The sequence below is a fragment of the Rhodococcus sp. 320_ES genome, assembly GCF_059691855.1.
The window spans coordinates 169,075-226,162 of record NZ_JCAWAG010000001.1 but is presented as its reverse complement, the minus strand read 5'-3'; the positions used below and the strand labels follow the sequence as shown (position 1 = coordinate 226,162).

Annotated in this window: 55 protein-coding genes and 2 tRNA genes (2 of these 57 running past the window's edge); 27 read left to right on the top strand and 30 right to left on the bottom strand. The window is 66.1% G+C overall.

Annotation, left to right across the window (positions count from 1 at the left end):
- Positions 1-73: the 5' portion of a TetR/AcrR family transcriptional regulator gene (locus tag AC59JP_RS01125; RefSeq protein ID WP_497323787.1), read on the bottom strand. It extends 545 nt beyond the left edge of the window; 73 of the gene's 618 nt are visible here — the first part of the coding sequence; the start codon lies at positions 71-73; its stop codon lies off the left edge, out of view.
- A gap of 51 nt (positions 74-124) precedes the next feature.
- Here AC59JP_RS01125 and AC59JP_RS01120 point away from each other — a divergent pair, with 51 nt between their 5' ends.
- The 4 genes from AC59JP_RS01120 to AC59JP_RS01105 all read left to right on the top strand — a co-directional run bounded on the left by AC59JP_RS01120 (position 125) and on the right by AC59JP_RS01105 (position 7,265).
- Positions 125-1,390 (top strand): DUF3533 domain-containing protein, encoded by a 1,266-nt coding sequence (locus AC59JP_RS01120; RefSeq protein ID WP_497323786.1) that lies wholly within the window; start codon positions 125-127, stop codon positions 1,388-1,390.
- Positions 1,391-1,516: 126 nt separating this feature from the next.
- Positions 1,517-2,323, top strand: a complete 807-nt coding sequence (locus tag AC59JP_RS01115; RefSeq protein WP_497323785.1) for a transglutaminase-like domain-containing protein — start codon at positions 1,517-1,519, stop codon at positions 2,321-2,323.
- Positions 2,324-2,435: 112 nt separating this feature from the next.
- Positions 2,436-6,764 (top strand): amino acid adenylation domain-containing protein, encoded by a 4,329-nt coding sequence (locus AC59JP_RS01110; protein WP_497323784.1) that lies wholly within the window; start codon positions 2,436-2,438, stop codon positions 6,762-6,764.
- A 9-nt stretch (positions 6,765-6,773) separates the two neighbouring features.
- Entirely contained in the window at positions 6,774-7,265 is a 492-nt protein-coding gene (locus AC59JP_RS01105; RefSeq protein ID WP_497323783.1) for a DUF2231 domain-containing protein, read from the top strand.
- On the opposite strand, the gene AC59JP_RS01100 is transcribed toward AC59JP_RS01105, so the two are convergent.
- The 4 genes from AC59JP_RS01100 to AC59JP_RS01085 are packed head-to-tail and all read right to left on the bottom strand — an operon-like array spanning position 7,266 to position 10,056.
- Positions 7,266-8,177 carry a M56 family metallopeptidase gene (locus AC59JP_RS01100; protein WP_497323782.1) on the bottom strand — a complete coding sequence of 304 codons (912 nt, stop codon included), beginning with the start codon at positions 8,175-8,177 and terminating at the stop codon, positions 7,266-7,268.
- Positions 8,174-8,554, bottom strand: a complete 381-nt coding sequence (locus AC59JP_RS01095) for a BlaI/MecI/CopY family transcriptional regulator (RefSeq protein ID WP_497323781.1) — start codon at positions 8,552-8,554, stop codon at positions 8,174-8,176. The genes AC59JP_RS01100 and AC59JP_RS01095 overlap by 4 nt, the downstream gene beginning before the upstream one ends.
- 48 nt (positions 8,555-8,602) lie before the next feature.
- A complete protein-coding gene (locus AC59JP_RS01090; RefSeq protein WP_497323780.1) occupies positions 8,603-9,346 on the bottom strand; it encodes an alpha/beta hydrolase in 744 nt (247 codons plus the stop codon).
- Complete coding sequence (locus AC59JP_RS01085) at positions 9,343-10,056, bottom strand: GAF and ANTAR domain-containing protein (protein ID WP_497323779.1); 714 nt, start codon at positions 10,054-10,056, stop codon at positions 9,343-9,345. The genes AC59JP_RS01090 and AC59JP_RS01085 overlap by 4 nt, the downstream gene beginning before the upstream one ends.
- Before the next feature lie 121 nt (positions 10,057-10,177).
- Between AC59JP_RS01085 and AC59JP_RS01080 the strand changes: the two genes are divergently transcribed.
- From AC59JP_RS01080 to AC59JP_RS01070, 3 genes are read left to right on the top strand one after another with little or no spacing between them, the layout of a single operon-like run.
- Complete coding sequence (locus tag AC59JP_RS01080) at positions 10,178-10,438, top strand: hypothetical protein (RefSeq protein ID WP_497323778.1); 261 nt, start codon at positions 10,178-10,180, stop codon at positions 10,436-10,438.
- A 28-nt stretch (positions 10,439-10,466) separates the two neighbouring features.
- A complete protein-coding gene (locus tag AC59JP_RS01075) occupies positions 10,467-11,012 on the top strand; it encodes a hypothetical protein (protein ID WP_497323777.1) in 546 nt (181 codons plus the stop codon).
- Positions 11,013-11,031: 19 nt separating this feature from the next.
- On the top strand, positions 11,032-11,853 hold the full coding sequence (locus tag AC59JP_RS01070) for a DUF1542 domain-containing protein (protein ID WP_497323776.1): 822 nt from the start codon (positions 11,032-11,034) through the stop codon (positions 11,851-11,853).
- Positions 11,854-12,130: 277 nt separating this feature from the next.
- Here AC59JP_RS01070 and AC59JP_RS01065 read toward each other — a convergent pair whose 3' ends face one another.
- Both AC59JP_RS01065 and AC59JP_RS01060 read right to left on the bottom strand, forming a co-directional pair.
- The gene (locus AC59JP_RS01065) at positions 12,131-12,937 is read right to left on the bottom strand and encodes an Fpg/Nei family DNA glycosylase (RefSeq protein WP_497323775.1); all 807 of its coding nucleotides are present in this window, start codon (positions 12,935-12,937) and stop codon (positions 12,131-12,133) included.
- Positions 12,930-13,409: a ribose-5-phosphate isomerase gene (locus AC59JP_RS01060; protein ID WP_497323774.1), complete on the bottom strand. Its 480-nt coding sequence runs from the start codon at positions 13,407-13,409 to the stop codon at positions 12,930-12,932. The genes AC59JP_RS01065 and AC59JP_RS01060 overlap by 8 nt, the downstream gene beginning before the upstream one ends.
- A gap of 16 nt (positions 13,410-13,425) precedes the next feature.
- Here AC59JP_RS01060 and AC59JP_RS01055 point away from each other — a divergent pair, with 16 nt between their 5' ends.
- Positions 13,426-14,079, top strand: coding sequence for a DUF429 domain-containing protein (locus AC59JP_RS01055; protein WP_497323773.1), 654 nt, complete (start codon positions 13,426-13,428; stop codon positions 14,077-14,079).
- A 66-nt stretch (positions 14,080-14,145) separates the two neighbouring features.
- Here the strand turns inward: AC59JP_RS01055 and AC59JP_RS01050 are convergent, their stop codons facing one another.
- Positions 14,146-14,772, bottom strand: coding sequence for a mycothiol-dependent nitroreductase Rv2466c family protein (locus AC59JP_RS01050; RefSeq protein ID WP_497323772.1), 627 nt, complete (start codon positions 14,770-14,772; stop codon positions 14,146-14,148).
- Positions 14,773-14,884: 112 nt separating this feature from the next.
- Here AC59JP_RS01050 and pepN point away from each other — a divergent pair, with 112 nt between their 5' ends.
- The gene (gene pepN / locus AC59JP_RS01045) at positions 14,885-17,461 is read left to right on the top strand and encodes an aminopeptidase N (RefSeq protein ID WP_497323771.1); all 2,577 of its coding nucleotides are present in this window, start codon (positions 14,885-14,887) and stop codon (positions 17,459-17,461) included.
- Between the two features lie 73 nt (positions 17,462-17,534).
- Here pepN and AC59JP_RS01040 read toward each other — a convergent pair whose 3' ends face one another.
- From AC59JP_RS01040 to AC59JP_RS01030, 3 genes are all read right to left on the bottom strand, one after another.
- On the bottom strand, positions 17,535-18,005 hold the full coding sequence (locus AC59JP_RS01040) for a DUF5130 family protein (RefSeq protein ID WP_497323770.1): 471 nt from the start codon (positions 18,003-18,005) through the stop codon (positions 17,535-17,537).
- Positions 17,992-18,252 carry an aa3-type cytochrome oxidase subunit CtaJ gene (gene ctaJ / locus AC59JP_RS01035; protein ID WP_497323769.1) on the bottom strand — a complete coding sequence of 87 codons (261 nt, stop codon included), beginning with the start codon at positions 18,250-18,252 and terminating at the stop codon, positions 17,992-17,994. Before ctaJ ends, AC59JP_RS01040 begins: the two co-directional genes overlap by 14 nt.
- A gap of 61 nt (positions 18,253-18,313) precedes the next feature.
- Positions 18,314-18,889, bottom strand: coding sequence for an HNH endonuclease (locus tag AC59JP_RS01030; RefSeq protein ID WP_497324828.1), 576 nt, complete (start codon positions 18,887-18,889; stop codon positions 18,314-18,316).
- 381 nt (positions 18,890-19,270) lie between these two features.
- Between AC59JP_RS01030 and AC59JP_RS01025 the strand changes: the two genes are divergently transcribed.
- A complete protein-coding gene (locus tag AC59JP_RS01025) occupies positions 19,271-19,666 on the top strand; it encodes a globin (RefSeq protein ID WP_497323768.1) in 396 nt (131 codons plus the stop codon).
- A 35-nt stretch (positions 19,667-19,701) separates the two neighbouring features.
- Here AC59JP_RS01025 and AC59JP_RS01020 read toward each other — a convergent pair whose 3' ends face one another.
- On the bottom strand, positions 19,702-20,133 hold the full coding sequence (locus tag AC59JP_RS01020) for a cupin domain-containing protein (RefSeq protein WP_497323767.1): 432 nt from the start codon (positions 20,131-20,133) through the stop codon (positions 19,702-19,704).
- Between the two features lie 155 nt (positions 20,134-20,288).
- Here AC59JP_RS01020 and AC59JP_RS01015 point away from each other — a divergent pair, with 155 nt between their 5' ends.
- Positions 20,289-21,884, top strand: coding sequence for a glycoside hydrolase family 13 protein (locus tag AC59JP_RS01015; RefSeq protein ID WP_497323766.1), 1,596 nt, complete (start codon positions 20,289-20,291; stop codon positions 21,882-21,884).
- A gap of 20 nt (positions 21,885-21,904) precedes the next feature.
- Here AC59JP_RS01015 and AC59JP_RS01010 read toward each other — a convergent pair whose 3' ends face one another.
- From AC59JP_RS01010 to AC59JP_RS00980, 7 genes are all read right to left on the bottom strand, one after another.
- Positions 21,905-22,537, bottom strand: a complete 633-nt coding sequence (locus tag AC59JP_RS01010) for a DUF8185 domain-containing protein (RefSeq protein ID WP_497324827.1) — start codon at positions 22,535-22,537, stop codon at positions 21,905-21,907.
- A gap of 5 nt (positions 22,538-22,542) precedes the next feature.
- Positions 22,543-22,968 (bottom strand): acyl-CoA thioesterase, encoded by a 426-nt coding sequence (locus AC59JP_RS01005; protein WP_497323765.1) that lies wholly within the window; start codon positions 22,966-22,968, stop codon positions 22,543-22,545.
- Positions 22,965-27,821: an NAD-glutamate dehydrogenase gene (locus AC59JP_RS01000; protein WP_497323764.1), complete on the bottom strand. Its 4,857-nt coding sequence runs from the start codon at positions 27,819-27,821 to the stop codon at positions 22,965-22,967. Before AC59JP_RS01000 ends, AC59JP_RS01005 begins: the two co-directional genes overlap by 4 nt.
- 136 nt (positions 27,822-27,957) lie before the next feature.
- The gene (locus AC59JP_RS00995) at positions 27,958-28,365 is read right to left on the bottom strand and encodes an acyl-CoA thioesterase (RefSeq protein WP_497323763.1); all 408 of its coding nucleotides are present in this window, start codon (positions 28,363-28,365) and stop codon (positions 27,958-27,960) included.
- A gap of 6 nt (positions 28,366-28,371) precedes the next feature.
- The gene (gene ettA / locus AC59JP_RS00990) at positions 28,372-30,051 is read right to left on the bottom strand and encodes an energy-dependent translational throttle protein EttA (protein WP_497323762.1); all 1,680 of its coding nucleotides are present in this window, start codon (positions 30,049-30,051) and stop codon (positions 28,372-28,374) included.
- 132 nt (positions 30,052-30,183) lie between these two features.
- Entirely contained in the window at positions 30,184-30,639 is a 456-nt protein-coding gene (locus AC59JP_RS00985; protein WP_497323761.1) for a single-stranded DNA-binding protein, read from the bottom strand.
- Positions 30,640-30,796: 157 nt separating this feature from the next.
- On the bottom strand, positions 30,797-32,572 hold the full coding sequence (locus AC59JP_RS00980; protein WP_497323760.1) for an ABC transporter ATP-binding protein: 1,776 nt from the start codon (positions 32,570-32,572) through the stop codon (positions 30,797-30,799).
- A 71-nt stretch (positions 32,573-32,643) separates the two neighbouring features.
- Here AC59JP_RS00980 and AC59JP_RS00975 point away from each other — a divergent pair, with 71 nt between their 5' ends.
- Positions 32,644-33,084, top strand: coding sequence for a MarR family winged helix-turn-helix transcriptional regulator (locus AC59JP_RS00975; RefSeq protein WP_497323759.1), 441 nt, complete (start codon positions 32,644-32,646; stop codon positions 33,082-33,084).
- A gap of 38 nt (positions 33,085-33,122) precedes the next feature.
- Here the strand turns inward: AC59JP_RS00975 and AC59JP_RS00970 are convergent, their stop codons facing one another.
- A complete protein-coding gene (locus AC59JP_RS00970) occupies positions 33,123-34,646 on the bottom strand; it encodes an MFS transporter (RefSeq protein WP_497323758.1) in 1,524 nt (507 codons plus the stop codon).
- Between the two features lie 104 nt (positions 34,647-34,750).
- Between AC59JP_RS00970 and AC59JP_RS00965 the strand changes: the two genes are divergently transcribed.
- Positions 34,751-35,419, top strand: coding sequence for a TetR/AcrR family transcriptional regulator (locus AC59JP_RS00965; protein ID WP_497323757.1), 669 nt, complete (start codon positions 34,751-34,753; stop codon positions 35,417-35,419).
- Complete coding sequence (locus tag AC59JP_RS00960; RefSeq protein WP_497323756.1) at positions 35,416-35,862, top strand: GtrA family protein; 447 nt, start codon at positions 35,416-35,418, stop codon at positions 35,860-35,862. The genes AC59JP_RS00965 and AC59JP_RS00960 overlap by 4 nt, the downstream gene beginning before the upstream one ends.
- Before the next feature lie 4 nt (positions 35,863-35,866).
- On the opposite strand, the gene AC59JP_RS00955 is transcribed toward AC59JP_RS00960, so the two are convergent.
- Complete coding sequence (locus AC59JP_RS00955) at positions 35,867-37,897, bottom strand: bifunctional copper resistance protein CopD/cytochrome c oxidase assembly protein (RefSeq protein ID WP_497323755.1); 2,031 nt, start codon at positions 37,895-37,897, stop codon at positions 35,867-35,869.
- Positions 37,898-38,013: 116 nt separating this feature from the next.
- Between AC59JP_RS00955 and AC59JP_RS00950 the strand changes: the two genes are divergently transcribed.
- From AC59JP_RS00950 to AC59JP_RS00940, 3 genes are all read left to right on the top strand, one after another.
- Positions 38,014-38,089 (top strand) — tRNA-Arg (locus AC59JP_RS00950).
- A 130-nt stretch (positions 38,090-38,219) separates the two neighbouring features.
- Positions 38,220-38,522 carry a hypothetical protein gene (locus AC59JP_RS00945; protein ID WP_497323754.1) on the top strand — a complete coding sequence of 101 codons (303 nt, stop codon included), beginning with the start codon at positions 38,220-38,222 and terminating at the stop codon, positions 38,520-38,522.
- Positions 38,523-38,525: 3 nt separating this feature from the next.
- The gene (locus AC59JP_RS00940; RefSeq protein WP_497323753.1) at positions 38,526-38,828 is read left to right on the top strand and encodes a hypothetical protein; all 303 of its coding nucleotides are present in this window, start codon (positions 38,526-38,528) and stop codon (positions 38,826-38,828) included.
- Between the two features lie 154 nt (positions 38,829-38,982).
- Here the strand turns inward: AC59JP_RS00940 and AC59JP_RS00935 are convergent, their stop codons facing one another.
- Genes AC59JP_RS00935 through AC59JP_RS00925 form a run of 3 tightly spaced genes read right to left on the bottom strand, consistent with a single transcriptional unit; the run spans position 38,983 to position 41,491 of the window.
- Positions 38,983-39,216, bottom strand: coding sequence for a hypothetical protein (locus AC59JP_RS00935; RefSeq protein ID WP_497323752.1), 234 nt, complete (start codon positions 39,214-39,216; stop codon positions 38,983-38,985).
- Between the two features lie 14 nt (positions 39,217-39,230).
- Complete coding sequence (locus tag AC59JP_RS00930) at positions 39,231-40,424, bottom strand: fatty acid desaturase family protein (protein WP_497323751.1); 1,194 nt, start codon at positions 40,422-40,424, stop codon at positions 39,231-39,233.
- 26 nt (positions 40,425-40,450) lie between these two features.
- Complete coding sequence (locus tag AC59JP_RS00925; RefSeq protein WP_497324826.1) at positions 40,451-41,491, bottom strand: ferredoxin reductase; 1,041 nt, start codon at positions 41,489-41,491, stop codon at positions 40,451-40,453.
- Positions 41,492-41,723: 232 nt separating this feature from the next.
- Here AC59JP_RS00925 and AC59JP_RS00920 point away from each other — a divergent pair, with 232 nt between their 5' ends.
- Positions 41,724-42,350: a TetR family transcriptional regulator gene (locus AC59JP_RS00920; RefSeq protein WP_497323750.1), complete on the top strand. Its 627-nt coding sequence runs from the start codon at positions 41,724-41,726 to the stop codon at positions 42,348-42,350.
- Positions 42,351-42,391: 41 nt separating this feature from the next.
- Complete coding sequence (locus AC59JP_RS00915; RefSeq protein WP_497323749.1) at positions 42,392-43,219, top strand: alpha/beta fold hydrolase; 828 nt, start codon at positions 42,392-42,394, stop codon at positions 43,217-43,219.
- Here the strand turns inward: AC59JP_RS00915 and AC59JP_RS00910 are convergent.
- On the bottom strand, positions 43,216-44,535 hold the full coding sequence (locus AC59JP_RS00910; RefSeq protein ID WP_497323748.1) for an MFS transporter: 1,320 nt from the start codon (positions 44,533-44,535) through the stop codon (positions 43,216-43,218). The genes AC59JP_RS00915 and AC59JP_RS00910 overlap by 4 nt on opposite strands.
- 103 nt (positions 44,536-44,638) lie before the next feature.
- Between AC59JP_RS00910 and AC59JP_RS00905 the strand changes: the two genes are divergently transcribed.
- The 3 genes from AC59JP_RS00905 to cmrA are packed head-to-tail and all read left to right on the top strand — an operon-like array spanning position 44,639 to position 48,029.
- The gene (locus tag AC59JP_RS00905) at positions 44,639-45,181 is read left to right on the top strand and encodes a PadR family transcriptional regulator (RefSeq protein WP_497323747.1); all 543 of its coding nucleotides are present in this window, start codon (positions 44,639-44,641) and stop codon (positions 45,179-45,181) included.
- Positions 45,181-47,208 (top strand): FAD-dependent oxidoreductase, encoded by a 2,028-nt coding sequence (locus AC59JP_RS00900; RefSeq protein ID WP_497323746.1) that lies wholly within the window; start codon positions 45,181-45,183, stop codon positions 47,206-47,208. Before AC59JP_RS00905 ends, AC59JP_RS00900 begins: the two co-directional genes overlap by 1 nt.
- A gap of 14 nt (positions 47,209-47,222) precedes the next feature.
- A complete protein-coding gene (gene cmrA / locus AC59JP_RS00895) occupies positions 47,223-48,029 on the top strand; it encodes a mycolate reductase (RefSeq protein WP_497323745.1) in 807 nt (268 codons plus the stop codon).
- Positions 48,030-48,036: 7 nt separating this feature from the next.
- Here the strand turns inward: cmrA and AC59JP_RS00890 are convergent, their stop codons facing one another.
- Positions 48,037-49,710, bottom strand: a complete 1,674-nt coding sequence (locus AC59JP_RS00890; protein WP_497323744.1) for a helicase HerA-like domain-containing protein — start codon at positions 49,708-49,710, stop codon at positions 48,037-48,039.
- A gap of 77 nt (positions 49,711-49,787) precedes the next feature.
- Here AC59JP_RS00890 and orn point away from each other — a divergent pair, with 77 nt between their 5' ends.
- The 3 genes from orn to AC59JP_RS00875 all read left to right on the top strand — a co-directional run bounded on the left by orn (position 49,788) and on the right by AC59JP_RS00875 (position 51,679).
- Complete coding sequence (gene orn, locus AC59JP_RS00885; protein ID WP_497323743.1) at positions 49,788-50,399, top strand: oligoribonuclease; 612 nt, start codon at positions 49,788-49,790, stop codon at positions 50,397-50,399.
- Between the two features lie 49 nt (positions 50,400-50,448).
- A tRNA-His gene (locus tag AC59JP_RS00880) sits at positions 50,449-50,521 on the top strand.
- Between the two features lie 333 nt (positions 50,522-50,854).
- Positions 50,855-51,679, top strand: a complete 825-nt coding sequence (locus AC59JP_RS00875; RefSeq protein WP_497323742.1) for a M23 family metallopeptidase — start codon at positions 50,855-50,857, stop codon at positions 51,677-51,679.
- A 25-nt stretch (positions 51,680-51,704) separates the two neighbouring features.
- On the opposite strand, the gene AC59JP_RS00870 is transcribed toward AC59JP_RS00875, so the two are convergent.
- The 4 genes from AC59JP_RS00870 to AC59JP_RS00855 all read right to left on the bottom strand — a co-directional run bounded on the left by AC59JP_RS00870 (position 51,705) and on the right by AC59JP_RS00855 (position 55,516).
- Positions 51,705-52,916: a L,D-transpeptidase gene (locus AC59JP_RS00870; RefSeq protein ID WP_497323741.1), complete on the bottom strand. Its 1,212-nt coding sequence runs from the start codon at positions 52,914-52,916 to the stop codon at positions 51,705-51,707.
- A gap of 141 nt (positions 52,917-53,057) precedes the next feature.
- Positions 53,058-53,579, bottom strand: coding sequence for a hypothetical protein (locus AC59JP_RS00865; protein WP_497323740.1), 522 nt, complete (start codon positions 53,577-53,579; stop codon positions 53,058-53,060).
- A 1-nt stretch (position 53,580) separates the two neighbouring features.
- Complete coding sequence (locus AC59JP_RS00860) at positions 53,581-54,828, bottom strand: molybdopterin-dependent oxidoreductase (protein ID WP_497323739.1); 1,248 nt, start codon at positions 54,826-54,828, stop codon at positions 53,581-53,583.
- A 67-nt stretch (positions 54,829-54,895) separates the two neighbouring features.
- Complete coding sequence (locus tag AC59JP_RS00855; RefSeq protein WP_497323738.1) at positions 54,896-55,516, bottom strand: TetR/AcrR family transcriptional regulator; 621 nt, start codon at positions 55,514-55,516, stop codon at positions 54,896-54,898.
- 326 nt (positions 55,517-55,842) lie between these two features.
- On the opposite strand from AC59JP_RS00855, the gene AC59JP_RS00850 reads away from it, so the two are divergent.
- Both AC59JP_RS00850 and AC59JP_RS00845 read left to right on the top strand, forming a co-directional pair.
- Positions 55,843-56,535: a hypothetical protein gene (locus AC59JP_RS00850; protein WP_497323737.1), complete on the top strand. Its 693-nt coding sequence runs from the start codon at positions 55,843-55,845 to the stop codon at positions 56,533-56,535.
- A gap of 193 nt (positions 56,536-56,728) precedes the next feature.
- Positions 56,729-57,088: the 5' portion of a TOBE domain-containing protein gene (locus AC59JP_RS00845; RefSeq protein ID WP_497323736.1), read on the top strand. 57 nt of this gene lie beyond the right edge of the window; only the first 360 of its 417 coding nucleotides appear in the window; it begins with the start codon at positions 56,729-56,731; the stop codon falls past the right edge of the window.

The window sequence follows — 57,088 nt, the reverse complement described above, 5'->3', positions numbered from 1 at the left end:
CCTCCATGGCGCCGTCGAGCAGGCGTTCACGGGTGGCGGCCCGTCGTCGTGACATCTGGCGTTGATCCGGCATGTTTGATACATTACTGCATCGGATACATAAATGCATCGAACAGGGAGCGTCGTGAACGCAACGAAGACCGTCAAGTTCTGGCTGGTACCGACCGTGGTGGTCGCTCTCCTGATGTCGCTGCTCTCGGCCCTCTACATCGGCGGCATCGTCGATCCGAAGAAGAGCCTGCACGACTTTCCGATCGCGCTCGTCAACAGCGACGAGGGCGACACCCTTCCCTCCGGAGCCCCCGCGGACTTCGGAGGCCAGATCGCGGACGGACTCCTGAAAGGAGTCGACCCGAGCAAGGTGAGCCTGCGGCCCATGGGTATCGCTCAGGCGCAGGACGGAATGGCGAGTGGAGACCTCTACGGCGCCATCGTCGTTCCGAGCGACTTCACCAAGCGCATGGTGATTCTGGCCGAAGCGGGCGTCGTCGCAGGTGACGTCGACAAGCCGGTCATCACCGTGCTCACCAACCCGCGCGCGGGCACGCTCGCGTCATCCCTGGTGACCACCATCGGCGACCAAGCGCTCGACGCCGCGAACACCACTGTGGGACAACAGGTCACGAAGACGGTGTCCGACTCTGTCACCGCGCCGATCTCCGGCGCCGCTGCGCTCACCCTGGCCCAGCCGATCGATGTCGTCGTCACCCCGTACAACCCGCTGCCCGACGGGACCGGCCTGGGCCTGGCCGCGTTCTACTACGCATTGCTGCTTCTGCTGGCCGGATTCACGGGTGCGATGGTGGTGAGCGCCCTGGTGGACGGTGCGCTGGGGTTCACCCCCACCGAATACGGTCCCTTCTTCAAACACCGCCGCACCGTGTCGATTTCGCGCCTGCAGACCATGTTCGTCAAATGGGTGATCATGGTGGCGATCGGAATGCTCGTCTCGGCTCTGTACCTGTGGATCTCGACGAGCCTGGGAATGCCGTCGCCGCACTCGCTGCTGCTGTGGATGTACGGCGCGCTGGCGATCGCGGCGGTGGGAATCACGGCGACATCCATCGTGTCGGTCTTCGGGACCGCCGGTCTTCTGATCAACCTGATCCTGTTCATCGTGCTCGGACTGCCGTCCGCCGGGGCGACAATTCCGTTGGAAGCGACACCGAAGATCTTCGGGTGGCTCGCGCAGTTCGAGCCCATGCACCAGGTGTTCGTCGCCGTGCGGTCCATCCTGTACTTCGATGCCCGTGCGGACGCCGGCCTGACCCATGGGCTGGCCGCGACCTTCGTCGGCCTGATGATCGGACTCGTGTTCGGACTGGTGACCGTCTGGTACTACGACCGCAAGGGCCTCGCCCGACGCGACAGTTCGACCCCCGTCTCCTGAGCCTCGCTCACGAGTGGTAACGCGGGGTACGGGAATCGAATACGCTGGTAGGGCACGCCTGGTCGAAGCAACCGGCCCACTCTCGTGCGCACACCGAACATCGACCACCCCGAATCTGGAGATCCCATGCTTACCCGCGACGTGTCCGCACGCCTCGATGTCGACATCACCGGCGACACGACCCTCGAATTCCAGATCGCCATCGCCCCGCACCCGAACACGCAGGTGACCGAGTCACTGTCGTTCGTGTTGGACGGCAACCCGATTCAGGCGCACGAGGTGAGCGGCCCGCACGGCAACCGCATTCACGTCTTCCCGGCCGGCGTCGGAAACCTGCAGGTGGCGTACGACGCCACGATCGTGGGCAACACCGACCCTGCGCCCGTCACCGACTACGACATGAGCGTCTACCTTCGCCCCAGCCGCTACGCCGAGGCCGACAAGTTCTTCGGTTTCGCCGCAACGGAATTCGGTGACTACGCCGATTCCGAGGATCTGTTGTCGAAGGTCGCCGCGTGGGTCGGCAACCGGCTCGACTACGTACCGGGAAGCAGCGATCCCATCGACGGCGCCACCGACACCCTCCTCGCCGGCGCCGGCGTGTGCCGCGACTACAGCCATCTCGTCGTCGCGATGCTGCGTGCGCTGAACGTTCCGGCCCGTCTCGTCGCGGTGTACGCACCGGGGTGCGATCCCATGGACTTCCACGCCGTCGCCGAAGGATTCGTCGGCGGGCAGTGGCGCGTCGTCGATGCCACGTGCCTCGCCCCGCGTCAGACGCTGGTGCGCATCGCCACCGGTCGCGACGCGGCCGACACCGCGTTCCTCGACAACCACAAGGGCGGCATCGTCCTCAACAGCTCCGTCGTGACCGCCGTCGTGCAGGGCGAGCTCCCGAACGACGACATCACGCAGCTGGTCTCGCTGACCTGATCGACGAGCGAGGAGGAGGCGTGCACGTGCGCCTTCCCTCGCCCTCGGGGCGGTGAGTTATCGTGCTTACTACGTGTTGTGTAGTAGTTGCGAGGATCAAGGAGGACCGCCGGTGGCCCCGGTGCTGGTGCCCTTGACCTCGGCACAATCGGACATCTGGTTCGCGCAACAGCTCGAACCCGACATTCCGTTCACCATCGCGTACTACGTCGACCTGGTGGGGGCCGTCGAACTCGACCTGCTGGCGGAGGCCGCATCCACGGTCCTGGCCGAGTTCGGCTGCTCGTCGATGCGTGTCGTCACCGTCGACGGGGTTCCGTACGTGCGCTACGTCGTCGACGGGGTCGATCGTCCGATGGTCGTCGACTGCTCCGGCGCCGACGACCCCGAGTCCGCTGCCGCCGCCTGGATGAGCGCCGACTCCACCAGTCCGATTCCGTGGGGCGAACCGCTGGTCCGCTGCACCCTCCTCGTACTGAGCGACACGCGGTGCTACTTCTACACCCGCGCACACCACATCGCGCTCGACGGATACGGCAGCATGGTGGTGCTTCGTCGCCTCGCCGAGCGTTACGGGGCAGCACTCCGCCACCACGACTCACCGCTGCCACCGGTGCCCGACGTCGACACACTTGCGTTGGCAGACAACACGTATCGCATATCCGGACGGCATCGGCGCGACCGGGATTACTGGGCGGCCATCGTCGCCGACCTTCCGACCGCGGTGAGTCTGGCCAGTGCAACATCGGGGTCCACCGCGTCGACGCTGCGGCTCGGCCGTGTGCTCGACACCGATGTGCACTACTCGCTTTCACGTCACGGCCGGGCCACGTCCACCGCCGTGATCGCCGCCTTCGCTGCGTACCTGGCCCGCATGACCGACATGGACGACGTGGTGCTGGCGCTGCCGGTCTCGGCACGAACCGACGCCCTGTTGCGGCGCGCGGCGGGAACGGTGGCGAACGTCGTCCCCCTCCGACTCACCGCCATCGGCGGCGCGACGGTGGAGAGCGCGATGAAGGCGGTGGAGGCCGCGGTCTTCGGTGTTCTTCGGCACCAGCGGTACCGCCCCGACTCCGGTGGCTTCGCGGCAGCCCGTTTCGGACCCACGGTCAACGTCATGATGTTCGACCGCGAGGTGTCCCTCGGCGACGTGACCGGCGACGTTCACATCCTGACCACCGGCCCCACCGCAGATCTCGCACTGAACATCTACCCCGGCGCAGCGGACAGCGCGCCACGAGTCGATTTCGAAGCCAATCCGGCGTCGTACGACCGCGACGACTTGTCCGCGCATCACCGGCGTTTCCTGCAGTTCCTTCGGGAATGGTCCGAGGAGGGCGGAGAGGATCGAGCAGTGGCGGATCTGCCGCTCCACGCGGACGGTGACCGGATCGGACCGCTCTCCGGGCGCAGCCTCGACGAAACCTGTTCCCTGGCCGATCTACTCGTCTCGTCTCTCCCCGGATCGCTCGACGCGATCGCCGTACACGACCGCGGACGGCAGTGGACCTACCGGCGGTTGCACGAGCGATCCAGCCAGCTCGCGGCCGTCCTCGTCGAACACGGAGTCGAGCCCGAACACGCCGTCGCCGTGTCGATTCCGCGTTCGTACTTCTCGATCGTCGCGCTGTGGGCGGTGGCGAAAGCCGGCGCGACCTACGTGCCGTTGGACCCGGACGCACCGGCGGAACGAGAAGCGTTCGTGGTCGCCGACTGTGGTGCCGTGCGCGGCCTCACGACTCGCACCAGGTCGTCCGCTCGCACCTCGATCGTCCCCTGGCTGACCGTCGACGACGCGGAACCGTGCCACTCCGCGCTCGACAGTCCGGTTCCCGTCCGGAGTGACCAGGCCGCGTACACGATCTACACATCGGGTTCCACGGGACGGCCCAAGGGCGTCGTCGTGACCCACGCCGGGCTCGCCGGGCTCGCCGAGGAAATTCGGGCGAGCTACGGCATGGACTCGTCGTCACGCGTATCGCACTTCGCGGCACCGGGATTCGACACGGCGTTGGTCGAGGTCGTGTCGGCGGCGCTGGCCGGCGCCGCCGTCGTCGTCGTTCCCGACGACGTGTACGGCGGCGGTGATCTCACGAATCTTCTTGCTCGAGAACGCGTCACACATCTGTTCGCGACGCCGTCCGCCCTGGCCACCGTGGACCCGGCTCCGCTCGAGGACCTGCTGGGACTGATCGTCGGCGGTGAAGTGTGCCCACCCGCGCTCGTGGACCGCTGGGCCGGGCGCACCACCATGCGCAACGCGTACGGACCGACCGAGACGACGTGCAGCGTCACCCTGACCGAACCGTTGGCGCCGGGGCGACCCGTCACGATCGGCCGGCCCATGGTCGGCGTCACCGCTCTTCTCCTCGACCGCCGATTGCGTCCCGTCCCGGTCGGGGCCGTGGGCGAGGTGTACATCGTCTCCCCCGCTGTGGCGCGCGGGTACCTCGGCGCCGCGGGGCAGACTGCGGGCAGGTTCGTGGCGGCACCGACCGGGGGCGCGCGCATGTTCCGGACCGGTGACCGAGCGCGGGCGAGCACCGCAGGCGACTTCGAATTCCTGGGCCGTACGGACGATCAGATCAAGCTGCGTGGTTTCCGAATCGAGTTGCGCGAGATCGACTCCGCACTGCAGGATGCGCCCGGCGTCGCCTCCTCCGCCACCGTCCTGGACTCCCGATCTCCTCAGCCGAGGTTGGCGTCGTACGTGGTGCCGACACGCGGCGGCGTCGACGCGACGCTCGTTCGCAAGCACCTGGCGGCACGCCTGCCGGCCTACATGATTCCGGCGTCCGTCACGGTCCTCGACGCACTCCCATTGACCCGCAACCGCAAGCTCGACGTCGCTGCGCTCCCCGCGCCCGAGATCCGAACATCCAGTGCGGACGCAGTTCTGGCGTCGACTCCGACGCAGCGAATCGTCTCCGCCGCCTTCGAATCGGTACTCGGGACGGCCGATGTGGACGTACACACGTCCTTCTTCGATCTCGGCGGTGATTCCCTCGCGGCGACGCGAGTCGTCGGGCGGGTCAATGCGGACGCGTCGACGGCGATCGGCGTCCGCGACATCGTGGAGGCACCCACGGTGGCGGCGCTCGCATCACGCGTCGACGAGAGGCGTGGCACCGCGCGATCTCGTCCGGTGCCGGGGGCGGCGCGGGGGCGAACCGTCGTACCCCTGTCCCCCTCGCAACGCATCATCGATCGGTCGGCACCGACCGATCGGTACAACCTCCCGTTCACGATCACCGTGCGCGGCGACATCGATCTCGCGGCCGTCAGCGGCGCACTGCACGACGTCGTCGAACGCCACGCGAGTCTGCGCACCGTTCATCCCGACGGCGCCGGGCAGGTGACGCTGCCCGATTCGCTGTCGATGCAGCCGCTGGAATCGTTCTCGAACAACGCGATTCGACAGGTCCTGGAGCACCGATTCGACGTGCGGGCCGAAATGCCCATCACGACAGCGATGTTCGCCGTCTCCGACACCGAAGTCGTTCTGGCCTGCGCAATTCACCACATCGCAGCGGACGGATGGTCGCTGGGAGTACTGGCGCGCGACCTCGCTGCGCTGTACCTCGCCCGCGTCGGCGGCGGAGAGTCCGCGCTGCCGGCACTCCCCCTCACCTACGCTGACTACAGCGTGTGGCGAGCAGGCGTCGACACCGCCGGCGATCTCGCCTTCTGGCGCAAGGAACTCGCCGATATCCCGGCGCCGCTGACGCTTCGGTCGGACCGACAGCGTCCGGCGCAGTGGTCCGGACGCGGCGCCCGGGTGGTGTCGATTCTGGATCGCGCGACTCTCGATGCTGTCGACGACGTCGCGCGAGCGCACAGCACCGCTGCATACACCGTTCTGCGTTCGGTGCTGGCCGTGCTGTTGGGACGGTGGTCCGGCCAAGGGGCGGTCATGATCGGGACACCTGTTGCGGGACGCGACGATCCCTTGCTCGACGACGTCGTCGGCAACTTCGTGAACACGGTCGCGCTGCGCACCGAGCTGACCGGCGCCACCACGTTCTCCGCGCTCCTCGACGATGCGCGGCGCACCGAAGCCCGCGCGTTCGACCACACCGACCTTCAGTTCGAGGAGATGGTCGATCTCCTGGGATTCACCCGTGCACCGTCGGTACATCCGTGCTTCCAAGTGGCTCTGTCCATGGACCGCTTCGCTCCGTCGACGATTCGAGTCGGCGATGTGGAGGTCAGCGTCGAGCCCCGGCCCACCGACGTCGCACACTGCGACATCCACGTTCACCTCACCGAGCAGAGGCGCCACGACGGTCCGGACACCATGGCCGTCGACATCGTCTACGCGACCGACATGTTCGATCGGCACACCATGGAGGAGTTCTCCCGGCAGTTCCACGATCTTCTGAGCAGGGTCGCGCTCGAGCCGAATTCGCTCGTCGACCAACTACTACAAGATATGTAGTATTCGAATATGTCCACCGTCGACGGTCTTCCCGCGCACATTCTCCTTGTCCACTTCATCGTGGTACTCGCTCCCCTCACGGCCATCCTGGCCATCCTCTGCAGCCTGTGGCCGGCCGCGCGTCGGCGACTGGTGTGGTTGGTTGCGACCCTCGCAGTGGTCACGCTGGTGATGACACCGATCACCACCGACGCCGGCGAATGGCTCGAGAAGCGCGTCGAGCGCAGTGAGGCAGTCCACCGGCACACCGAACTCGGCGACACTATGCTCTACTACTCGATCGCGCTCGTAGTCGCCGCTGCCGCACTGGTATTCGTCCACCTGCGTGAGCGACGCCAAGGTGGAGCGCCGACTGTACTGAAAGTCGGTGTTGCGGTGGTGTCCATCGTCGCCGGCGTCGCTTCGATGATCGGGGTCTACCTGATCGGCGACTCCGGCGCCACGGCAACCTGGGGCGACAAGAACTACGCCGTCGTCAGCCCCGGCGGCGAAGGCGAGTAGTCAGCGAAACATGTCGGTGGTTACCTCGCCCGACTCGGGTGACACCACGTCCTGAATCACGTCGGCCAAGGACACGCCCAGCGCCCCGGTGAACACCACGAGAGCCACCGCGACGGCGACGACGATGCGTCGCTGCGGGGCCGGTGGTGGTCCGGACAACGCGCGTACACGGCGTACGACGTCACCCCCGGTACCCGCCAGTGCAGCCGATGCCCCCTGACTGCCTGCGTCTTGACTGCTCCCGGCCCGACTTCGCGAACACACCAGAGCGGCGCGAGCAAGCGCCGTCATGGCCAAGCGCCGGTTCCCATGGGCGGCACATTCGTCCGCATGCCGCTCCGCTGCGTGGCGCACCGCCGACGACGCAGCAAGCAACAGCGGAACCAGTTGCGCCGCAACTTCGGTCACCTGGACGGACACCTGGTGCCGGTAGCGCAGGTGTGCGCGTTCGTGGAGCACCAGGGCTTCCATCTCGTCGGAGGACAGCTGGGACACGAGCCCCGTCGTCATCACCACTGCGCCGCCGCCGGACGCCACGGCGAACGCGTCGGGTGTGTCATCGTCGATGACCAGCAGTCGCGTACTCGGGTCCGCACGACGCCCGAACTCGGCCGCGGCTCGGGTGCTCGACCGCACACGAGCGAGGTGACGTAGGACTTCGACGATCCTCCAGGCGACGAGAGCGAGCAGCGACGCGCCCAGCACCCGGACCCACGGAGAGTCGGCCGTCAGCAACACCGTCCCGACGGCCAGGGTGGACGCGGCGGCACAGACCGCCAGAACCAATGCGAGAGTCGGCAACACGAGCACGGCGGTGGCCGGCACCAGCCATCGATCCACCCGGTGCGCCACGCGCGTCAGCAGCAGGCACAGCAACCACGGAGTCGCAGCGACCACCGCCAACGCGATCACGTGAGATCGCGCTCGCGAGACGCGGAGTCCGACAGCAGATTCAACAACGTTGCCTCGTCCTCGGGATCGAGCGCCGCGACGAAGTTGGCCAACACGTCCGCCCGTTCGGACCGGGCATCGAGTTCGGTCCGCATCCGAATCGCGGCACGCAGCGCCGGCAGCGAATCGACCGGTGCAGCAAGCGAATACACGAACGCGCGACCCTGCTTCTCGCGCACCACCAACCCCTTGTCGGTCAACCTCACCAGAGCGGTCATGACCGTCGTGTGGGCGAGAGACGGGTCGATTCGGTCACGAACGTCGGAAACCAACAGCGGTTCACTGTCCCCCAGAAGAGCAACTATGGCGTCCTCCAGGTGTCCGGAACGGCGGCGCATCGCCCTCACACCCTCTCTCGGATCATCACTGTCGATGATAGGCGCCGGTCACCGGCCGAGCACGTCACCGGCGAACGCGACAGTTCCGTCGAAGATCGTCTGCGCCTCGTTGTCGATCGTCGCGACGTGGTAGCTGTCGGTCAGCACCGTTTCGGACACCGTCGTCGCCGTGGCACTGTCGATCAGGATCTTCGCCGACAGGGGTTCAACCACATGGTCCTCGCTGCTACGGAAGAGCGCGATGGGACACGTGATGGCACCGAGGTCGGCGCGGGTGACGGCCCACAGCTCCTGAAGCGAGACGAATGCCGGGACCGGAGTACGGCTGTACGCGGATTCGACCACTCCCGGTTTCTTGATGTCGCCTGCGATCGCGGGACGCGACTTCACCGCCCACGCAATGTATTTCGCCAACTGTGCATCGACTCGCTCGGTGGCGAAGGCAGGGTTGACCAAGACGAGCCCGGCCACCTTCTTCTGCTCGGCAAGCCGGGTCACCAAGGTTCCGCCCATCGACAGGCCCGCCGCGAACACGTGATCGCACCGTGCGGCGAGGTCGTCGTAGGCTCGCTCGATCTCGCCGTACCAGTCGTGCCACGTCGTGGTGTTCGCGTCCTGCCACGTGGTTCCGTGGCCGGGCAGACGCGGAGCCCGCACCGCGAAGCCCGCACCGGCGAGGTGCTCCGCCCACTGGCGAATCGACGACGGATTGCCCGTGAAGCCATGACTGACAACGAATCCGACCGAGCCGCCGTCGGCCGAGAACGGCTCCGCCCCGGGAAGGATGTTCATTCGATCCGACCTCCGCTTCGATGTTGCTCGATGATCCGCCGGGCCAATTCGACCACTTTCACGTTCATGTCCTGGGACGTTCGCCGCAGCAGGTCGAAGGCGGTGTCGTCGTCCAGGTCGTGCAGTGCCATCAGCAGTCCGATGGCCTTGCCGATCTCCCGGTTGCTCAGCATTCCCTGCCGGAGCGCCTCGGCCTCTTCGCCCTTCGAGGCAGCGGTCACCGCGACCGAGGCGAACGCGGTCATCAGGACCGCCTGCTCGACCGACTCCGTGGTGAAGACGTCCGCCGTATCGGTGAACAGGTTCAGCGCCCCGACCTTGTGGGAGTCGATCAACAACCGAAAACCCATCGCCCCACGAACAGGGGTGGTGTCCACGACCGCCCGCGCCAGCGCAGGCCACTCCGTGTTTCCGCAGAAGTTGGGCTCGACCTGGGCGGACTCGTCGGTGATCGCGTCGAGGCACGGCCCCTCACCCGTGGCGCGTTCGAGCTCGTCCACCTGGCGGGCCACCTCGTCGCTCGCGGCCACCGTCCGATACGTTGCGCCCTGCTTCAGCATGATGCTGGCGTGATCGCACCCGTCCACGAGGTTGGTCGCGGCCATCGTGATCGCCTCGTACACCTCTCCTACTGTGGAGCCGCGGTAGACGATCTCGCCCAGACCGGCGAACACAGCAGCGGCGTCGGTAATCGGTGCACTGTCAGCCATACGTCGCACAGTCCTCTCGTGATGCCGGCGCGGAATCCACTCGACGAATCGTCGGCCTTCCGAAGCCAACGGATCAGCCTACCGATCCTGTCACCGAGGAAGTACCGCCGATGGCCGTTACATGCGTATTCTTCAGTGCATCGCGTCCACGCGTGCGGCGGAAGTCCTTGTGCACCCGGGTGAGGGTGCACCGAGCGGTTTGGTCACACCATTGTCGAGTTACACCCCGGAACCCAACTTCTCCGGCAAATGCCCCATGTGCAGCAACGCCTGTTCCGCCGAAACCGTCGTCACCGACCGAAACGGGTCCGAGCACTCGGCGCTCTACGCCGGATGCGACAACTGCGGATGGGAAGGTCCCGCCGAACTCACGCGCGCGTGACCACGTCACATCCGTGAGACAGTGAGGGATGTCGTCCTTCGAATTTCCCCAGCTCGACGCCCGAACCCGTGAGCTGATGCTCGACGAGTACTTCGCCGACTGCAAGGCCGACCGCCTCTACACCGGAGACCGCCTGAACGACGCCGGGCGGCTCCTCTACACCGAAGCACTCGAGGGCGCACTCGCCGAAGGCACACCACTGTCACTTCAGCAGGTCCTCGAACCGGTGCCGGGCACCCTGTGGCACATCGAGGTGCGAACCGGTCCGCTGAAGACGTCGACGACGGCCCGAACGTCCGCACGCAGCCTGGCCGAGGGCGAATACAACCGCTTCTACATGCGCGCCGTCTGCCGACGCGCAACCGGCCCCGACGGCACCGGGAAGGTGATCGTCAGCCAGGGCAAGCGCGGAGCCAACCGACGACTCGACCGCGCTGTCACCGTCCAGGTCGGCGACGTGCTCTCTGCCGACACCGTCCTGAAGGACCTGCGCGAACACCCCGGAAAGGCGACATCGACGGGCGTCCCGAACGGCCCCAACTCCGGACTTTCGATCTCCTACGTCCCGAACTAGCCCAGGTAGCCTGGACGCCATGAACAGCCTGCTGTTGATACTCGTCGTCCTCGCCGCGGTGGTCGCCGTCGTCATGATTTCGCAACGCCGCAAGGCGGGAACGACGGCAACCCAGCTCGACGACGCGAAAGCCGACGCCCGCCAGGCGATCGAACGGCTCGGCGGACAGGTGTACAGCCTCGTCGGCACGGACGCCGCGTCCAAGCAAGCCATCGCCGATGCGTCGGAAAGGCTCAACGCCGCAGGCTCACAGATCGACCAGGCCGCCACCCCCACCCAGGCACGTCTCGCCAAGCAGACGGCGCTCGAAGGGCTCTACTACATCCGTGCCGCACGAACGGCAATGGGAATGGATCCCGGACCCGAGGTCCCGACGCTCGACGGACAGAAGAGCGCCGGATCCGTCACCGAGAACCGCAAGGTCGAGTTCGAGGGCCGCGAAGTCGAGGCATCACCCAACCCGTCCGACCGCACACCGAACTACTACCCAGGTGGACGAGTGGCCGGTCGTCCCGTTCCCGCCGGCTGGTACTCCGAGCCGTGGTGGAAGCCCGCGCTGGTCGCCGGCGCCTGGGGTGTGGGATCGATGTTCCTGTTCTCGGCCATGTTCTCCGGAATGTCGGGCGTGGGCTACGGCGCGCAGGGCTTCGAGAGCGGATACGGCGACGGGTACCAGGACGGGCTGGAGCAGGGCGGGTACGATCAGGGTGGGTACGACCAGGGTGATCAAGGCGATTTCGATCAGGGTCAGGACTTCGGCGGTGGTCAGGACTTCGGTGGGGGGCAGGACTTCGGTGGGGGTCAGGACTTCGGTGGCGACTTCGGTGGCGGGGGCTGGTAGCCCGATCTTCGTGTGTGCGCCGGTGTTGGGGCACTCCTGATCGCGCCGGGCACCCCCGATTGCAGGTGCCCGACACCCGGGCACTCCGTATCGCCTGAGGCACCCCACATTGCGGATGCACGTAGCGAATCGCGGTGCCCGAAGCCCGAACACCCCGCTTCGGCCCGGCACCTCCGATTGCAGGTGCCCGACGCCCGGGCACTCCGGATCGCTCGAGGCACCCCACATTGCGGATGCACGTAGCGAATCGAGGTGCCCCAACCACCGCACCCCGGTCCTAACCAGCCTGGCAGCTCGGACACCAGAACAGGTTGCGCCCCTTCATGTCTGCGATGACGATCGGCGTCCCGCACACCCGGCACGGCAATCCAGCCCGGCGGTAGACGTAGTGACGCGCTCGGCTCCGACCGCCGCGTCCGTACGGCGCATCGCCGTGGTCGTATTCCTTGTCGATGGTGATGATCTTGCCGCGGCGCACCCCGACCTTCATCAGCTCGACGAGGTCGGTCCACATCTCGTCCCACTCCCCCGCACCGAGTTGCTTGCCCGGTTTGTAGGGATCGACGCGATGCCGGAACAGGAGCTCGGCGCGATAGACGTTTCCGATGCCGGCGATCACGTTCTGCTCCATCAGTAGTGCACCGATGGGCATGGCGGACTTGTGAATTCGGTTCCACGCCTTGTCCGGGTCGGACTCCTTGCGCAGCGGATCCGGACCCAGTCGCGCGATGAGGGCGTCGATCTGGGTGTCGTCGTAGATCTCGCACGCCGTCGGCCCACGGAGGTCGGTTCCGTATTCCTCACCGATCATCCGCATCCGCACCTGGCCGACGGGATCGGCCATCGGCACCTTCTGCTCGGAGAACTTGCCGTAGAGACCGAGGTGCACGTGCACGGTCACGCCGTTGTCGTACCGGTGCAGCAGATGCTTGCCCCATGCGTCGGCGCGCTTCAGCACGTGTCCGGAGACCCATTCTGCGCCGTCGACGAATCGCCCTTGCGGAGAGGACAATTCGACGGGTTTATCGGCGTACCGCTTCTGGTGGAGCCTGGCGAGCCGGTGAAGTGTGTGACCCTCAGGCACGCTTGCCCGGCACTTCGGGCGCGACGCCCGTCCGCTCGTACTCGGCCAGGATGTCGATGCGGCGCTGATGGCGCTCTTCGCCGGACCACGGGGTGGACAGGAACGCGTCGACGATGGCGAGGGCCTCGGGCAACGTGTGCATGCGCCCACCGATGCCGATGAGCTGCGCCTTGTTGTGCTGACGAGCGAGCTGTGCGGTCTCGACGCTCCATGCGAGCGCACACCGGGCGCCCGGCACCTTGTTCGCGGCAATCTGCTCGCCGTTGCCGCTGCCGCCGAGAACGAGTCCCAGGCTGTCCGGATCGGCGACCGTGCGGCGTGCGGCGTCGATGCAGAAGGCCGGGTAGTCGTCGACGGGGTCGTATTCGTACGCACCGCAATCGATCGGCTCGTGGCCACCGGCCGTGAGGTGATCGATGATCTGCTTCTTGAACTCCAAGCCGGCGTGGTCGGCACCCAGGTATACGCGCATGCCTAAAGTTTGACAGGTGCCGCAACGCGTATGGAATGCAGGCGTCGACGGGGCGCGTGGAGAGTGGGTCGTCGCGCTCACCGACGGTCGGTCGCTGGTTCTGCACTCCGCGCCGACGGTATCCGCGGTCCTCGATCTGACTGCACACTGCGCCGCCGTGGGCGTGGACATGCCGCTGCACATGCCCGAGAAGGACTATCGGCCGTGCGAGCTGGAAGCGAAGGCACTTCTCGGGCCGGCCCGGTCGTCGATCTTCCACACTCCGGTTCGCGCCGTGCTGGACACCGACTCGTACATCGACGCGTGCGCGGTCTCTCGGGCCATCACCGGTAAGGCGATCAGCAAACAGAGTTGGTACCTGCTGCCGTCCATCAGAGCGTGGATCGCGGCGGACGTCGACCGTTCGCGCATCGTCGAGGTGCATCCGGAGACGACGTTCCGCGTGGTCGGCGACGGGGTGACGGCGTCCAAGAAGACGGCACAAGGGGCCGGGCAACGACTGAAGGCGCTGTCGGCGTTCCTGCCGGCGGCCGCACTGGTCGACGCGATGGCCACCGTTCCCGCCGGCCCCGCCATGGACGACGTGCTCGATGCGATCGCCGCAGCGTGGTCGGCGGCGCGCTACGCGGCAGGCGTCGCGCGCATCCTCGGGGGCGAGTTGGTGGTCTAGGGCCTTCGGCCCCTGTGCGCGATTTCCGCCCCTCCAGGGGCCGAAATCGCGCACAGGCGCGTAGCGCTAGTCGAACTGCGGATCCTCGTCCCGCGTGCGCTTGAGTTCGAAGAAGTGCGGGTACGACGCGAAAGTCACCGACGCGTCCCACAGCTTGCCGGCCTCTTCGCCGCGCGGAATGCGGGAGATGACGGGGCCGAAGAAGGCGACACCGTTCACGTGGATGGTCGGGGTGCCCACATCGGGGCCCACTGCGTCCATGCCTTCGTGGTGGCTCTTGCGCAGTGCCTCGTCGTAGTCGCTGCTGGTCGCGGCCTCGGCGAGTTCGGCGGGCAGTCCGGCATCGGCCAGCGCCTGCGGGATCACCTCGTCGAAGTTCTTGTTGCCCTCGTTGTGAATTCGCGTGCCCATCGCGGTGTAGAGCGGGAGCAGGACCTCGTCACCGTGTGCCTGGGCTGCGGCGATCGCCACGCGCACCGGACCCCAGGCCTTCTTCATCATCTCGGCGTATTCCTCGGGCAGATCGCGTCCCTCGTTGAGCACGGCGAGGCTCATCACGTGGAAGTTGGCCTCGATGTCGCGCACTTTCTGCACTTCGAGGATCCACCGCGAGGTGATCCAGCACCACGGGCAGAGGGGGTCGAACCAGAAATCGGCGGTGTCTTTTCCGGTCGTCTGTACCGAGTCGGTCACGAAGGGTCCTTCCGTAGAGGTACGTGCACTCCCATTGTGCTCCCGCGGTTGTCGGGTGGGCATGATGGGATGGACGTCACGACCAGCCCGATACGAACAGAAAGGGCCACACGTGGTTGCCCCCAATTTGACCCGCGACCAGGCGGAGGAGCGCTCCTCCGTCGTTTCCGTCGACTCCTACCGCATCACTCTCGACCTCACCGACGGTGCCGGAAACCCGGGCGAGAAGACGTTCTCCTCGCACACCTCCATCTCCTTCCACGCCACCGAGGGTGCGTCCACCTTCGTCGACATCGTTGCAGCACAGATCAATTCGGCGACGCTGAACGGTGAGCCGATCGACGTCTCGGACTACGACGAGAGCACCGGCATCGCGCTCACCGGCCTTGCCGAGACCAACGAGCTCGTGGTCGACGCCGAGTGCGTCTACTCCCACACCGGTGAGGGCCTGCACCGGTTCGTCGATGTCTCCGACGACTCGGTCTACCTCTACAGCCAGTTCGAAACCGCCGACGCCAAGCGGATGTTCGCGTGCTTCGACCAGCCGAACCTCAAGGCGACCTTCGATCTGAAGGTGACGGCGCCGGACAGCTGGAAGGTCATCTCGAACGCCCCGCACGCCGCGGAACCGGCCGCGGGCGAGCACGTCTTCGACACCACTCCGATCATGAGCACGTATCTCGTCGCGCTCATCGCCGGCCCCTACGCCGAGTGGACGGACGAGTACACGGACGAGCACGGCACCATCCCGCTCGGGATCTACTGCCGCGCATCGCTCGCCGAGCACATGGACGAGGAGCGTCTGTTCACGGAGACCAAGCAGGGTTTCGAGTTCTACCACCGCAACTTCGGAACTCCGTACGCATTCGGCAAGTACGACCAGCTGTTCGTGCCGGAGTTCAACGCGGGCGCCATGGAGAACGCGGGCGCGGTCACGTTCCTCGAGGACTACGTGTTCCGGTCCAAGGTCACCCGCTACAGCTACGAGCGCCGCGCCGAGACCGTGCTCCACGAGATGGCGCACATGTGGTTCGGCGACCTGGTGACCATGACCTGGTGGGACGACCTGTGGCTCAACGAGTCCTTCGCCACGTTCGCCTCGGTGCTGTGCCAGTCCGAAGCCACCGAGTACACCAACGCCTGGACCACGTTCGCGAACGTCGAGAAGTCCTGGGCCTACCGCCAGGACCAGCTCCCGTCGACGCACCCCATCGCGGCGGACATTCCCGACCTCGCCGCGGTCGAGGTCAACTTCGACGGCATCACCTACGCCAAGGGCGCGAGCGTTCTCAAGCAGCTCGTGGCCTACGTGGGCATCGAGGACTTCCTCGCCGGTCTGCGCGCGTACTTCAAGGACCACGCATTCGGCAACGCCACGTTCTCGGACCTGTTGTCCGCGCTGGAGAAGTCCTCGGGCCGCGATCTGTCCGATTGGGGATCGCAGTGGCTGCGGACCACCGGTCTGAACACGCTCACCCCTCGATTCGAGGTCGACGCCGACGGCAACTTCACCTCGTTCGCGGTGACTCAGTCCGGCGCGGAGCCCGGAGCCGGTGAACGCCGCGTGCACCGGATCGCCGTCGGCATCTACGACGACGATGCCGACGGAAAGCTCGTGCGCACCAAGCGCGTCGAGCTCGATCTGCAGGCCGAGGAGTCGACCGACGTGCTCGATCTCGTCGGCGAGTCGCGGGGCAAGCTCGTCCTCGTCAACGACGACGACCTCACCTACTGCTCGGTGCGACTCGACCCGGACTCGCTCGAGACACTCGTCTCCCGCATCGGGGACATCGCGGACTCGCTTCCCCGCACGCTCGCGTGGTCGGCGGCGTGGGAGATGACGCGCCAGGCGGAGATGAAGGCGCGCGATTTCGTCGCCCTCGTCCAACGCGGCATCGGCTCGGAGACCGAAGTCGGTGTGGTGCAACGCCTTCTGCTGCAGGCGCAGACCGCGGTGGGTGCGTACGCCGACCCGACGTGGGCCGAGCAGACGGGGTGGCCCGAGTTCGCGGACAGCCTCCTCGAACTCGCTCGAGGCGCCGAGGCCGGATCGGACCATCAGTTGGCCTTCGTCAACGCACTCGCATCGTCGGCGCTCGAGGAGCGGCACACCGACGTCCTGCGCGCACTGCTCGACGGGGACGTCGACGGCCGGGGGCTCGGCGGCCTGACCGTCGACACCGATCTGAAGTGGCGCCTGGTCACCGCCCTCGCCGCGGCCGGTGCCGTCGACTCGGACGGCGAAGAGTCACCGTTCATCGATTCCGTTGCCGCGGAGGACAACACGGCGGCCGGCGCTCGTTCGGCAGCGGCCGCCCGGGCGGCTCGCCCGCAGGCTGCGGTCAAGGAGTCGGTGTGGACCAAGGTGGTGGAGGACGACACCGTTCCCAACATCACCGCGCGCGCCATCATCGGCGGATTCGACGAGCCGGGTCAGGGCGACCTTCTCGAGGCCTTCGTCGACCGGTACTTCGCCGACATCCCCGAGGTCTGGGCGCGGCGTTCGAGCGAGGTGGCGCAGACCGTCGTCATCGGTCTGTATCCGTCGTGGTCGATCAGCGAGCAGTCGGTCGCGAAGGCCGACGCGTTCCTCGAAGGCGATCACCCGCCGGCCCTGCGCCGACTCGTGGTCGAAGGACGCGCGGGCGTGGTGCGTGCATTGGCCGCGCGGGCGGCGGACGCCGGCTGAGCGTCGTCATCGACATCAACGGACTGCGCCCCTCACTCCGGAAGGAGTGAGGGGCGCAGTCGGTCGAGGTGGACTACGGCGCGATGATGGCCGCGCTCATCACCCGCACGGCGGCGACGAGGCCGTCGATGAGGTTGCCGTCGCGGAAAGACGCGGTGGCGGCGGTGACGCCGAGCTGCGCGACCCGGTCGCTCACGTGCGCGTTCCGACCCGAGCGGATCTCGATGGCACGGTCGTTGGGCGAGACGGCCACGAGCACCGACGTGTTCGCGTCCGGCGTGGTGGGGAAGAGTGCGTCTGCGCCGGCGGCGGGCTCGGCACCCAGACTTCCGACGTAGACGTTGAAGCGAATACGCGTCGCGCGGGTCGCCATTTCGAGGGTTTCGTCCAGCTGGAGCAACTCTGCGCCGGAGAACGGCAGCTCCTGCGGGTTCAGGGATCCGATCTGATGGACAGCCGAGATGCGCCCACTGGCCGTCAGCGCGTGGCCGACCGGCAGGTTCTCCTCGGAGACGGTCTGCTTGACCAGGTCACCACTTGCCACTTGCCGTGCCTCCGATCAGATCTGCCGGCGCTGCATCGAGCTCGGCATGCCCACTGTGATGGCCCGACGAGATGATCTCGTCGGTGGCGCTCCACAGAATGGGGTCGCGGTCCCAGGTGTCGCCCAACCGATACGGCTTGGGGCTCGGGTTGTTGCTCTTGGCCCGTGCCATGTTCCACGCACCGATCACGGCGATGGCGACCACGGGGATGACTCCGTAGAGGAGTGCCGTCTCGAGGATGCTCACGCCGGTTACCGTAGCCGATTCGCGCTGTTTCGGCGCTGGCGGGGTCAGCGGTTTCGCGCGCTCACGCAGCCCCTTCGCCGAGGTAGGGCAGCCACGTCGGATCGAGCTCCTTGGTGCTGGCGATCAGACGCCAGTGCGGGCCCTTGGGCGGGAGCAGGGTGGCGCGCAGAGTCCACCCGATCTCCGAGAGCAACTTGTCCGCCTTGCGGTGGTTGCACGATGCGCAGCACGCGACGCAGTTCTCCCACGAGTGCTCACCGCCGCGGCTTCGCGGCACGACGTGGTCGATCGTCTCGGCCTTCGATCCGCAGTAGGCGCAGCGGAACCGGTCGCGATGCATCAGGGCCGCCCGCGTCATCGGAACGCGCGCGCGGTACGGGACGCGGACGAAGGTACGGAGGCGAATGACGGACGGAACCTGAACCGAGAGTCCGGCCGACCGAATGAAGGGGCCCTCTTCGTCGTCGTGGACGACGACGGCCTTCTCGCACACGAGGAGCACGACGGCGCGGCGCATGGGAAGGGCGGTGAGGGGTTCGTAGGTGGCGTTGAGAAGAAGGACGCGGCGCTTGGCCCACGTGGGGACCGCGTCGCCTGCAGGAGGGGCGTCGGTGATCGGTGCGACACCGCCGGCCACGACGTCGGCCACGATGGCATCGGCCTCGGCGACCTGGGCATCGGACACACGGCCGATGGTCGTGGCGGGTGTGTCCGGAACAGCATGAAGAGCGGAAGCCCCCGACGAGCGATCGTCAGCGGGCCCCAGTTGTCGATGCCTGTGACTCTTGTTCTTCATGCCACCTCCAGTGACCGGTAGCGGGTCGGCCGGTGTCACTGGTTGCGGCACTGCCGACGCACTAAGAAGATGCATCACAGTCCACCACGAAACCGATCGGGGCGCACGCTCATTCCGTGCGTCCAGCTCGACCATCTGGTGAACGTTCCGTGACGGGCGTTCCCCGTAGGCTGGGTTCGGAGACGACTCCTCGAATCGACGAACGGAAGGACCCGATCCCCCATGACCGAGCCGCAGCAGACGTTCTACGACGCCGTCGGTGGTGCCGAGACGTTCCGTGCGCTCACTGCTCGGTTCTACGAAGAGATTGCGCGCGACGAGGTGGTTCGGCCGCTCTACCCGGAAGAAGACCTCGGACCCGCCGAGCGGCGCATGCGGATGTTTCTGGAGCAGTACTGGGGCGGGCCGCGCACCTATTCGGACGAGCGCGGGCATCCTCGGCTTCGGCTGCGCCACGCACCGTTTCGGATCGGTCCCATCGAGAGGGATGCGTGGCTGCGCTGCATGATGACGGCCATCGCCTCGATCGACTCGGCCACCATGGACGACGAACACCGCCGCCTTCTCGTCGAGTACGTCGAGATGGCGGCGGCGTCGATGGTCAATTCACCGCTCTGAACTTCACCGACCGGAACTTCACCGGAGGGTAAGCGTCAGGCGAAGGCTCCTGCGGACTTGGATCGCTTGAGCTTGCGCAGGACGCGCATGGTGAACCACACGGTCTTGGGCAGGTGCGGACGCAGGATGGCGTGCTTGCGGACGTAGGTGGGGACGTACCACTCGGCCCAGGTGCCGGCCGCGAACAGTGCCGCGTCTCCAGCGCGCAGGGTGCGGGCGTCGCCGCTCTCGCCGCGGACCACGACCTCACCCTCGATGATGTGGATGGTCTCGTCGCTGTCGAAGTACCAGTTGAAGCGTCCGGCCGTGCAGTCCCACACCCATGTCGTGGTGCTGCTGTCGAGGCTCTGTGACCACTTGCCGCTGCGTGCGACCGGGTTGCCATCCAGAATCCACGAGGGCTCGATGGGCGCCGGCTCCAGCACCACATCGTTCAAGCTCACCGACTCGAAAACCGAACTGGTCATCTGCGTTCCTTTACCTAATCTTGGAAATTGGTATGAAAGTACATGACGAACTCGTCTCCGCGCATCATTTGAGTAAACGAACTTCCTGGAATCTTCTGCCCTCAGCGGGCGGGGTAGGTCGGACGCCGGCGTCCCGTTTGGCACTATGAGGCCCCGTGAGTACTGCGAACGAACTTCCGCACGCCGACGCGAGCGACGACGACTGGTGGACGGGCGCGGTCTTCTATCAGATCTATCCCCGCTCGTTCGCCGACTCCGACGGTGACGGGGTCGGCGACCTGGGCGGTGTGCGCGAGAAGCTCGGGTACTTGGAGCTGCTCGGAGTCGACGCGATCTGGCTGAGCCCCGTCATGCGCTCCCCCATGGCCGATCACGGCTACGACGTCTCCGACCCGCGGGACATCGACCCGTTGTTCGGATCCCTCGCGGTCATGGACGCGCTGATCGTCGAGGCGCACGCGCGCGGCATCAAGGTCACCATGGACCTCGTTCCCAATCACACGAGTGATCAGCACGAGTGGTTCCGGGCTGCCCTGGCCGCGCCGGCCGGCAGCGACGAGCGGGCGCGCTACATCTTCCGCGACGGCCGCGGCGACGGCTCGGAGCCGCCCAACAACTGGCCCAGCATCTTCGGCGGGCCCGCGTGGACTCGCATCGTCGAGCCGTCCGGCGAGCAAGGACAGTGGTACCTCCACCTGTTCGCTCCCGAGCAGCCGGATCTGAACTGGGACAATCCGGAGGTTGCCGAGGACCTCGCGCGGACACTGCGCTTCTGGCTCGACCGCGGGGTCGACGGATTCCGCATCGACGTCGCACACGGTATGGCCAAGCCGGCCGGGCTGCCCGACATGGACCTCTCGGTCAACGAACTGCTCAAGAACGACGACAACGACCCCCGCTTCAACAACGAGGCCGTGCACGAGATCCACCGCGGAATCCGCAGGGTCATCGACGAATACCCCGGCGCGATGACGGTGGGAGAGATCTGGGTCGAGGACAACCAACGATTCGGTGAGTACCTCCGGCCGGACGAGCTGACCCTCGGGTTCAACTTCCGTCTCGCCGAAGCCGCGTTCGATGCAGATCAGATCCGCGACGCGGTGGACAATTCCCTCGCGGCGGTCGACGCGGTCGGCGGCACTCCCACCTGGACCCTGTCCAACCACGACATCACCCGCGAGGTCACCCGCTACGGCGACGGCGCGACCGGCCTTCTCCGGGCCAGGGCGATGGCGCTGTTCATGCTCGCTCTACCGGGAGTCCCGTTCGTGTACAACGGATCCGAGCTAGGACTCCCGAATGCCGATCTCCCGGACGAGGTGCTCCAGGATCCGGTCTGGGAACGGTCCGGCCACACCGAGCGTGGACGCGACGGGTGCCGCGTGCCGCTTCCGTGGGAGGGCGACACCCCGCCGTTCGCGTTCTCCACGAGCGCGAACACGTGGCTGCCCATCCCGGCCGAATGGGCGTCGTCGACCGTCGCAGTGCAGCTCGAAGACGTCGATTCCATTCTCAACCTGTACCGCACGGCCATCGAACTTCGTTCCGCACGAACGGAATTCATGCACAGCGGCCTCGACTGGTACGGAAGTCCGCCGGGATGCCTGGCCTTCCGGCGCCGCGGCGGTCTGATCTGCGCACTGAACACGACGGACGAGCCCATCCCGCTTCCCCCGGGCGAGCTGCTCCTGGCCAGCGCACCGACCGAAGACGGGCGCCTCGCACCCAATTCGGCCGCGTGGCTGGTGTGATCAGCGAACGCCTGCAGTGATTACCGGACGCTCAGCGGGAGTGTGGCAGCCCGGTTGACGGCGACGGACCCGTACCGGGCGTCCAACCGAAGCCACGAGCGGCCGGTGCGGACCCGCACGGCCTCGCCTGCGGCGTCCGGTGCGAACCCCATCGCGTTGAGCGCGAACACCATGCGCATCGGAATGGCCGCGCGCCCACCGTCGCCCACCACCTCGAGCACGTCCTGATCGAGCAACGACACCGGCGGGCCCTGGCTGTGCTCGGAGGCGAGTTCGACCCCACGCTTCGCGAGGTCCACGAGCACCTTGGCCGGAACGTCGTCGACGTGTGCGAATCCGCCCTCGGGCGGCAGGACCCCCTTCCACACCGAATCCATCGAAAAGCCCAGGGCGAAGGGCGAAGTGCCCGCGCTCTGCACCGCCTCGAGCACCGTGTCGGCCGCCGCGGTCGTGTCCGCCGGAGCCAGAGTGCCGGCGACCACCCGCACAGCCAGAACGTCGAACCCGGTGGCCGTCCACGCTTCGACGCGGTCGGTGCCCCGGCGCCGCAGCCGTACGACGGCGGCCTGGTCCAGCCGAATCGCCCGGCGCAGAAAGGCCGCCAGGTCGTCCCGATCGCTCGCCGACGGCACGCACAGGGATCGCTCGGCCAGGGCGGTCACTCCGTCTGCCACCGGAGCAGGTACTCGCGTTCCTCGGTGGTCAACCGGCGCAACCGCTGGGTGTCGATGTCGAACGTCGCGATCTGGGTGGACGCCACGATGGCCGGCGCCGACGACATCGGCGCTCCGTGCGGGCGCACCTCGTAGTTCGCGGTGAAGTCGACCGCGCGCACCTTCGACGTCCACATGAACACGTCCAGTGGCGAATCCTGGTGGCGCAGTTGCCCCCGGTATCGGACGTGGAGGTCGGCGATCACCGCGGAATTGCGCAGCGACGCGGTGGGAACACCGTCCGCCATCAGCCACGGAATGCGCGCCTCTTCGAGGAGCGTCACCATTCGAGCGTGGTTGATGTGTTGGTAGACGTCCATGTCCGACCACCGCACCTCCACCGCGCAGTGATAACCCACCCGTTCGGTCATCGCGCCGCCTCCGAACGACTTCCGGCGCCGCGCACCATGCTGCGCACCTGACCGGCGGCGACGGACAGCGTCGCCAGATCCAGCGTCCCGGACTCACCGATCTCCCGCAACGCGGTACGCGCGCGCGACAGCCGGGACGCGTTGCTCGCTTCCCACTCCGCGATCATCTCTGCGGGCGTCTCCCCCGGTTCACCGCCCGCCAGCACGTCGAGGGTGAGCGACCGCAGAGACGCGTACAGGTCGTCGCGCAAAGCCAAGCGCGCCAACGCATGCCAGCGGTCACCGCGTTCGAGGCCGGACACCGCCGAGAGCAGCCAGTCGACGCCGAGGTGCTCGTCGAGTGCGAAGTACAACTTGGCGACGTCGGCGGCGTCGTAGCCGCCGATATCGCTCGACTCGATGACGTCGAGCAGGCAGAACACGTCGAGCAGTCGGTAGATGCGTAGCGCCAGGTCTTTCGGTGCCCCGGCGTCGATCGCGACCTGCGCCCGGATCTCGTTACCGCGAGCCTGCCTGCCCTGCAACCACTCCGGGATCGAGGGCGACAGCGCCTGCACCTTGCGGGCGAACCGCGTGATTTCCGCTCCCACCGCGATCGGCTGCGGGCGATTCGACAGCAGCCACCGCGATCCGCGGTCGAGCAGCCGGCGAGATTCGAGCGTCAGCAGGTCCGACGCCGCGGTGGGCATGGGCGTCTGCGCGATGGCGGTCCACAGGTCCCGCATCCCGAAGATCTGCGTGGTCGCGGTGAACGCGCGCACGGCGTCGGTCGCACCGACGCCGGAGTCCTCCGCCAACCGGAAGGCGTAGGTGATTCCGCCGAAGTCGACCGTCTCGTTGGCGATCCGAGTCGCGACGATCTCGCGGCGCAGCGGATGCGCCTTGATCGACGTGGCGAACCGTTCCCGCAGCGGTTCGGGGAAGTAGTCCGAGACCAGACCCGCGAACACCTCGCTGTCCGGCAGATCGGTCGCCACCAACTCCTCCTGCAGCGACAGCTTGACGTGTGCCATCAACGTCGCGAGCTCGGGTGAGGTGAGGCCGGCGCCCCGCTGTTCACGCCGAGCGATCTCGGCCGTGGACGGGAGTACCTCGAGTTCCCGGTCGAGACCCGTTCTGGTCACCATGTCCTCGATCAGACGTGCGTGCACACTGATCAGCGCGGGCGCGTCCGACCGGGACGTTCCCAGCAGATCGTTTTGAGCGACGTTGTCCCACAACACCAATCGGCCGACCTCGTCGGTCATCGACGCGAGCAGCGTGTTGCGTTCGCTCTCGGCCAGCTCACCGGAATGAACCAGTGTGTCGAGGAGGATCTTGATGTTGACCTCGTGGTCGGAGCAGTCGACGCCGGCCGAGTTGTCCACGGCGTCGGTGTTGATCTTGCCGCCGGCGGACGCGTATTCGATGCGGCCCAGCGCGGTCACCCCGAGGTTGCCGCCCTCGCCGACGACCTTGGCGCGAATGTCGGCACCGTTGACGCGCACCGCGTCGTTGGACTTGTCCCCCACGTCGGCGTCGGACTCGGTCCGCGCCTTGATGTACGTGCCGATACCTCCGTTCCACAGCAGGTCGACGGGCGCCTTCAGGATCGCGCGCATCAGCTCCGGTGGTGACAGAGCGGTGACGTCGTCGGCCAGACCGAGCGCCTCACGGGCGGCGGCGCTGATCGGGACGGATTTGCGCGTGCGTTCCCACACCCCGCCTCCGTCGCTGATCAGGGACGTGTCGTAGTCGGCCCACGACGAGCGGGGCAGCTCGAACATCCTGGACCGCTCCGCGAACGACCGTGCCGCATCCGGCGTCGGATCGAGGAAGATGTGCCGATGGTCGAACGCGGCCACGATGCGCAGGTGCTCGCTGAGAAGCATTCCGTTGCCGAACACGTCGCCGCTCATGTCGCCGATCCCGACCGCGGTGAAATCCTCTGTCTGCGTGTCCACGCCGAGCTCACGGAAGTGCCGCTTGACGCTCTCCCACGCGCCCTTGGCGGTGATGCCCATCGCTTTGTGGTCGTACCCGACCGATCCGCCCGAGGCGAACGCGTCGCCCAGCCAGAAGTCGTATTCGGCCGACACTTCGTTGGCGAGGTCGGAGAACGTCGCGGTTCCCTTGTCGGCAGCGACGACGAGGTAGGAGTCGTCTCCGTCGCGGCGCACGACGCGCTGCGACGGGATGGTGGCGCCGGTGGAGCGGTCGAGGTTGTCGGTCACGTCCAGCAGGCCGGCGATGAACAATCGGTAGCAGGCACGTCCCTCCGTGGCGGTTGCCTGCCGATCGACGGCGGCGTCACCGGTCGCGGTGGGCGGACGCTTCACCACGAACCCACCCTTGGCGCCGACGGGAACGATGACTGCGTTCTTGACCGCCTGCGCCTTGGCGAGTCCGAGCACCTCGGTCCGGAAGTCCTCGCGTCGATCCGACCAGCGCAAGCCTCCGCGTGCGACGGCACCGAACCGCAAGTGAACGCCTTCGACGCGGGGCGAGTAGACGAAGATCTCGAATCGCGGCCTGGGCTTGGGCAATTCGTCGATGGCCCGCGGATCGAACTTCAGGGAAAGGAACTCTCGCGGTGCACCGCGATCGTCGACGACGTACTGATTGGTGCGCAGCGTCGCGCGAATGAGTCCGAACATCGCCCGCAGAATGCGATCGGCGTCGAGGCTGACGACCTCGTCGATGAGCGAGGTCAGTTGCGTCGCAAGCTCGTCGGCGCGATCGCTCGATGCGGTGTCCGGCTCGAACTGGGCCTCGAACAGGTCGATCAACAGGCTCGCGGTGCGCGGATTGCCGAGCAGCACGCCTTCGATGTTGAACTGGCTGTAGGGAAAACCGGCCTGGCGCAGGTACTTTGCGTAGGCCCGCAGCACCACCGTCTGGCGCCACTCCAACCCGGCTCGGAGCACGAGCTCGTTGAAGCGGTCTGCTTCGGCCCGGCCGTACCACACGGCCGTGAACGCGTCGTTGAACCGGCGGCTGACGCGTTCGGCCATCTCGTCGCCCGCTTCGAGCTCGGCGTCGATGTCGCGGTCGAGCGCCCCGCGCAGCACCTCTCGGCCGGCGGTGAGACCGAAATCGTAGATCCAGCAACGTGATCCGTCGGGCCGGACCACCGCGTAAGGGCGCTCGTCGACGACTTCGACTCCGAGACTCTGCAGCACCGGGAGCACCTGGCTGAGGGAGACCTCGTCACCGGCGACGTAGAGCGAGAAGCGCCAGTGGCCTGCTTCGGAATCGGTACGCCGGTAGAGCTGCAGGTCGATCGTCTTGTCCGGGAGTTGCTGGACCCGCACGATGTCCGACACCGCGCGCGTGGCGTCGAAGTCCTGCTTGTACGCGTCCGGCAGCGCCTGGGCGTAGTGCTCGGCGATGTCGGGCGGGACGACGGTGTCGAGGTCCGCCGCCGTGCGCAGCGAGTCCTCCCACGTACGCGTCGCCTCGGTGATCATCGCTTCGAGGCGCTTGCGGTGCTCCTCGGACAGATCCGGGTCGGCGGGCGAGCCGGGCTCGAACCGAACCGTGAAATGCAGTAGTGCGTGCGCACTTTCGGAGACTCTGGCCGTGTAGTCGATCGACACCCCGCCGAGTTCGGCGAGCAGGATGCGGCGAATCTCGAGCCGTACCCGAGTGGTGTAGCGCTCGCGCGGAAGGTAGACGAGGGCGGAGACGAATCGTCCGTACCCGTCTCGGCGCAGGATCAGCAGAACGTCGCCGCGCAGGCCGATGCCCTCCACCGCCGTGAGGGCGGAGTAGAGGGTGTCGGTGTCGACGGAGAAGAGTTCGGTGCGCGGGAACGATTGCACGGTCTCGAGCATCGCCTGCCCGGAGTACGAGGTGAGGGGGTGGCCCGCGCGTTCGATGGCGCGGCGAACCCGCCGCCCGACGACGGGGATGTCCAGCACGCTCGCGTGCAGCGCTGTGATGGTGAACGCTCCCGCGAAGCGGTGCTCTCCCAGCTCGTTGCCGTCGTCGTCGAGGTCGAGGACCCCGACGAAGTACGGGTACGTCGACCGGTGCACCGATGCCGAACTCGATCCCTGCGTCAGTACCAGGAGGTCGCTGCGGCCGTCGATACGTCCCGGCAGGTCCACGTCGTCGGCCGTGGTGTCGGTGCGCAGAATTCCGAGACCGGAGTCTGGAACAGGGACCAGGGCACCCGATTCGAGCCGGTAGCGGCGGTAACCGAGCAGCCGGAAGTTGCCTTTGGACAACCAGCGCAGCAGTTCGGCGGCGTCCTTGCTGTCCTGGGACGCGTCGGTGGTGTCCAACCGGTCCGCCAGCTCGCGCTCGGTTCGCTGCATGGCGTCGGTGTCGGCGTCGACGCGGCGCACGTCGGCGAGCACACGGGGCAGGGACTGCTCGATCGACGACAGCACGGCGTCGGACGTCGACGGGTGAAGTTGAACGTGAATCCACGATTCGATCGTGGCCCCGTCGTCGGCGGACGCAGCGTCGATGTCGCCGATCTCGGTGATCGTTCCGTCGTCACCGCGAGTGACGGAGACGATCGGATGCACGACTTCGAGGATGTTCGCCCCCAGATCGCCGAGCAGACCGGTGACTGCTTCGACGAGCATGGGCATGTCGTCGGTGACCACCTGCACGGCAGCTCCGAGGTCGCTGTCGCGCGTCCGGTACACCTGGACCGCGGGGGTCCCCGGAGTCCTGGAGGAGGCCAGTTCGCGGTGCCGACGGAAGACCTCGTCGCGCGGCGCGCGGCACATCGAGTCGAAGTCGTCCGTATCGACGTGCCGAAAATAGAACTCTTGGTCGGGTCGTTCCGCAGGCTGCACTCCTGCACCGTCGGGCCGTTCCGCAGGCTGCACTCCTGCATCCCCTAGCGACGAACTCATCGACCCCACCCTCTTGTTGATCGTGCGAGCCGCAGCTGCGGGCCGCCCGACACGAGCCTAGTGCGACGCTTCGGCCGTCGGGGAGACTCCAGGTAGGCAGGCGGCGAGTCGCCTGAGTGCCGAAAAGGAGCGTCGGTCACCCCACATCGGCGGTCTCCGAAAACTCCTCGAACAGCGCACGTTCCGCGTCGGACCACGGTCTCGACGTCTCGGTCTCGGCATCGAAACCGACCATGACGGCCACCACCTCGGCGCAGACACGGCCCTCCCGGTTCTTCAGGACGTGCCGAATGTTGCAACTCGTCGTTCCCACACGGGTCACCCAGACGTCCACCTCCAACGGACCGGCGTCGTCGGTGACCGGATGCAGATAGTCGACCTCGAGCCTGCGCACCACGACGGCAGCGCGGTGGCCGAGACGCGACAGGAACTGAACCCTGGCTTCCTGCGCGTACTCGACGTACCGGACGTTGTTGACGTGGCCGAGGCGGTCGGAGTCAGCCCACCGCACCTGCAGTTGTGCGGTGAACTTCGCTCCCGACATCGACGGTCAGTCTCTGGTGAGCTTGCGGTGCGTGACGCGGTGCGGGCGCGCTGCGTCCGGTCCGAGTCGCTGCACCTTGTTGGCCTCGTAGCCCTCGAAGTTGCCTTCGAACCAGTACCAGGCTGCTTCGTTGTCGCCGAAGCCGCCTTCCCACGCGAGGATGTGGGTGCACGTGCGATCGAGGAACCAGCGATCGTGGGAGATCACCACGGCGCAGCCGGGGAACTCCTCGAGCGCGTTCTCCAGCGACCCGAGCGTCTCGACGTCGAGGTCGTTGGTGGGCTCGTCGAGCAGGATCAGGTTGCCGCCCTGCTTGAGTGTCATCGCCAGGTTGAGGCGGTTGCGCTCACCACCGGAGAGAACGCCTGCGGGCTTCTGCTGATCGTGTCCCTTGAACCCGAACGAGCTGATGTAGGCGCGCGACGGGAACTCCTGAGTGCCGATCACGATGAAGTCGAGGCCGTCGGACACCGTCTCCCAGACCGTCTTCTTCGGGTCGATTCCCGAGCGGTTCTGGTCGACGTAGCTCAGCTGAACCGTCTGGCCGATCTTGACCTCGCCGCCGTCCGGCTCCTCGAGCCCGACGATGGTCTTGAACAGCGTCGTCTTACCGACACCGTTGGGGCCGATCACGCCGACGATTCCGTTGCGCGGCAACGTGAACGACAGATCCTTGATCAGCACGCGACCGTCGAAGCCCTTGTCGAGGTTCTTGACCTCCACCACGACATCGCCGAGACGCGGCGGGTTCGGAATCTGAATTTCGTCGAAATCGAGCTTGCGTGTCTTGTCGGCTTCGGCCGCCATCTCGTCGTAGCGATCGAGTCGAGCCTTGTTCTTGGCCTGGCGCGCCTTGGCGCCCGAGCGCACCCATGCCAGCTCGTCCTTGAGCCGCTTCTGCAGCTTCTGGTCCTTCTTGCCCTGCACCTCGAGGCGCTCGGCCTTCTTCTCCAGGTAGGTGGAGTAATTGCCCTCGTAGGGGTAGAGCCGCCCGCGGTCGACCTCGCAGATCCACTGCGCGACGTGATCGAGGAAGTACCGGTCGTGAGTCACGGCCAGGATTGCACCCGAGTACGCGGCGAGGTGCTGTTCGAGCCACAGCACCGACTCGGCGTCGAGGTGGTTGGTCGGTTCGTCGAGCAGCAGCAGATCAGGCTTGCTGAGCAGGAGCTTGCACAGCGCGACGCGTCGCTTCTCACCGCCGGACAGGTGGGTGACGCCCTCGTCGGGCGGCGGGCAGCGCAGGGCGTCCATGGCCTGCTCGAGCTGCGAGTCGATTTCCCACGCGTCGGCGTGGTCCAGCTTCTCCTGCAGATCGCCCATTTCCTCCATGAGCTCGTCCGAGTAGTCGGTAGCCATGAGTTCGGCGATCTCGTTGTAGCGCTTGAGCTGCACCATGGTCTCGCCGAGGCCGTCTTCGACGTTCTCGCGGACTGTCTTGGTCTCATCGAGTTCCGGTTCCTGCATCAGGATGCCGACGGTGGCGCCCTGCGCGAGGAACGCTTCACCGTTTCCGGGCTGATCGATCCCCGCCATGATCTTGAGGATCGAGGACTTGCCGGCGCCGTTCGGTCCGACGACGCCGATCTTGGCTCCCGGCAGGAAGCTCATGGTCACGTCGTCCAGGATCACTTTGTCGCCGTGCGCTTTGCGCACCTTCTTCATGGTGTAAATGAATTCCGCCACGAGTCCCTCTCGAATTTGCTTTTCGTCGCTTACCTGCGGTGTTGCAGCGGTAATGCGTTCGCCGAGAGTCTAGCCGCTGACGGGAGCCGCCATGAGCGCCCCGGCTCGGCCGGAGTCGGGGCGCCCGCGACCTCAGACGCCGACGCCCTCGCGCTCGTCCGACTGCTCCGCTTCCGAATCGAAGTCGTCGGACGGTTCCGGCTCCGACGCCGGTTCGACCGGCGCGGATCTGGTGCGATTCATCGTCACCGTGCACCGCGACAGGTCCGGTCCCACGGCGAGTGCGCGGATGTCGAGGTCGGAGCGGCTGACGCCCTCCTTGGTGACGTATTCGTTGGTCTTGGCGATTCCGTGCACGATGATCGGGTCTCCCCGCATCACCGAGCCGGCGACGTTCGCCACCAACTTGTTCCAGCAGTTGACCGACGCGTAGAGGGTGCCGTTGTCCACCCACTCCCCTGTGTCGCGGTCGAAACGGCGCGCGTTGCTGGCCATGCGGAAGCTGTAGACCTCGGCGCCGGTGTTGGTGATGCGTTTGACCGGGTTGGTGATGATCTGCCCCACCACGGTCATGTAGGACTCGTACATGTCTGTTACCTCTCGTCGGTCCGACTCGAGAGGATCGAATCGGCAGGCTTCGAGTATGTGAGTCCCGAAGCGCCGCCGAGGGGGTCGACGACGAACTGTGGACAACCGTCGACGGTTGTCCACAGATTCCGCGAAGGGTGTTGCGCCGAAACGCAATCTATGCCGCGGCCAGCTCACCGGACGAGGACAGCAGGGTGGCGTAGCGGCCGCCGCGATCGACGAGCTCGTCGTGCGTCCCCGACTCCGCGACGTGGCCGTGATCGAGCACCATGATGCGATCGGCATTACGTACCGTCGAAAGCCTGTGCGCGACAACCACAGTCGTGCGGCCCACCATCAAGGTGTCCAGGGCGTCCTGCAGTGCGCGTTCGGTGGCGTTGTCGAGCGCGCTGGTCGCCTCGTCGAGGACGAGGATCGGCGGGTTGCGAAGTACCGTGCGCGCGATCGCCAGTCGCTGCTTCTCGCCACCGGAGAATCGGTATCCCCGCTCGCCGACCACCGTGTCGTACCCGTCGTCGAGAGCGGTGATGAACTCGTGAATCTGCGCGGTCCGGGCGGCCTGTTCGATCTCGTCGTCCGTCGCATCCGGCTTCGCGAACCGAAGGTTCTCGCGGATCGACGCGTGGAAGAGGTACGTCTCCTGCGAGACGACGCCCACCAGGCTCGACACCGTGTCGAGCGACATGTCCCGCAGGTCCACGCCGTCGACGGTGACGGAGCCGACCGTGGGGTCGTACAGCCTGGCGGTGAGGTACCCGAGGGTGGTTTTGCCGGAGCCGGTTTCGCCCACCACGGCGAGGGTGCTTCCCGCAGGGACCGTGAGGTCGATGTCGGTGAGCGTGGGCGTGCTCGCGCTCGGGTAGGTGAAGCCGACGCCGCGAAAGGCCAACTCGCCGCGCACGTCGGTCACGGTTGCGGCGCGCGCCGGCTCGTCGATCTCCACCGGCAGGTCGAGGTACTCGAAAACACGACCGAAGAGCGCGAGAGAACTCTGCACTTCGACTCCGGTGTTCAGCAGCATCATGGTGGGCCGGAAGAGCTGGGTCTGCAGGGTGGTGAAGGCGACGAGAGTGCCGACGGTGATGGTGTTTCCGTGTCCGATGGTCAAGCCGGCGAACCAGTAGACGAGTGCGGGCATTGCGGCGAAGCTGATCGACATGGTGGCCATGCGCCACTTTCCGGCCATCATCGACGCCAGCTCGACGTCGGCAACTTCGGTGGACCGAGAGGTGAACCTGTCGGTGAGCGCCTTGGACGCGCCCGTGGTCTTGCCCAGCAGAATTCCGCTGACCGACAGCGATTCCTCGACCTGCACGGACAGGTCGCTGAGCAGCCGCTGCCTAGTTCCGGAGATGCGGCGGCGCTCGTCGCCGATCTTGCGGGCGATCCGCACGAACACCGGAAGAATCACCAGCGAGAAGATGGCGAGACGCCAGTCGAGAACAAACAGGGCGACGACGGTGGCCGCGACGGTGGTGGCGTTCTGTGCGATCGAGGTGGCCGTGTTGGTGACCACCGACTGCATTCCGCCGATGTCGTTGGCGATGCGCGACTGCACCTCACCGGTGCGAGTCCGCGCGAAGAAGCCGAGGGACTGTCGCTGCAGGTGCGTGTAGACGGACACACGCAGCTGGTGCATCAGTTTCTGACCGATGCTGTTGGACATCCAGGTCACGGCGACGCCGAGGACACTGGTGACGACGGCGATGGCGATCATGCCCGCGGCGAGAAGCGTCACCAGGGTGACGTCGGCGTTCGGAATGGCGTGATCGAGCATGTCGCGGAGAAGTAGCGGTGACCCCAGCGCGACGATGGCGCTGATCACGATCACCAGCGAGGTCAGCGCGATCTGAGGACGGTACGGACGGAAGAGTGCGACGACGCGGCGCAGCGGCGCGGGGTCGTGTGAATCTCGAGTGAAGGGTGCTGTCACGAGAACCTCCTGAAGGTTATTGCGAGGTTACCTCATTATGAGGCTGACCGACACAACGCTAGACTCGACGCATGCATTCCCGCGACCGCGACCTGTCGGATTCGTTCATGGCCGTTGCGCGCGACATCCGGCGTCGACAGATGGCCGCTCTCGAACCGTTCGGGCTGTCGCCGTCGCACAGTCGCGCGATGCGCGTCCTCGCCCGCGCCGGCGAACCGGTCCGACCGGGTTACCTGGCGGAACGGCTGCACATCGTGCCGCGCTCGGCCACCGACGTGATCGACGCGCTCGAGCAGGCCGGATACGTCGCGCGCCGGTCCGACCCGGCCGACCGTCGTGCAGTCCTGGTCGAACTGACCGATGCGGGACGCTCGTTGGCGGACGAACTGGCAGCCGTGCGCCACCGGACGTCGTCCGACCTCTTCGACGTTCTCGACCCGGCCGAGCGCGACCAACTCCGCTCGCTTCTGGACCGCATACAGGAAAGATCCGGCGCACCCGACCACATGTGAAGTGGTCGGGCGCACCGGATCCTGTTTCGAGCAGAAGATCAGTGCCCGACGACGACGGCACCCTCGGCCGCGTCCGCCAACTTGCCGGGACGCACCAGCACGGCAGCGACGAGTGCACCGAGCAGGAAGATGCCCGACGACCACCAGAACGTGGTGGTGTAGCTCGCGACCTCGGCGTTGGACTGAAGGAGCGCGGCGCCCGCCGCGTCGGTGACCGACCCCATGTGCGCGGCCGCGTAGCTCGTGCCCGCCGACGCCGCGATGGTGCTCAGCAGGGCCGTCCCGATGGAGCCACCGATCTGCTGCATCGTGTTCACCGTTGCCGAGGCGACGCCCGAATCATCCGCGCTGACACCGGAAATGGCGCCCTGCATGGCCGGCGCGAACGTGGCGCCCAAACCGATTCCCATGATCACCAGCGACGGCAGGATGTGCGACGCGTAGTGGCTGTCGAGGGTGATGCGCGTCAGCAGGGCCATGCCGATCGCCGCGATGATCAGACCGCCCGTCATCAGATTGCGCGGTCCGAAGCGCGGCAACACGACGGAAGTCGCCACCGTGGCGGTCACGATCAGCGACCCGATCATGGGCATGAAGGCGAACCCGGTGGTGATCGGGGTGTAGCCGAGCGTGTTCTGCAGGTAGTACGTCAGGAACAGGAACACTGCGAACATGCCGGTGCCGGTGATGAACATGGCGAGGAACGAACCACCGCGAGTGCGATCGAGAACGATGCGCAAGGGCAGAAGCGGATGCTCGACGCGGTTCTGCAGGTAGACGAACACTCCGAGCAGGACCACGCCGACCGCGAGGAACGCGATGGTGACGGCGTCCGCCCACCCGTCGGACTCGGCGTGTGCGAAGCCGTAGACGATCGAGAACAACGCTGCCGACACGGTGACCGTTCCGGGGATGTCCAGCTTGGGACGGTGCCCTGAGTTGCTGTGCCTCTCGAGGAGCAGGAATGCGCCGACGAACGCCACGGCGGCGAAGATCAGGTTGACGTACAGGCTCCAGCGCCAGTTGGCCCACTCGGTGAGTACGCCTCCGAGGAGGAGACCGATCGCGCCGCCGCCACCGGCCACGGCACCGAAGATGCCGAATGCCTTGGCACGTTCCTTCGGATCGGTGAAGGTGGTGGCGAGCAACGACAGAGCCGCCGGTGCGAGCAGGGCACCGAAGATGCCCTGACCTGCGCGCGCTGCAACCAGCATGCCGAAGTTCACGGCAGCGCCGCCGACCGCGGACATCACCGCGAAGCCGACCAGGCCGGTCAGGAACGTGGTGCGACGACCGAAGAGATCGCTGAGCCGACCGCCCAGAAGCAGCAGGCTGCCGAAGGCCAGTGCGTAGGACGTGACGACCCACGACCGGTCGGCGTTGTCGAAGCCGAGATCGAGCTGCGCGGCGGGAAGGGCAATGTTCACGACGGTCGCGTCCAGGACGACCATGAGCTGCGCGAGACCGAGCACACCGAGGATGAACCAGCGGGTGTTCGAGTGCTTTTCGGGTGCGTCGAGCGCCGGCGGTATGTCGACTCTCTCAGTGGGTGATGTGGACATCGGGTCCTCGAGTTGTCTATGCGGAGGAGTATCCTCCGGTTAAGCAAGATAGTAGCAGCTATGTGGAGGAACCTCCTCCGCTTATTTTTGGAAACAGGACAAACGTGACTGTGAACCCGGACACGGTGAACCGCCCCCTCCGCGCGGACGCCGAGCGCAACAAGCGCCGGATCGTCGACGCGGCAGCCGAACTTTTTGCGACCCGCGGCATCGACATCACGCTCGACGACGTCGCGGCCCACGCCGGCGTGGGCGTCGGCACCGTCTACCGCAGATTCGCCAACAAGCAGGAACTGATCGACGGCGTCTTCGAGCAGCGTTTCGAAGATCTCCTCGGCCGTGCACGAACCATCCTCGACAGCGAGCGACCCTGGGATGCCATGGTGGACTTCCTGGGCTGCGTCTGTGAGGGCATGTCGATGAACCGCGGACTGGCAGAGATCGTGCTGGGTAGCGACGACGGTTTCGCGAAAGTGGCCGCGGTCAAGGCGAAGCTCGATCCGCTCGTCGACCAAATCATCAACCGAGCCAAGCAATCCGGTGATCTGCGCAGCGATGTCTCTGCCACCGATTTCTTCCCGCTCATCCACATGATCGGTGCCGCCACCGAATGCACCGCCGCCGTGGACCCGGACAATTGGCGGCGCTATTTCACGATCGTCATCGACGGGCTGCGCGAGCGCCACGACCGCAAGACCACTCTGCCGGGACGCGCCTTCACTCAGGACGAGATCGCGTGCGCAAAGCAGGCATTGCACGAGCGTGCCCGATGACCTCCGTGACGCGGCCGCTCGCCCACACCCTCGAGCGCCTGGACAGCGATCGCGCACTGGCGCAACTGATTCGGTTCGCGATGGTCGGCGGCGCCAGCAACATCCTCTATGTGGTCGTCTTCTTGCTGATGCGCCCCGAGGGGTCTCTCGTCGCCAACGGCGTCGGCGCCGTGAGCAGCACGGTCCTCGCCAACGAGTTGCACCGGCGACTGACGTTCCACGCCGCCGATCGTGTCGGCTGGTTCACGGCTCAGTGGGAGGCGGGCGGCCTCGCACTCGTCGGCCTCGTGGCCACCACCGCCGCCATCGCCGCGTTGGGACTTCTACTACCGTCCGCGAGCGACGTCGTTGCCGCGGCGGTGGTGGTCACCGTGACGGCTGTCGTCGGCGGTGTGCGCTTCGTCGCGCTTCGCGGTTTGGTGTTCCGCGGCCCCGTCTTCTGACGGACTAACGTCCTTCGCGCTCGCGTCGCGCGAGTTCCTTGAACATGGCGTTGTGCGCTGCGAGCGCAGCGTCGTCGTCTCGGTCCGCTGCGCGGTCCATGCGTACCGCTTCCTTGCGGTCCGACCGTGACCACTGCACCAGCAAGGCGAGCATCACGAGCACCAACGGAATCTCGCCGGTCGCCCAGGCGATTCCGCCGCCGAGCCGCTGATCGGCCAGAAGGTCGGTGTTCCACGGCAGAGACAGTCCGCGGAAGAACACCTGTCCCATGACCGCGTCCGTGCTCATCAGGGCGACACCGAAGAAGGCGTGGAAAGGCAAGGAGCCGAACACCATTGCCAGTTTGGTCACCGGCGACAGACGTCGCGGCGCCGGGTCCACGCCGATCACGACCCAGTAGAACAGGTAGCCGCTGAGCAAGAAGTGGGCGTTCATCAGCAGGTGCGCCGTGTGCGAGTCGACGACCGACCCGTAGATCCCGCCGAGGTACAGCGCGTAGAAGCCGCCGACGAAGATGACCGCCGCCACCAGCGGTTGGGTGAAGAACCTCGACACCGGGCTGTGCAAAGCGTCGAGGATCCATTCGCGCGGACCCGGAATGCCGTCCTTGCCGGCGGGGCGCAACGTGCGCAGCGCCAGCGTGATCGGACCGCCGAGCGCGAGCAGAACGGGCGCGAGCATGGACAGCGCCATGTGCGCTCCCATGTGAACGCTGAACTGCGCCATGGAGTATCGGCCGACACCGGAGGATGTGGAAAACAGCATCACGAGGCAGCCGAGAACCCAGGCGATGGTTCGCCCGAGCGGCCACGCGTCGCCGCGGGCTCGCATGCGGTACACCCCGTACAGGTACAGCGCGGCCATCACGATGGCGGCCGTGCCGAAGATCAGATCGAAACGCCAGTCGAACAGCAGGCGCGCCAGTGTCGGCGGCCCGTCCAGGTTGTAGCCCATCTCGACCTCGGTGATGGTCAGATTCAGGTTCGCGTCTGCGGGCGGTGGTGTGCGCGCGAGTCCGACCGCGAGCCCGATGGTGGCCGCGAACACCAGAACCTCGGCGCCGGCGAACCGAATGAGGTTGGCGCGCGACGACGGATCGGCGGCGAGCGCCGGCAACGCACGTTGGCGCTGGACGTACCCGAACACTCCGAGAACGATCAGGGCGACGACCTTCGCGATCACCAACTTGCCGTAGGTCGAGGTGAACAGATCGCCCAGCGGGACGCGCACCAGCGCGTTGATCACCCCGCTCACCGCCATCACCACGAAACACACGGTGGCGACCAGCGAGAAGCGTCGGGCGGCGACGTCGGTGTAGGCCCCGCGGCGCCGAGCGTGCGCGAGCAACGCGAACAAGCCGCCCGCCCAGAGCGACGCACCCACCAGGTGAAGGATCAGAGAGTTGGTCGCGAGGTCGTGGGATCCGCCCGCCGAGGAGTGCCCGGTGACGGCCAGCGGCATCAACGATCCGATGGCCACGGCGAGGAGAACCGGCGTCCACGCCCACCGCAGCACGGCTCGCGACGCGATGGCCAGCACGATCGCGACCACCGCGGTCCAGCGCCACGCACTCGCGATCTCGACCTGGCCCAGGCCGGTCCACAGATTGGTGGGGTTCAGGGCGACCGACAGCGGCTGACCCGACGTGTCCGAGAGAGTCAGCGGCACCAGGACGAGGGCGCACGCCGCCCACACGACAGCGGCGGACGAGGCCGTGCGGACCGCGCGGTACCCGTCGACGTCGAGAACACCCGATTTCTGCGGCGGCACGAAGAACGCCGCCAACAGCAATGATCCGATGGTGATGACGGCCGCCACCTCACCGAGCGCACGGACCGCCGACACCCCGTAGGTGGTGACCGGGCCCGGATCGGGGATGCCGAGGAGTACGAGAGCTTGCGACGCCGACAGCGCGACGACCAGCACCGCGACGACAGCCGCGATCAGACCGGCGCTGACGAAGACACCGAACGAACCGCTGCGAGGCTCGGACGTCCTCGCAGACTCGTTCCGTGGAAGTTCGGTGGTAGCCATGTCTCCAGAGTAGAGCGGGCGCACGACACGGTGTAGTGGCGTCGCTCTCCCCGGCCGCGGCGAGGTGTGCGCACGTCGACCACATGGGTTCCCGCTAGACTCACCACGCCCCACGCGCCTCCGTAGCTCAGGGGATAGAGCAAAGGCCTTCTAATCCTTTGGTCGCAGGTTCGAATCCTGCCGGGGGCACCACCAATGAATGGCTTCCAATCATCAGAGCCATTTCGTTGAATCAGAAACTAGTTACCGAGTGTAACGAATGTCTCATTCGCGGCGACAAACCGATCGTCATGTTTTGTCGCTCGAACAATTGGGAGTCCACATGAATCGCACACTTCGCAACGCCGCAGCATCCGCCACCATCGTCGCCGCTTCGGTCGTCGGGGTCGCGCTGGCCGGCGCCGGAACGGCGTCCGCCGCCGTGGAGCCGTCGAAGGGCGGACCGATCTACTGGGAGACGTTCTCGACCCTCAACCTGGACCCGAACGCGGTCCCGTGTTCCGAGCGTGCCGCCGCCAATCGCGCACGCGGAGACATCATCCTGGTGAATTGCGCGTTGCAGCCGATCATCTTCGGGTCCGACACCGTGAACCTCATCGGTATCAACGCCAGGTTCGGGAGCTAGGCCGTGCACGCGGTAAAACGCGCCGCAGCCGTTGCCCTCGCCTCCGCCGCGGGCGCAGCCGGTATCGCCTTGGCCGGGGCGGGAACCGCCTCTGCCGCACCGACGTACATCGGTCCGCTGTACTACGAGGTCACCCCGATCAGTCTCTTCGATGGCCCGGTCCAATGCAACGAAGCGGTGGCTGCCGAACGCGCCGCGGGCAACATCATCCTGGTGGACTGCTTGGCGATCAACGACCCATCAGCACCCTTTCCGTTGCAGAAACCCGCATCCCTACGCGTCGGCATCGACGTGAACGGGAGCTGACAGGCCCGACCCAATGACACATTCGGTCACCTATATGGACCGAACGTCACATTGGGTCCGCGCGGACAGTCGGGTCCGCGCGGACAGTCGACAAACGCCCGATGGCGCACCCGGCCGAAACCGGATGCGCCATCGGCGTTTGCACAGGTGAGGTTCAGCCTCGCCGTTCCTCGAAGTCTCCTTCGATGACCTGGAAGTGCGGGCCGTCCTTCTCTGCCCGTCGAGATGCTTCACGCATCTCGATTCCGTCGGTGATCAGATCACCGATCTCGCGGGTCACGTCGACAACGGCGGTCGCAATGATCACCGCGATCCGTCCGACATGCGCTGCGGTGGACTCGGTGAGCTCCTGGATGGTGTCCTTGTTGCGCTCGAATTTGCCGACCATGATCCCAAAACCTCTCAGGCTGCGACTTTTTGGCGTTCGATGATCACGCCGGTTTCCTTGTCGGGACCGGTGAAGCGATCGGGAAGCGCCATCTTGAAGATCTTGCCCCACACAGTACCGACCTGGTGGAAGAAGCCACCGGTGTTGTACGGCAGGTCGTACTTCTCGCAGAGCGCACGAACCTCGGGCGCGATCTCCGGGTAACGGTGGGCCGGCAGATCCGGGAACAGGTGGTGCTCGATCTGGTGCGACAGGTTGCCCGACATGATGTGGAACAACGGACTGCCCTCGATGTTGGCCGAGCCGAGCATCTGACGGACGTACCACTGACCGCGGGTTTCCTCAGCCGTCTCGTCGCGGCTGAATGTTTGAACGCCCGTGGGGAAGTGGCCACAGAAGATGATCGAGTAGGCCCAGACGTTGCGCACGATGTTAGCGGTGGCGTTGCCGATCAGAGTGGGGACGAACAGCGGTCCGGTCAGCGCCGGGAACACGATGTAGTCCTTGAGCACCTGACGCCCGGCCTTCTTCCACCAACCGATCATCAGCGGCTTGACGTCGTGCCACTTGCGCTTGCCCTGAACCACGTTCTCCGCTTCGAGATCGTGCAGCATCACGCCCCACTCGAACAGCATCATGAGCGCGAAGGCGTACACCGGGTTGCCCAGGTAGTACGGGTTCCACTTCTGGCCCTTGTCCATTCGCAGGATGCCGTAGCCGATGTCGCGGTCCATGCCCACGATGTTGGTGTAGGTGTGGTGCATGTAGTTGTGCGAGTGACGCCACTGATCGGCGGGGCATGCGGTGTCCCACTCGAAGGTGCGCGAGTTCAGGCCCGGCTCACGCATCCAGTCGTACTGGCCGTGCATCACGTTGTGGCCGATCTCCATGTTGTCCAGGATCTTGGACAGGCTGAGCGCGCCGACTGCGGCGAGCCACGCCGGCGGGAAGAAGCTGAGGTACATCAGGCCGCGCCCGGTGACCTCGAGCCCGCGCTGAGCCTTGATGATCTTGTAGATGTACTCGCGGTCCTCGTCGCCGAGCGAGGCGACCGTCCGTGCGCGCAGCTCGTCGAGCTCGCGACCGAGCTCCTCGACGTCCTCGTAGGACAGCACGACGGGGCCGTCGTTCTGCTTCTTCTCCTCGGTGCGATCCGAGCCTCCGGTGAGGAAGGGAATCGAGAAGGTGGGCAAGGGAAGTCCGAACATGGTTCCTCCTGTAAGTAGGTGGTGGTTCAGATGTCGATGTCGACGTCGCCGACAGGTACCGACACGCAAAGCTGAATGTGCGAGTCGGGATCCGAATCGACCTCGCCCGACTTGATGTTCTTGGTGCAGCCGGACTTCTTGACCGACGTGCAGGTGAAGCAGATACCCATGCGGCAGCCGTATTCCGGTGTGAGGCCGGCGGATTCGGCTTGCTCGAGCAGCGTGGTGCCCGAGTTCTCCGCGATGACGTCCGATGCGGAGAAGGACACCGTTCCGGTGGCGTCCTCGTCCGCCGCGGCAGGAGCGGTCACGAACTCCTCGGTGTGCAGCAGCTCGGCGAGGCCCAGCTCGTCGAAGATCCCGGAGACGCCCTTCATGAGGCCGGGAGGCCCGCAGAGGAACGTGTGCGCATCGGTGTGCCAGGGTGCGACGGCGCCGAGGTGCTCGGTGTCGAAGAATCCGTGCAGGTCGCCACCGTCTTCCTGATCGGTGTACGCGAAGTAGACGTCGACGTTGTCGTGCTGCGCCGCAATCGACTCGAGCTCTTGGCGGTACGGCACGTCCTTTTCGGTGTACGCGTAGTGCAGGAAGGCGACGCGCCCGGCGTACCCGTCGTCGACAAGCGTGCGCAGCATGGACATCACGGGAGTGACGCCGCTGCCGCCGCTGATCAGGAGGACGTTCTCCGGCAGTGGGGACGGAAGCGTGAACGTTCCCGACGCCTGCTCGAGGCTGACGACCAGGCCCGGCGTGGCGTGCGCGTTGAGGTGCTGGGAGACGATCCCATCCTTCTGAGCCTTGATCGTCAGTTCGATCTGGCCGTCGTCACGACGCTGCGAGCACGCCGGCGAGTAGCACCGCGTCTGGCGGATGCCGTCGACGACCACGCCGATCTGGACGAACTGCCCGGCCTCGAAGCCCTTCCAGTGCCGAGTGGGCCGAAGCGTCAGGGTCACGGTGTCCGGAGTCTGACGGCGCACCTCGGTCACCTCGGCACGCATCTCGTCGACCGACAGCATCGGGTCGACGAGTTCGAGGTACCGGTCGACGCGGTGAGGCGCAGTCATCGCCTCGAAGAGCGAGAGCAGCCTGCTACGGCCCCGAGCCGGTGATTCGGGAGCGAGTGTCACGTCAGCCTCCACTTCGTTTCGTGTTTCAGTGCACAAGCGTGCACTGGAAAGAGTGTGCCAGCCCGGACGTGCTGCTTTCAATGCCAATGTGAGCACCGTCACGCCGCCCTACCTGGTGTGACACGGGGATGGTTCACAACCTGTGGGTGTACACGCATACACTCATTACATGGCCGAGACCGTCAGTCGTGCGGAGCGCAAGGAGCGCACCCGGCAGTCGCTGGTCGACAGCACGCTCGAGCTGATCGCCGAGCGGAACTTCGCCAGCGTCAGTCTGCGCGAGGTGGCGCGCACCGCCGGTATCGTGCCGACCGCGTTCTACCGGCACTTCGCCTCGATGGAAGACCTGGGTATCGCGGTCGTCGAGGACAGCATGCGGGTACTACGGCACATGCTCCGCGATGCTCGTCGCACACCGTCGACAAAGAACGCGCGCGAGTCGCTCGCCATCCTGGTCCGGCAGGTCCACGCCCACGACGACCGGTTCCGTTTCCTGACCCGCGAGCGGTACGGCGGCGTCGTCGAAGTACGCCGCGCCATCGACACCGAACTTCGTCTGCTGGTCAGCGAGCTCACCATCGACCTCTCCCGGATGCCCGGGCTCGACGACTGGAGCGTCGACGACCTCGAGATGTGCGCGAGCCTCATCGTCAACACCATGCTGGGGACAGTTGTGGATCTGCTGGATCTGGCTCGGCCGGGTAGCGCGGCCGAACGCGACATCATTTCCCGCGCCGAACGACAGCTCCGCGTGATCATGCTCGGCATGAGCAAATGGGAACCCCGAGCAGGTTGATCTCCGGCGGCTTCAGGTTGGCCGCGGTCTACCCTGGGGCCGTGCGTATCCCGCTTGGCAGCCTGACGTTCGACGTCGACACCTACGGACCCGACGACGGCATCCCGGTGCTGATGCTGCACGGCTGGCCCACCACGTCGGCCAGCTGGACCCGCGTCGCCGACGCGTTGGCCCGTGACAACTTTCGACTGATCGTCCCGAACCAGCGTGGGTACTCCCCCGACGCGAGACCTCCTGCGGTGCAGGACTATCGGATCGGACACCTGGTGGACGATGCGATCGGCATCCTCGATGCCCTGGACGTCGAGTCGGCGCATCTCGTCGGACACGACTGGGGATCGGTGGTCGCGTGGGCCGTCGCGGCTCGTCGACCGGATCGGGTGCGGAGCTTGGTCACCGTCTCGGTTCCCCATCCGGGCGCCTATGGCTGGGCACTGGCGCACGACGACGACCAGAAACTGCGCGGAAGCTACATCGGCCTACTACGCCAGGCCGGGAGGGCGGAAGATCTACTGCTGGCAGACGATTGCCGTCGCCTCAGGGCCATGTTCGACGGCGCGAAGGACCCCTCGATCGTCGACGCGTACCTGCCGGTGGTCGGTACCAGGGACGGCCTGACAGCCGGATTGAACTGGTACCGGGCCATGACTCGCGATTTCGCCGACCTGCCTGCGGTGACGGTGCCGACCACGTTCGTGTGGAGCAACGGCGACACCGCGATCGGGCGCGCGGGGGTCGAGCGATGCCACGAATGGGTGCATGCGGACTACCGGTTCGTCGAGCTCGAGGGCAGCCACTGGATTCCCGAGGATTCCCCCGGCGCGCTGGCCGACGCCATCCGTGATCGGATCGGGCCGAACGCGCGCTAGGTCACCCGCGCTAGATCGCCCTGTGGCGCAGCCACTTTGAGTATTGCGATCAGACCCATCGCCAGCACCAACACGATGCCGAGGATTCCTGCTCGATCGGCGTCGAACACGAACACGAAGAACCCGAACAGCGCGGGCGAGAGGAACGAGACGGCCCGACCGGTGGTCGCGTACAGCCCGAACATCTGCCCTTCGCGTCCGGGCGGGGTGATGCGGGTGAGGAAGGTACGCGCGGACGACTGCGCCGGGCCGACGAACACGCACAGCATCAGTCCGAAGATCCAGAACATCGTGGGTCCGGACACGGCGAGCAGAACCAGGCCCGCGACGATCATGAGCGTCAGGGACCACACGATGACCTTCTTGGGGCCCACCGTGTCGTCGATGCGGCCGGCCAGGATCGCCCCGATGGCGGCGACGACGTTGGCCGCGACACCGAACAGCAGGACGTCGGCCGATCCGATTCCGTAGACCGACACCGCGAGAACTGCTCCGAAGGTGAACACCCCGGCCAGGCCGTCACGAAAGAGGGCACTCGCGATGAGGAAGTAGACGGTCCGCCTGTCGGTGCGCCACAGGTCCCTGAGGTCACGGCCCAAGGCTTTGTAGGACTCGACCACGCCTGCCCGCTTCACCTTGGCCGCGGTGGCCGGAAGCTCGGGCACGGCGAAGAACACGGGAATGGCGAAGGCCGCCAGCCACACTGCCGCCACCAGCGCGACGATTCTGATGTTCAGGCCACCGTCCGTGGTGATGCCGAACAGTCCGCGCGTGTCACCGTCGCCGGCGATGAAGCCCAGGTAGCAGATGAGCAACAGCACGATTCCGCCGAAATACCCCATGGCCCAACCGAAGCCGGACACTCGACCGATGTTGTCCGGGGTGGAGACCTGACGCAGCATGGCGGTGTACGGCACCTGCGCCAGCTCGAAGAAGATCGAACCGAGACCGAGGAGCACGAGTCCGAGCCACAGGTAGTGGTAGTCGTCGCGAACGAAGAACAGTCCGGCCATCGTGGCGACGGTGAGCGCCGTGAGCACGAACAGAGACCGCTTGCGGGTTCCGCTGTTGTCCTGCTGACGTCCGGTCACCGGAGCCAACAGCGCGATGAACACGCTGGCAATTCCCACCGACCAGCTGAACCAACTTGTCGCCGAGATCGAGCCGGGGAGGTCGACGCCCACTGCGTCGGTCAGGTACACCGAGAAAACGAACGTCAGGATGACCGCGTTGAAGGCGGCGGACCCCCAGTCCCACAATCCCCATGCGGCGACCTGACGCTTCGAGGTTGCCACGGCGACTTTGGCTTCGACCATGGGTGGAGCCTAAGCCCCTGTGCGCGATTTCCGGCCCCAGAGGGCCGGAAATCGCGCACAGGGAAGGGTTGCATATTCAACTCGTTGCATAGATACTTCGGCGGTGGCCCTGGAACACGCAGTTCTCGTCTCCCTCGCCGAACAACCGGCGTCGGGGTACGAGCTCGCGCGCCGTTTCGACAAGTCCATCGGCTACTTCTGGAACGCGACGCATCAACAGATCTATCGCGTTCTCGCCCGCATGGACGAGTCCGGATGGGTCACCGCCGATGCGGTGGCGCAGACCGGCAGACCGGACAAGAAGGTCTACACCGTCAGCGAATCCGGTCGGGCCGAGCTGAGCCGATGGATATCCGACACCACCGAACCGAGCCGACTGCGTGACGACCTCGCCGTGAAGATCCGCGGCGCCGCCTACGGAGACGTCGACGCGCTGCGCGCCGAAGTGTCCCGGCATCGGGATGTCCACAGCGAACGGCTCGAGCTCTACCGGCTCGCGGAGAAACGCGATTTCGCCGCGGCGAGCACTCTCACCGGCTCCGCGCTTCACCAGTATCTGGTGCTCCGCGGAGGTATCCGCGTCGAAGAAGGATTCGTCGGCTGGTGCGACGACGTTCTCGACGCCCTGAACCGTGAAGGATCCTGATGTCAGAGTTCCCGATTCTGTTGTCGCCGTTGCCCGTCGGCACCACCACCCTGAAGAACCGCGTCATCATGGGTTCCATTCACACCGGTCTCGAGGACCGCGCGAAGGACACGCGCAAACTCGCCGAGTACTTCGCCGAACGTGCGAGAGGCGGTGTCGCGCTGATCATCACCGGCGGATACGCCCCGAACCGCACCGGCTGGCTTCTGCCCTTCGGCGCCAAGCTGACCAACCGCATCGAAGCACGGCGGCACCGCACCATCACCGATGCGGTGCACCGCGACGGCGGCAAGATCGCACTGCAGATCCTGCACGCGGGGCGGTACTCCTACCATCCGCTCAGTGCCACCGCATCGTCGATCAAGGCCCCCATCAATCCTTTTCGTCCGCGGAAGCTGAGTGCGCGTGGCGTCGAGCGTCAGATTCGCAACTTCGTTCGGTGTGCGCGCCTTGCACAGTCGGCCGGGTACGACGGCGTCGAAATCATGGGCGGCGAAGGCTATTTCGTGAACCAGTTCCTCTCCGCACGCACCAACAAGCGCACGGACGCATGGGGCGGCACTGCCGAGAAGCGTCGCCGATTGGCTGTCGAGATCGTGCGGCGGACCCGAGAGGCCACCGGCGCCGATTTCCTGATCTCGTTCCGACTGTCCATGGCCGATCTCGTCGAGGACGGACAAACCTGGGCCGACGTCGTCGCTCTGGCGCACGAGGTCGAATCCGCCGGCGCCGACCTGATCAACACCGACATCGGATGGCACGAATCACGGGTCCCGACCATCGTCACCTCGGTACCGCGCGGCGCCTTCGTCTCCTTCACGAGTCGGCTCGCGCGCGAGGTGTCGATCCCCGTGGCCGCAGCCAACCGCATCAACATGCCCGAGTTGGCCGAAAAGATCCTGAGCGACGGCGACGCGGAGTTGGTATCCCTGGCGCGTCCCATGCTGGCCGATCCGTTCTGGACCGTGAAGGCGGCGGAAGGCCGACGCGACGAGATCAACACGTGCATCGCCTGCAACCAGGCGTGCCTCGACCACGTGTTCGTCCACAAGCGCGCGTCCTGCCTGCTCAACCCGCGCGCCGGCCGTGAAACCGAACTGGTCCTGTCCCCCACCCGCGCCGCGCAACGGGTCGCCGTGGTGGGAGCGGGTCCTGCCGGACTGTCGGCGGCGCTGAACATGGCCCAACGCGGACACCACGTGTCGCTGTTCGAGGCGCGCGACGAGATCGGCGGGCAGTTCGCCATCGCCCGGCGCATACCGGGCAAGGAGGAGTTCGCCGAGACCGTGCGCTACTACGAATCCGCCATGGCCGCAGCAGGAGTCGACGTCAAACTGGGCGCGCGCGTCACCGCCGAACAGTTGATCTCCGACGGTTACGACCGGGTCGTCGTCGCCACCGGTGTCACCCCGCGCATTCCCCGGATCTCCGGCATCGACCATCCCTCGGTGGTGACGTACGCCGACGCCGTTCTCGGCAGCGGCACGGTGGGCCGTCGCGTCGCCGTCATCGGGGCCGGTGGTATCGGCGTCGACGTCTCGGAATTCCTGACCACCGACGACTCACCCACCCTCGACATCGCCGAGTGGAAGCGCGAGTGGGGTGTCACCGACAGTCCGGAGGCGGCAGGCGCCTTGACGACGGCCGAACCGTCGGCGTCCGCTCGTGAGGTGTTCCTGCTTCAGCGCACGGCGGGCCGCATCGGGACCTCGCTCGGCAAGACCACCGGCTGGGTCCACCGGGCGGCTCTGAAGAACAAGAACGTTCAGGAAATTTCCGGAGTCAACTACGAACGCATCGACGACGACGGACTGCACATCAGCTTCGGCAAGAACCGTACGAAGCCGCGGACCCTCGCAATCGATACTGTCGTTGTCTGCGCAGGTCAGGAGTCGGTGCGCGACATCGTCGCGGACCTCGAGACCGCCGGCGTCCGCGTCGACGTGATCGGTGGGGCCGACGAAGCCGGGGAACTCGACGCCAAGCGCGCGATCATGCAGGGCACTCTCCTGGCCGCGTCGGTGTGATCTAGCCTGCTCTCATGAGCCTTCCGAAGCCGACCGAAGAAGCCCGCGCCGTCGTCACCGGAGCGTCCTCCGGAATCGGTGAGGCGCTCGCCACCGAACTCGCCGCCCGCGGTCACTCCCTGATCGTCGTCGCGCGTCGCGGCGAGTTGCTCGAGGCGCTCGCCGCAAAGCTGACGGCGGCCCACAACGTCCAGGTCGAGGTCCGAGTGCTCGACCTCAGCAACCGCGACAAGCGCCAGGAGTTGGTGGCGGAACTGTCCGAGCGCAACATCTCCATCCTCTGCAACAACGCCGGCATCGCGACGTTCGGCCCTGTCGCGCAGCTCGACCCGGCGTACGAACGCGACCAGGTCGAGCTCAATGCCGTTGCGGTGCACGACCTCACGCTGGCCGTCCTGCCGGGCATGATCGGCCGAGGCACCGGCGGCATCCTGATCACCGGGTCGGCCGCAGGCAACATGGCCATCCCCAACAACGCGACGTACGCCGCCACCAAGGCCTTCGTGAACACCTTCTCGGAGTCGCTGCGTGCGGAACTCCACGGCACGGGCGTCAACGTCACGCTGCTCGCCCCGGGCCCCGTCCGCACCGAGACCCCCGACCCGTCCGAGGAGTCGATCGTCGACAAGCTGGTCCCGGACTTCCTTTGGATCGGCAGCGACTACACCGCCAAGTTGTCGCTGGATGCGTTGGGCAAGAACAAGATGCGCGTCGTGCCGGGACTGCTGTCGAAGGGGATGTCGGTGGCGGGGCAGTACAGCCCGCGCTTCGTCAGTGCCCCCATCGTCGGGAGCTTCTACAAGAAGTTGGGCGGCTCGTAGGGACGACCTACCTCCGCCGCCTCCCCGTCCCGAAGATGCTGCGCGACAGCTCACGCCCGGCCGCGCTGGCCGCGGAGCGAAGGAAGCTCTTCACCGCGGGATTGCTCATCATGCGTTCGGCGGCGGACGGGCCCTCCGGGACCGGCGGGGGTGCGTCCGGCAGATCGGGGAGATCGGGCAGGTCCGCGGGCGGCGGCGCCATGCGCGCGTTCATCTTTTCGTACGCGGACTCTCGATCGATGGTCTGACCGTACTTGGCGAAGAGCGCACCGCTGGACGCCGCGGAGGTGATGGCGGGGTTGCCGATGGTGTCCATCAGTGACTGCGGCGGACGAATTCTGGTCCACGCCACCGGCGTCGGGGCGCCCTTCTCCGAGAGCACCGTCACGATGGCCTCACCGATACCCAACGTGGTGAGAGCTTGCTCGAGGTCGTAATTCTTCGTCTTCGGGTACGTGCGAACGGTTTTGGTGAGTGCCTTCTGGTCCTCCGGGGTGAACGCTCGCAGTGCGTGCTGAATGCGCGCGCCGAGCTGGGAGAGAATGTCGCTGGGAACGTCGGTGGGGAGCTGGGTGCAGAAGAAGACGCCGACGCCCTTGGACCGGATCAGTTTGACGGTCTGTTCCACCTGTTGCAGAAAGGCTTTGGATGCATCGGCGAACAGGAGGTGCGCCTCGTCGAAGATGAAGACGAGCTTCGGCTTGTCGATGTCGCCCTCCTCGGGGAGGGTTTGGAAGAGGTCCGCGAGCACCCACATCAGGAACGTCGAGAACATCACCGGACGTGCGGCCAACGCTCCCAGTTCGAACAGACTGATGACGCCGCGACCGTCGGGCCCGACCCGCAACAGGTCGGCGGTGTCGAGTTCGGGTTCACCGAAGAACGTGTCGCCGCCGTCGGCTTCGAGGTTGGCCAGCGCACGCAGAATGACCCCGGCGGTGGCGGAGGAGACGCCGCCGATCCCCTTGAGATCGGCTTTGCCCTCGTCGGACGTCAGGTGGGTGATGACCGCCCGCAGGTCCTTCAGGTCGAGGAGCGCAAGCCCCTGAGAGTCGGCCCAATGAAAGATCAGACCCAGCGTCGATTCCTGAGTCGGGTTGAGCGCCAATACTTTACTGAGCAGAATCGGACCGAAGGCGGAGATCGTCGCGCGAACAGGAACACCGATACCCTCGGTTCCCAGCGACAGGAACTCGACCGGGAAGGCCGTCGGCTGCCAGTTTTCGGCGCCGGTGTCGGAGGCACGCGACCGGATCTTCTCGTTGTCCTCACCCGCGGCGGACAGCCCCGACAGGTCACCCTTGATGTCGGCCATGACCACGGGAACCCCTGCAGCAGAGAGCTGTTCGGCGATCCCCTGCAGCGTCTTCGTCTTGCCCGTTCCGGTCGCACCGGCCACGAGCCCGTGCCGGTTCATCATCGCGAGCGGGATGCGCACCCGGGCACCGGGCGCCAATGCACCGTCGAGCAGCGCCGTTCCCAGCTCGAGCGCGGCCCCCTCCGACGCGTATCCCGCCATGATCTCGGCGGCAGCGCCGGACGGGGCAGGCTCGGCTGTGACTGGGGCGGTGGCTGCGGCTGCGGCGTCCTTCTCGGCCTGCGCCAGCTCCGCGGCTGCGGCAGCGGCCGCAGCACGCGCGGCGGCCAAGCGATCGGCCGGACTCTGCGGTGTGTCACTCATCGACTTCGCTCTTCTCGTCGGGTGCGTGTGTCCACCGCAGACACTAATAGGAATGCACCCCCACTACTGTGGGACCGGTGCAGGACAAACTTGTGTGGATCGATTGCGAGATGACCGGGCTCGACACCGGCTCGGACAAGCTCATCGAGATCGCGGCTCTGGTGACGGACAGCGACCTCAACGTGCTGGGTGAGGGTGTCGACATCGTCATCCACGCCGACGACGATGCGCTGGCGGCCATGCCCGAAGTGGTCACGGCAATGCACGCCAAGTCCGGCCTCACCGAGGAAGTCCGCCGCTCGACGGTGACCCTGCGTGAGGCCGAGGAGAAGGTTCTCGCTTACATCCGCGAGCACGTCACGACGCCGGGAACGGTCCCACTTGCCGGCAACTCCATCGGCACCGACCGTGGTTTCATCGCGCGCGACATGCCCGAGCTCGACAACTACCTGCACTATCGGATGATCGACGTGAGCTCGATCAAGGAGCTGGCCCGGCGCTGGTTCCCCCGGATCTACTTCGGCCAGCCGCCGAAAGGTCTTGCTCACCGCGCCCTCGCGGACATCGAGGAATCGATCCGCGAACTGCAGTACTACCGCCGCACCGTGTTCGTGGCCGACCCCGGCCCGTCGAGCGACGAGATCGCCGCGGTAGTCGAGTCGCTGACGCGGCAAACGGATACCGATTAGCCCTAGCCGCGGGCGGCACGCTAGTATTTTCCAGCGCGCAAGCGTGATGGTGGCTGTAGTTCAGTTGGTAGAGCACCAGGTTGTGATCCTGGCTGTCGCGGGTTCGAGTCCCGTCAGCCACCCGATGAAAGGCCCCGGTTTCCGTAAGGAAGCCGGGGCCTTTTTCGTACCCCACCCGCTGTGAGTGATTTAGTGCCCCCCAGGGCACTGAATCACTCACAGCAGCGAAGCGCCCTCGCCTAATTACGTTGTTGTAATTCATCATTCGAGTTACCAATGGGTACTCATGTGACGTAACGTGACTTCTGGCGCTCTTGGGGAAGGTGCGCACAGAGTAATTGCATGATGCTTATGAGACGTGCCCGAAAAACGGGTGACGACGTCTCGCTGCTGCATGCGTGTTGCCGCCTGCCCTCCCCGACTGCGCTTCGAGCGAGTCGACACGGAGGTAACTGATGGGCCTGGAACACACTGCACGAATCGCGCGCCGACGCCGATGGGGATCCGGCGTCGTCGCGAGCGTGGCCGTCACCGGCTCACTCATGTTCGTCGCACAGCCTGCCGCGGTCGCCGCTCCCGCGATTCCGCCGCTGCCTGCGATTCCGCTGGACGGGCTACTCCCCTACGTGGACCTCTCGTCGCTCGACCTGACGACGCTGTCTGCGTTCGAGATCCCGGCCATCACCATCGATACTGCTCAGCGCGCAGCGATTCTCGCCGCCGTCTTCGACGCCACGGGCGTTCTGATCCAGGAAGTGGCGGGCCTCGTCGTCGGCGACACCACGACGATCGTTCCCGACGTCACCACTCCCCTGCCGTCACCCGACGCTCCGCCCGCGGTGGGTGTCGGCGGCGCACGCCTCCCCCTCGACCGCGGCGCCTACCGATTGACGTCGAACTACGGCATGCGTGACAACCCGACCGGGGCCGGGCGTCGCAATCACCAGGGAATCGACCTGGCTGCCGACTCGGGAACTCCGATCTACGCCGTCACCGGCGGGACGGTCGTGCAGGCCGGCGACAACGGTGACGGATACGGCAACCTCGTTCGCATCAAGAGCGGCAACACCGAGGTCTACTACGGGCACCAGTCGTCGGTGAACGTCAAGGTCGGCGACACCGTCGCAGCGGGACAACGGATCGGTTCCGTTGGCAGCACGGGTAATTCGACCGGGCCGCACCTGCACTTCGAGGTGCGCCGCGGAGGATCGAGCGTCGATCCGACCGGTTACCTCACCGCACTCGGACTGAACGTGGCCGGTTCGTCGGCCCGCGACTGAGACGACCGAGGGAACCGACCGAGGGTCAGACGCTGGACGCGTTACCCGCTTTCCAGGTCTCCCACGGGATGTTCCAGTCACCGAGACCGTCTGTGCCGGAAAGGGTTCCGCCCACGGTGTTCTTGACGACAGCGAGGTCGCCGCGCTTGAGGTTGTCGTAGATCCACTTGGCGTTCGACGGGCTCAGATTCAGGCAGCCGTGGCTGACGTTGCTGTACCCCTGCTGCCCGACGGACCACGGTGCGGAGTGAAAGAAGATGCCGCTGTACGACATTCGGGTGGCCCAATCGACCTCGGTGCGGTAGCCCGACGGTGAGTCGACGGGTACCCCGTACGTCGACGAGTCCATGACCATGTGCGAGAACTTGTCGCCGACGATGTAGACGCCGTTGTCGGTCGGGGTGCTGTTCTTGCCCATCGACGTGGGCATCGTGCGGACGTCCTGGCCGTTGATGTTGATGGTGACCTGCTTGGTGCTGTCGTCTGCGGTCGCGATCACCGCGTCGCCGATCGTGAAACGGGTGGACGCGTTCTCCTGTCCGAAGAGACCGTCACCGAGGTTGCGGCCGAACACCTTCACATCGACGTCGACCGTCGTGCCCGGCGCCCAGTAGTTCTGCGGACGCCACCGGACCTCCTTCTGGTTGACCCAGTAGAAGGCACCCTCGACGGGCGGATTGGTGGTGATGGTGATCGCGTTCTGCGCAGCGATCTTGTCCGGGATGCTCTCGTCGAACTGAATGGCAACCGGTTGGCCGATTCCGACGACTTCGTTCTCGGATGGCAGCAGGTAGGGCTTGGTGTAGTTGCCCGGCGACGTGGTGGTGAAGCTGGAGCTCGCGGTCGTGGCGCCACCGAGACCGTACGCGTCGGCGCGCAGTTGGTAGGTGGTGTTGTATTTCATCGGTTGCGTGTTCACCCAGGACAGCCCGTCCGGTGCAATGTCGCCGGTGAGCGCGGCGCCGGTCGGATCGAGCAACGACACTGCAGCCAAGCGGCCGCCGTCGACGCGTGCGGTGACGGGGTCGCCGGGCGAGAATCCGACGGAGGCGTCGAGGGCGGACAGTTCGATCTTCGGCTTCAGCAATTCCGACAGCGGGTTGGAATCGATCGGGACGACAGGAGCCTGCGCGGCGGGCGGCGACTGGCTGCATCCGGTCAGCACGGCGAGCGCGATCACGACGGGCAACGCCCCAATCCACGCCCGTTTACGGCCTGAATTCGATCGCACGCTCATGTGTTTTCAACTCCGCTTCGACGCTCACTTCGTGAAACCTCATGGTGCCAGGGCGTCGGAGCTTCTTCCACCTGCGACAGGGTGATCGCGGTAACGGCTGAGTACCGATCGCGAGTCGGAGCGACAATATTCGACTGTCGCCTATCTTTTGTCGATCGAAACCGAACTCCGGGCCCGTTTCAGAGCAATCGCGGTTCGAATCGCATAAACAAGAGCGCTGACAAAGAACATCGCGGCGACGAGGAGAATCCACCGCACAAGGTACGGCTCCTGCGTCAGTCCGGTAGCCGCGAGGTAGGCCTCCTCGCCCTGAGAGACGATGCCGGGAAAGAACAGCAGGAAGGTCAGGCCCGTCGCCAGAACAGGGACGCGAATGTAGTTCAGTACCGGCACAATTGCGGTCTGTCGACGGCGGCGCCCGCGCATGGCGTCCAACCCGGATCGCAGGGAGAGATCCGCGACGGCGTAGAGGGGAAAGAGCACCAGATCGTGTGCGATGGCAGCTCCGACGAACCAGACCGCGATCGATTGCCACCACACATCGGTGTTCCAGAAGGCCTCGGGGCCGGCGGTGTAGACGACCGCCGCACCCACCGCGAAGCAGAAAATCATCGCCAGGAGGTGCAATGGATTGGCGCCGTAGAATTTGACGAATCGTGTCATCTCACGCCTGCCTGAATTGAATCGACCGCACCCATTTCGTCTGGTGCACGCCGGGAATTCCCGGAATCATGATCCTCGCCGGATAGCCGTGGTCCAGTGACAGATCGACACCGTTCACCTGCAGTGCCAGCAGAGAATCCTCGTCCGCGAACTGATTCGCGGGGAAGGCGACGCGGTTGAACGAACCGGCTTTCTCGAGCGACTGCACCTCGGCACTGTCGATGGTGTCGACGCCCACCGTGGCCTGCAGATCGCGCAGGCGAACCCCCGTCCACGTCTGCACCGTCGACCACCCTTCGACGCAGGAGATGGGCAAGCGGGCGGTGTGCTGCGGCATGGCCAGCAGGTCCGCTCGACTCAACTCCATCGGGGCGTCGCCGCCAAGAAGGGTCAGTCGCCACTCGTTTCCGGTGTCCTCCGTCGTCACTCCGGCGGCCACCGAGGTGCGGTTGATCTGGAAATCGTTCGGCCCGTCTCCATAGGAGCGGCCCCGCGGCAGCAGAATCGCGGCGTTCCGCAGGACCCCGCCCGTCGTCTGGCCCACCGTCAGGAGGGCGACGAACACCGCGGATCCACCGACGAGCACGAGTGCTCCACGGCGGCTGACCGTCGCGGGCGCGGGGTCGGGAGCGACGAGTCCCGTGTCGTCGACCGGTTCGGGCTCGGTGTCCGCGACGCGTTGGTGCATGACCTCCATGAAGGAGCGTCCGCGCAGCGTCCGCACCATCACCGGCACCTTGACCACGACGTGCGCGACGAAACCGCCGATGAACACCCACGCTCCCCAGTAGTGAGCGGTGTAGAAGCTGAACCCGAAGATGTAGTCGTACTGGATGTTGAGAACGCCGGTGACGATCTCGAACAGAATGCCGCCCACGAGAGCGAGCAACGACACGCGCTCGAGCGCCTGGGCCGGCGACCGCACCGGAGGGAGCTCGAAGAACTTCGGGATGACCGACCACAGCTTCGCGAGCACGATCGGGATCAGGACGAGCCCCAGACCGACGTGCAGCCCCTGGTTGAGTCGGTAGATCCACGACGGCCGCGTCGGCCAGTCGAAGTAGGGCAGCCGCAACCACGACACGTCGCCCGGCATGGACTGGCCGAATCGTGGTCCGTAGGCGACCCAGGACAGCAGTCCGGTGACGATGACGATCGGCAACCCGATCAGAAGCACTGCCCCCAAGATCGAGGTGAGCCACGGGCCGCGCAGGGGGCTGCGGAATCGCGCTGTGATCGGACCGCTCACGACGACCTTCTCTCTGTACTGTTCGGTACAGCTTGTGCGGGAAACGACCGGCGGTCAAGACCCAACTTCATTCGGTTATCGACTCTGCGACCCTGCGAACAGCCGCGTCGACGAGATCGCGAAGCGGACTCACGTCACCGGCCAAGCGCCCCAACAACATTCCGCCCTGCAGTCCGGCGACCAACATCGCCGCCAACCGATCGGAGTCCGCATCGACCGCGAGATCTCCTCGCATCTGCATGGAACGCAGGCCATCTGCCAAGGGCCGTTCCCACCGCCGAAAGGCGCTGTCGAGCACCGGACGAAAGGCAGCGTCGTTCTTCAACTCTGCGGCCAGCGACCCGAGCGGACACGCAAACGGGCCTCCGGGGGCGCTGTGGCGCACCACCACTGCTGCTGCCCACGCTTCGATGCCGCGCATCGTGTTCACGCCGGACAGTTCCGGCTGGGCGGCCAGAACCACCTCGAGTTGCCTTTCGATGACGGCGACGACGAGATCGGCCTTGTCGGAAAAGTAGTGATACATCTGCGACTTGCCGGTTCCCGACGCCACCAGCACGTCGTCCAGACTCGTCGCGGCGACACCCCGGTCGTACATCATGGCCGCGGCGGCGTCGACGATCGCCGCTCGCGTGCGCCGCCCACGGGCGGTCGCGGGCAACGCCCGCGGGGGTCTACCTGCACTCACGTACCGAACAGTACATGCGCGGAAATGGCTGGCAAAAGTTTGTTTTTACCGGTTTCCAAAGATCTTCCGAAATATTTCGGTCCGAATCTCGACCGGCGCCGAATAGGGGGCATCGGGATCCTCGATTTCGGTAGATCGACCACAACCACCGGTCGATGTGGGAGACTCGAGCGCGATCGTGTCCGTCAGATCCACTGATGTGCAACGATTTTCGCTTTGCTAAGGATTCTGCTCCACCAGCGCTTCGGGACACGACCAATCCGGAGTACAGGGTGTACCGAATTACCCACATCTTCAGCCGACTACCAAGAAGGGCAAATCAAGAAATGTTCACACTCCGTAAGGCCGTAGTTGCCACCGCTATCGGTGCGCTTGCCATCGTTCCCCTCGCAGCGTGCTCGTCCAGCGACGACTCCTCCTCCACGACCACGTCGTCGGCCTCGTCGGAGTCCTCCGCAGCCACGACGTCCGCCGAGCCGGCTCCCGCCGCCGAGGTTCCCGCACTCACGGGTCGTGACACGGCAGTCAAGCTCGACGCCGGATTCGCCCAGGCGCTCACCACCCTCGGACTCACCCCGGGCACGGTCGGCACCGCCACACTCGTCGACGGATCGCTGATCTTCCCGATCACCGGCGGCAACGTGAAGTACTGGACCCCCGGAACGGTCGACCCCTACGTACAGGGCGAGATCCTCCACAACGGCAGCGGCTTCTCGCTCACCGCTGGCGGCACCACCGTCGAGCTCACCAACTTCGACATCGATCCCGGCACCTCGGTGCTGACCGGTGACGTGGCCGTCAACGGCCAGAGTGCCGCCACCGGCGCCGTGCTCTTCGATCTCGACGGACGCACCCTGCAGCCGCTCCAGACCGGACCCGACAACACCGCAATTCTGACCGGCACAACCGTGCACATCTCGTCCACCGCAGCGGACCTGCTGAACAAGACGTTCAACACCACGGCCGTCACCCCGGGCCTGCTCGTGGGCGTTGCGACCATCACGGTCAACACCGCGTAGTCACCCGCTGAGCCGTAACAGGCAAGGCGGCAATACAAGCGATGCGCCGGACCCCATCGGGTCCGGCGCATCGCTTGTCTGTGTCCGGACCCCGCAGAAACCACGAGTAGATGCCCTGCTCGTCCGCTACAGTAACCGCTATGACGCAAACGCGGCTGATTCAATCCGATACAACCGCATTTGCAGGTAAAAGATGACCGTGCTCCGAATCAAGGACGCGGCCGACCTTCTCGGCGTCAGCGACGACACCGTCCGCCGGTGGATCGACCACGGCGATCTGACCGAACACAAGGACGACTCCGGTCGCAAAGTCGTCGACGGCGCCGAGCTGGCCCTCTTCGCCCGCGATCACGCAACACCCCCGATCGACCCGACCAGCGGGACGAGTTCGGCGCGCAACCGCATGGTCGGCCTGGTCACCAAGGTCACCGTCGATACGGTCATGGCCGAGGTGCAGATGCAGTGCGGACCGTTCACCATCGTCTCGCTCATGAGCGCGGAATCGGCCCGATCCCTCGGGCTCGAGCCCGGCAGCGTCGCCGTCGCCGTCGTC

Excerpts from the sequence above, each read along its gene's own strand:
- AC59JP_RS01005 (WP_497323765.1), bottom strand. The coding sequence starts at position 22,968 with ATGACCGAACGGGTGGGTTATCACTGCGCGGTGGAGGTGCGGTGGTCG.
- AC59JP_RS00935 (WP_497323752.1), bottom strand. The coding sequence starts at position 39,216 with ATGGTCGGCAAATTCGAGCGCAACAAGGACACCATCCAGGAGCTCACC.
- AC59JP_RS01090 (WP_497323780.1), bottom strand. The coding sequence starts at position 9,346 with ATGAACATCCTTCCCGGGGCGGAGCCGTTCTCGGCCGACGGCGGCTCG.
- AC59JP_RS00875 (WP_497323742.1), top strand. The coding sequence starts at position 50,855 with ATGGGCCTGGAACACACTGCACGAATCGCGCGCCGACGCCGATGGGGA.
- AC59JP_RS00945 (WP_497323754.1), top strand. The coding sequence starts at position 38,220 with ATGAATCGCACACTTCGCAACGCCGCAGCATCCGCCACCATCGTCGCC.
- AC59JP_RS01000 (WP_497323764.1), bottom strand. The coding sequence starts at position 27,821 with ATGAGTTCGTCGCTAGGGGATGCAGGAGTGCAGCCTGCGGAACGGCCC.
- AC59JP_RS01115 (WP_497323785.1), top strand. The coding sequence starts at position 1,517 with ATGCTTACCCGCGACGTGTCCGCACGCCTCGATGTCGACATCACCGGC.
- AC59JP_RS01075 (WP_497323777.1), top strand. The coding sequence starts at position 10,467 with ATGTCGTCCTTCGAATTTCCCCAGCTCGACGCCCGAACCCGTGAGCTG.
- AC59JP_RS00865 (WP_497323740.1), bottom strand. The coding sequence starts at position 53,579 with ATGACACGATTCGTCAAATTCTACGGCGCCAATCCATTGCACCTCCTG.
- AC59JP_RS00920 (WP_497323750.1), top strand. The coding sequence starts at position 41,724 with ATGGCCGAGACCGTCAGTCGTGCGGAGCGCAAGGAGCGCACCCGGCAG.
- AC59JP_RS00910 (WP_497323748.1), bottom strand. The coding sequence starts at position 44,535 with ATGGTCGAAGCCAAAGTCGCCGTGGCAACCTCGAAGCGTCAGGTCGCC.
- AC59JP_RS01060 (WP_497323774.1), bottom strand. The coding sequence starts at position 13,409 with ATGCGCGTATACCTGGGTGCCGACCACGCCGGCTTGGAGTTCAAGAAG.
- AC59JP_RS01105 (WP_497323783.1), top strand. The coding sequence starts at position 6,774 with ATGTCCACCGTCGACGGTCTTCCCGCGCACATTCTCCTTGTCCACTTC.
- AC59JP_RS00850 (WP_497323737.1), top strand. The coding sequence starts at position 55,843 with ATGTTCACACTCCGTAAGGCCGTAGTTGCCACCGCTATCGGTGCGCTT.
- AC59JP_RS00870 (WP_497323741.1), bottom strand. The coding sequence starts at position 52,916 with ATGAGCGTGCGATCGAATTCAGGCCGTAAACGGGCGTGGATTGGGGCG.
- AC59JP_RS01070 (WP_497323776.1), top strand. The coding sequence starts at position 11,032 with ATGAACAGCCTGCTGTTGATACTCGTCGTCCTCGCCGCGGTGGTCGCC.
- AC59JP_RS00930 (WP_497323751.1), bottom strand. The coding sequence starts at position 40,424 with ATGTTCGGACTTCCCTTGCCCACCTTCTCGATTCCCTTCCTCACCGGA.
- AC59JP_RS00985 (WP_497323761.1), bottom strand. The coding sequence starts at position 30,639 with ATGTACGAGTCCTACATGACCGTGGTGGGGCAGATCATCACCAACCCG.
- AC59JP_RS01095 (WP_497323781.1), bottom strand. The coding sequence starts at position 8,554 with ATGCGCCGCCGTTCCGGACACCTGGAGGACGCCATAGTTGCTCTTCTG.
- AC59JP_RS00970 (WP_497323758.1), bottom strand. The coding sequence starts at position 34,646 with ATGTCCACATCACCCACTGAGAGAGTCGACATACCGCCGGCGCTCGAC.
- AC59JP_RS01085 (WP_497323779.1), bottom strand. The coding sequence starts at position 10,056 with ATGGCTGACAGTGCACCGATTACCGACGCCGCTGCTGTGTTCGCCGGT.
- AC59JP_RS00900 (WP_497323746.1), top strand. The coding sequence starts at position 45,181 with ATGTCAGAGTTCCCGATTCTGTTGTCGCCGTTGCCCGTCGGCACCACC.
- AC59JP_RS00960 (WP_497323756.1), top strand. The coding sequence starts at position 35,416 with ATGACCTCCGTGACGCGGCCGCTCGCCCACACCCTCGAGCGCCTGGAC.
- AC59JP_RS00890 (WP_497323744.1), bottom strand. The coding sequence starts at position 49,710 with ATGAGTGACACACCGCAGAGTCCGGCCGATCGCTTGGCCGCCGCGCGT.
- AC59JP_RS00995 (WP_497323763.1), bottom strand. The coding sequence starts at position 28,365 with ATGTCGGGAGCGAAGTTCACCGCACAACTGCAGGTGCGGTGGGCTGAC.
- AC59JP_RS00925 (WP_497324826.1), bottom strand. The coding sequence starts at position 41,491 with ATGACTGCGCCTCACCGCGTCGACCGGTACCTCGAACTCGTCGACCCG.
- AC59JP_RS00975 (WP_497323759.1), top strand. The coding sequence starts at position 32,644 with ATGCATTCCCGCGACCGCGACCTGTCGGATTCGTTCATGGCCGTTGCG.
- cmrA (WP_497323745.1), top strand. The coding sequence starts at position 47,223 with ATGAGCCTTCCGAAGCCGACCGAAGAAGCCCGCGCCGTCGTCACCGGA.
- AC59JP_RS01025 (WP_497323768.1), top strand. The coding sequence starts at position 19,271 with ATGACCGAGCCGCAGCAGACGTTCTACGACGCCGTCGGTGGTGCCGAG.
- AC59JP_RS01020 (WP_497323767.1), bottom strand. The coding sequence starts at position 20,133 with ATGACCAGTTCGGTTTTCGAGTCGGTGAGCTTGAACGATGTGGTGCTG.
- AC59JP_RS00955 (WP_497323755.1), bottom strand. The coding sequence starts at position 37,897 with ATGGCTACCACCGAACTTCCACGGAACGAGTCTGCGAGGACGTCCGAG.
- AC59JP_RS01080 (WP_497323778.1), top strand. The coding sequence starts at position 10,178 with ATGCGTATTCTTCAGTGCATCGCGTCCACGCGTGCGGCGGAAGTCCTT.